Below are 56185 nucleotides of genomic sequence, written 5' to 3'. Positions count from 1 at the left end.
TTCCCCGAAGATCGGATAGAAGACCGAGCGCAGCGTCAGCGGCAGGCCCTTGTTGTAGGCGAACAGGCCAAGCGCCAGCGCGACGATGGCATAGACCGCCCAGGGGTGCAGACCCCAGTGGAAGATCGTCGCGGCCATGCCCAGACGGATCGCGCCCGCCTGATCGCCTGCAGCACCGTCAAGCGGGGCCCAGTCGGTCCGCACGCCGTTCTCCATGACGGGACCGCCCAGCGCGGCCTCGAAATGGCCCAGCGGCTCGGACACGCCATAGAACATCAGGCCGATGCCCATGCCTGCCGCAAACAGCATCGCGAACCAGCCCGACAGGCTGAAATCGGGCGTGGCTTCCGGTCCGCCCAGGCGGACCTTGCCAAGCGGCGACACGATCAGCGCCAGGCACAACAGCACGAAGATGTTGCCTGCCAGCATGAAGAACCAGTCGAGATTCGAGGTGATCGCACCCCGGATGCCGGCGAACAGGGGTTCGGCCTGATCGGCGAAGAAGATGGTCAGAACGGTGAACAGCACCACCGCGGCGGCCGAGATGCCGAAGACCGGGTTGTGGATGTCGAAGGGAATGGGCGCGCGCCCTTCGATATTGTCCTGACCGATCTCGTAATCGGTCTCGATGATCTCGGTCGGGCCCTCGGGTTCGGGAAGGGCCTCGACGCCGCTGTCATCGACCGCGATATCGGAGGCTGCGGGCTCGGGGGTGGCGGGCCCGGGCTTGGGGGCCTGCTTTTCGGCGCGCGGGGGCACGCGACCGGACAGGGCGTCCTGTTCGCGGGTCAGATCGCGGGGGGCCTTCGGCTTGCCCGGCCCCTCGGGCGGTTTGTTTGGCGGCTGTGACATCTGTCCCTTTCAGATAGATCTAGATCGGGTTTGAGGTCCGTTGCCGTTCGTGACGACAGACCATGGGCGGATACCCGCCTTCGGAACGCGAGGTTACTCTCACATTTGGGTCAGAAAGGCCACCTGCGGGTGGAAAGTTCCCATTTCCCCGACCTTCGGTCGCGCTTGACTTCGCATTGCGCAGGGATACAGCATCCGCGGGTTTTTGCCCTTGATGGTGGCGGGATGGGAAAGCAGTCCAGAAGTTTCGTGGTCATCGGGCTCGGCTCGTTCGGCAGCGTCGTCGCGTCCGAGCTTGCGCGTTTCGGCAACCGGGTCATGGGTGTGGACAAGGATCCGCGCCGCGTCGCGGCCCTGGCCGAGACCCTGCCCCAGTCGGTGATCCTGGATGCCACCGACGAGGGCGCGCTGCGCGAGGCGGGGATCGACCGCTACGATGTGGGCCTGGTGTCCATCGGGAACGACCTGGAAAGCAACGTGATCGCGGCGATGAACCTGCGCCTGATCGGCGTGGGCACCGTCTGGGCCAAGGCCGAGAGCCGGACCCACCACCGCATCCTGTCCAAGATCGGTGCGGACCGCGTCGTCATGCCGGGGCTGGAGATGGGCCGCCACACCGCGCAGATGCTGAACAACCCGGCGGTGCAGGATTACGTCAGCCTGGGGAACGGCTTTTCGGTCGTGAACCTGCTGATCCCCCAGCGACTGGCAGGGCGGCATCTGAAGGATCTGAACATCGGCAAGGGGATCGAGGTGCTGGGCCTGATGCGCGGGACCGAGTTCTGCAACCTGCGGCTGGACGACCGGCCGCTTCAGGCCAACGACCGCCTGCTGCTGCTGGGCAAGCGCCCCGACCTGACGCGTTTCGGCGACCAGCTGTGAGGATGCGCTGGTTGTCGCGCTGGCTGGCGCGGACGCCGCCGCCCGCGGTTCTGGCAGCGGGATACCTTGCGCTGATCCTGCTGGGCGGGCTGGCCCTGATGCTGCCGCCGATGGCGCGGGTGCCGATCACGCTGATGGATGCGCTGTTCACCTCGACCTCGGCGGTGACGGTGACGGGGCTGGCGGTGATCGACACCGAAACGGTGCTGACCTTCTGGGGCCAGCTTGTCGTGGCGGTGCTGGTCCAACTGGGCGGGCTGGGACTGATGACCTTCGCGGTCATGGTCTGGTCCGCGCTTGGCCTGCCCATCGGCATCACCCACGGCGCCTACTTGCGCGAGGATCTGAACCAGACCTCCTACAGCAAGCTGACGGCGCTGGTCTGGACCATCCTGCGCGTCGTCCTGATGGCCGAGATCGCGGGCGCGATGCTGCTGTGCCTGTCCTTCATGCCCCGTCACGGACTGGCCCAGGGACTGTGGCACGCGATCTTCCATTCGGTATCCGCCTTCAACAATGCGGGTTTTTCGACCTTCTCGGCGGGGCTGACGGATTACGCGCTGGACCCGGTCGTGAACGTAGTGATCCCCGGTCTCTTCATCCTTGGCGGCATCGGATACGTGGTGGTGGGCGACATCGCGAACCGCCGCTTCTGGCGGGGGTGGAGCCTGCACACCCGGCTGATGGTCGTGGGCACCGCCGTGCTGATCGTTCTGGGGGTCGGGCTGACCGCGATCCTGGAATGGAACAACCCCGCCACGCTGGCGCGATACGACAGCGCGACCGCGCGGCTGACGGTCGCCTGGTTCCAGGGGGTCACGCCCCGCACGGCGGGCTTCAATTCGACCGATATCGGGGGGCTGCACGATTCGACGTCGCTTCTGTACATGGCGCTGATGATCATCGGCGGCGGCCCCACATCGACGGCGGGCGGGCTGAAGGTCACGACCGTTGTGGTCATGGTGCTGGCCACGATCGCCTTCCTGCGCCGCCGGACCGAGATCTGGGCCTTCGGGCGGTCCATCCCGCTTGGCGACGTGCTGAAGGCGATGGCGCTGATCTCTATCGCGTCGATGGTGGTCTTCACCGCGATGTTCATGCTGACGATCAGCCATGACGGCGAATTCGTGGATATCGCCTTCGAGGTCGCATCCGCCTTCGGCACGACCGGCCTGTCGCGCGGCTATACCGGGGAACTGAACGATTTCGGGCGCGCGGTCATCATGGTCGTCATGTTCCTCGGGCGGGTGGGTCCGCTGACGCTCGGGTTCTTCCTGGCGACGCGGATGGTGCCGCGGGTGCGATACCCGGCCGGTCAGGTGCATCTTGGCTGACGGTGCTGCCCGGCCTATAAGGCGCGGGCAATCAGGAAGGACACCCCATGCGTCAGGCGACGATCACCCGCACCACTGCCGAGACGAAGATCGAGGTCACGCTGAACCTCGACGGCACCGGCGTCTATGACAACCAGACCGGCGTGGGCTTCTTCGATCACATGCTGGACCAGCTGGCCCGCCATTCGCTGATCGACATGACCATCCGCGCCACGGGCGACCTGCATATCGACGACCACCACACGGTCGAAGATACGGGCATCGCCATCGGTCAGGCCCTGGTTCGGGCATTGGGCGACAAGACGGGCATCCGCCGCTATGGCCGGTTCCACCTGGCGATGGACGATGCGCAGATCGCCGCGGCGCTGGACCTGTCGGGCCGTGCCTTCCTGGTCTGGAACGTCGATTTCCCGACCGAGAAGATCGGCAGCTTCGACACCGAACTGGTCCGCGAGTTCTTCCAGGCGCTGTCCACCCATGGCGGCATCACGCTGCATGTGGACCGCATCCACGGGCTGAACAGCCACCACATCGCCGAGGCCGCGTTCAAGGCCGTGGCCCGCGCCCTGCGCGAGGCGGTCGAACCCGATCCCCGCATGGCGGGCGTCCTGCCTTCGACCAAGGGGGCCCTGTGATGCGCGTCGCACTGGTCGATTACGACAGCGGGAACCTGCATTCCGCCGAAAAGGCCTTCCAGAAGATGGGCCACGACATCGGCGCCGAGGTGATCGTCACCTCGGACCCCGAAACCGCGATGAAGGCCGACCGCATCGTCCTGCCGGGCGACGGCGCCTTTCCCGCCTGCCGCACGGCACTGGGCGAGGTGGACGGCATGGCCGAGGCCCTGCGCGAGGCGGTGCTGGTCCAGGGCAAGCCCTTCATGGGGATCTGCGTCGGCATGCAGATGCTGGCCTCGACCGGGCATGAATACCGCCAGACCCCCGGCCTCGACTGGATCGGAGGAGAGGTCGTTTCCATCGACGCGCCCGATCTCAAGGTGCCGCATATGGGCTGGAACGATCTGGTCGTCGATCACCCCCACCCGGTGCTGGACGGCATACGCACGGGCGATCACGCCTATTTCGTGCACAGCTGGCATTTCCGCGTGGCCGATCCCGCGCATCTGCTGGCCCATGTCGAATATGGCGGGCCCGTCACGGCAGTCGTCGGGCGCGACAATATCGTGGGCACCCAGTTCCACCCTGAAAAATCGCAGGATATCGGGCTGCGCCTGATCGCGAACTTCCTGCGCTGGAACCCCTGAAGCGGCCGCGGGGGCTGGACGCGGCCCCCGCATTCCGGTTTGTTGTTTCCTTCAATTCAAGGGGATGACGACATGGACGATCTGGAACGCCGCATCGCGCAGGCCCGGGGTGACATGCAGGCCGACCTGGTCCTGCGGGGCGGGCGCGTTCTGGACCTGATCACGGGCGACCTGCTGGAAGGCGATGTCGCGATCTGCGGCGACCGGATCGCGGGCATCGCTGCCGATTACGACGGCGCGCAGGTGATCGACGTGTCGGGCATGGTGCTGGTGCCGGGCTTCATCGATACGCATCTGCATGTCGAAAGCAGCCTCGTCACGCCCTTCGAATTCGACCGCTGCGTGACCCCGCGCGGCGTCACCACGGCCATCTGCGACCCGCACGAGATCGCCAACGTCATCGGGCTGGACGGCATCCGGTATTTCCAGGACGCATCGGCGCATGTGATGATGGACCTGCGCGTGCAGCTGTCCAGCTGCGTCCCCTCGACCGAGATGGAGACCGCCGGCGCGCGGATCGAGGCCGGGGATCTGGCGCAGGTGATGAACCACCCCTCGGGGATCGGGCTGGCCGAGTTCATGAACTATCCCGGCGTGATCCACCGCGATCCGGCGGCGATGGCCAAGCTGCGCCTGTTCGCGGGCGGTCATGTCGACGGGCATTGCCCGCAGCTGCGGGGCCGCGACCTGAACGCCTATGTCGCCGCCGGAATCCGCACCGAACACGAGGCCACCACCGCCGAGGAGGCGCGCGAGAAGCTGCAGAAGGGCATGCGCGTGCTGATCCGCGAAGGGTCCGTCAGCAAGGACCTGGAAGCGTTGGCACCCCTGTTGGACGAACGCACCAGCCCCTACATGTGCCTTTGCACTGACGACCGGAACCCGCTGGACATCGACGAACACGGGCATCTGGATTACATGATCCGCCGCCTGATCGCGCGCGGCGTGCCGCCGCTGGCCGTCTATCGCGCGGCCAGCCTGTCGGCGGCCGAGGCGTTCGGCCTGAAGGATCGCGGGTTGATCGCGCCGGGGCTGCGCGCCGATATCGTGGCAATGCCCGATCTGGCCGACTGCCGGGCATCGCTGGTGATCGCGGGCGGGCGCGTGGTGGATGACGCGGCGCTTGGCGCGCGCGGGCATGTCGCGGCACCGGGGCGCGAGTCGGTCAAGGCACCCGTGCTCGCCCCGCAGGATTTCCGCTGCAGCGGCAATGCCGAGGAGACGCCGGTGATCGGCATCCTCGAAGGCAAGATCATCACCGAACACCTGACCCACCACATCGCGCCGGTCGATGGCGACAAGCGCCCCGATGCCGACCGCGACCTGGTCCGCATCGCCGTGGTCGAGCGTCACGGCAAGAACGGCAACATCGCCACGGGTTTCGTGCAGGGCTTCGGGCTGCGGCATGGCGCCATCGCCTCGACCGTCTGCCACGACCATCACAACATCGCGGTGGTGGGCATGGATTACGACGACATGGCGCTGGCCGCGAACCGCCTGTCGGAAATCGAGGGCGGCTTCGTCGTCGTCCGCGACGGACGCGTGCTGGCCGAACTGCCCCTGCCCATCGCGGGCCTCATGAGCCTTGGCCCGTTCGAGGACGTGCGCGACCGGCTGATCGACCTGCGCGCCGCCGCCCGCACCCTGGGCACGACCCTGGAAGAGCCGTTCCTTCAGCTGGCCTTCCTGGCCCTGCCGGTGATCCCGGCGCTGAAGATCACCGACCGCGGCATGGTCGATGTGAACAGGTTCGAGATCATCGGTTAACCGCGGGCGCGCGCAACCTCGGCGATGGCACGTTCGACGGCCTGATCGATGGTCAGGCTGCTGGTGTCTAGGACGATCGCGTCATCGGCAGGGCGCAAGGGGGCCGTCGCACGTTCGCTGTCGCGACGGTCGCGTTCCCGCAGTTCGATCAGCATCTGCGCGGGGTCGGCGCCCAGCTCGGCCGCGCGACGTGCCGCGCGCACCTCGTCCGAGGCGATGACATAGAGCTTCACCCGCGCGTCCGGACAGATCACCGATCCGATATCGCGGCCGTCCAGCACCGCGCCCGGCTCCTCCAGCGCGAAGCGCCGCTGGAAATCGACCAGCGCCGCGCGCACCTCGGGGATGACGGCGACGCGGCTGGCCGCCTGCCCCGCTTCGGCCGTGCGCAGATCGGCCCGGTCCAGATCCTGCGGCACCAATGCGCGCGCGGCGGCGATCGGATCGCCGCCCATCGCCCCGATCGCCCGATAGAGCAGCCCCGTATCCAGATGCCGGAACCCGAAATGCGCCGAGATCGCGCGCGAGATCGTCCCCTTGCCCGAGGCCGCAGGTCCGTCGATCGCGATGGTAAAGGGCATGCCGTGCCGTCCAAGCTGTCAAAACCGCGCCATGATTGGCATGCAAGATGCCTACAGGTCCAGCCCCAAGCACCCGAGGCCCGCCGATCTGCCACAAAAAACCCATGTTTCATGAACGAAGGCTCAATTTGCTTGAGTTTTGGAAAATACAAATGCTTATTGAATGGTGTTTATAGTTGCGATGTTCGCGGGTCCTAATGCTTACAGAATTTATTCAAAACGTGGTTTCCGCCGCGTCAATCGGTGACGCTAATATCGCCTTTGTCGAAGCCAGCAACTTTTACGGGTATAAACTGGTTCAATATCGCGCGACATTCTCGACCGATATTCCCGTTCCGAGCCTGAGAGAGGCTCCAATCGTGATTGGAAACCTGCCCAAGAAAATGCATGCGGAACTGATTGCGCCGGAATTGATCGACCGCACGATCCGAACGACCGGGGTCATCTCGGCCTCCGCCGTGGCCGAGGAACTGGGCAAGCCTGCCCTGTTCGAACGCATGATCTCTCAGGGATTCGACGCGGTGCAGGTGATCAGCCTGCATGGCACGGCACTCAACAGTTGCGGTGTCGTGCTGCTCTGGGGCGGCTCGCACACCTCCGCCGCACGCCTGCGAGAGATCTGGGACCGCAACGGCGCGGCGATGCGCCTTCTGTCGGCCGTCATGCATATGCGCATCGCGACCCTTTCCCGCAGCACCCCCGAACGCAACCTGACGCCCCGCCAGCGCGAGGTGCTGCTGTGGCGTTCGCTCGGCAAGACGATCTCAGAGATCTCGATCATCCTGGGAATCACGGTGGCGACGGTCGAAAAGCACCTTCGCCTGGCGCGAGAGAATCTGGGCGTCGAAACCACCCCGCAGGCCGTTCTGAAGGCCCATGTGACCCAGCAGCTGTTCAACGGCGTTCCCGACGATGGCAAGCGGCCGCTCATTTGACTGCAATGGTATGGTTTTCCGCCAATTGGGTGCGACCCCGGCTTGGTGCAGCATGTGCATGTTCCGTGAGTGGTGACACGCAAGTGTCAGGAACAGGCGATGTTGGCCTTGTTGCCTTGGCTGACATCGCCATCAGGGACTTCGCCGCCTGAACCGCGCTGCCCCCTCCCCTGAACCACGGACGCGGAACGGAAAATGCCGGCCCCATCGGGACCGGCATTCGTGTTTTCAGCAATGATCGCGCGGATCAGGAACCGCCGAGGGTCTTGGCGACCTCTGCCGCGAAATCCTCTTCCAGCTTCTCGATGCCTTCGCCGACTTCGACGCGGGCATAGGCCTTGATGGTCGCGCCCGCTTCCTGTGCGGCCTGGGCCACGGTCAGGTCGGGGTTGATGACGAACTTCTGGCCGGTCAGCGTGACCTCCTCGAAGAACTTCTTCATGCGGCCTTCGATCATCTTCTCGATGACGGCTTCGGGCTTGCCAGATGCGCGTGCCTGCTCGGTCAGGACGTCCTTCTCGCGCTGCACCAGCGCGGGGTCCAGGTCGGTCTCGTCCAGCGACGAGGGCGAGGTCGCGGCGACGTGCATCGCGATCTGGCGACCCAGTTCCTCGTTCCCGCCTTCTAGGCCGACCAGAACGCCGATCTTGCCCATGCCGTCGGCAGCGGCGTTATGCACGTAATGCACGACGGTCGGCGCCTCGACGGTGACCATCCGGCGAAGGGTCATGTTCTCGCCGATCTTGGCGATCGCATCGGTCAGGATTTCCGAGACCGGCTTGCCGTCGATCTTCTCGTTCTTCAGCGCCTCGACGTCGTTCACGTTCAGGGCGGCTTCCGCGATCTTGCGGACCATGTTCTGGAACTCTTCGTTCTTGCCGACGAAGTCGGTTTCCGAGTTCACTTCGACAGCCACGCCACGGCCGTCACGCACGGCAACGGCGACCAGACCTTCGGCGGCCACGCGGCCCGACTTCTTGGCAGCCTTGGCAAGACCCTTGGTGCGCAGCCAGTCGATGGAGGCTTCCATGTCGCCGTCGTTCTCGGTCAGCGCCTTCTTGGCGTCCATCATGCCTGCGCCGGTGGTCTCGCGCAGCTCTTTCACCATAGCAGCGGTGATTGCCATGTCCGTCTCCTTGTGTTCAAGCGGTCAGGCGGGGGAATATCCCCGCCTGACGACAGTTCGGTGAAAACGCGTATCGCGGGCCGATCAGGCCTGGGCTTCTTCTTCGACGGCCAGCTCTTCGGGAGCTTCGGCCAGCGAACCCAGATCGACGCCGGCGGCGCCCATCTGTGCCGACATGCCGTCAAGTGCGGCGCGGCTTGCCAGGTCGCAGTACAGCGAGATCGCGCGGGCCGCGTCGTCGTTGCCCGGGATGATATAGTCCACGCCGTCGGGCGAGCAGTTGGTATCCACGACCGCGACGACCGGGATGCCCAGCTTGCGCGCTTCGGCGATCGCGAGGTCTTCCTTGTTCACGTCGATGACGAACAGCAGGTCCGGCAGGCCGCCCATGTCGCGGATGCCGCCCAGGCTTGCGGTCAGCTTTTCCTGATCGCGCTCGAGCTGCAGACGCTCTTTCTTGGTCAGACCTTCGGCGCCGCCTGCCAGTGTCTCGTCGATGGCCTTCATGCGGTTGATCGACTGGCTGACGGTCTTCCAGTTGGTCAGCGTGCCGCCCAGCCAACGGTGGTTCATGTAGAACTGGGCCGACTTCTCGGCGGCTTCGGCGATCGACTTCTGTGCCTGACGCTTGGTGCCGACGAACAGGACACGGCCGCCCTTGGCGACGGTGTCGCGGATGACGTTCAGCGCGGCGTCCAGCATGGGGACGGTCTGCGTCAGGTCGACGATGTGGATGCCGTTGCGGTCACCATAGATGAACTCGCCCATGCGGGGGTTCCAACGCTGCGTCTGGTGACCGTAGTGGACGCCAGCTTCCAGAAGCTGACGGAGCGAGAATTCGGGGAGCGCCATAACTTGGTTCCTTTCCGGTTTGCGCCTTGGCAGGGGATCTCAGGGCGGATGCCCCAACCGGTGGACGTCTTGCGGATTTCTCCCGCAAGGGCCCGCCCCTGCCTGTGAAGTGTGTGCGCGTTACAGCCCAAACCGCCCGGATGCAAGCGGGAATCGCCCCGCCGGCCCCGGATGCGGCGCTTTCGCTTGCATCATCCGCCCCCCCGGTCCAGTTTCGGCGCAATCATAGCAGATCCGAGGTGTAGCATGACCCCCGAACAGCAATCCCAGAAGACCCGCGCCCTGTGCCAGCTGGCACCGGTGATTCCGGTGATCGTCATCAAGGATGCGGCCCATGCCGCCGATCTGGCGCGTTCGCTGGTCGCGGGCGGGCTGCCTGTCCTCGAGGTGACGCTGCGCTCGGACGCGGCGCTGGATTCGATCCGCGCCATGTCCGGGATCGAGGGCGGCCATGTCGGCGCGGGCACCGTGATGACGCCCGACGATGCCAAGCGCGCCAAGGATGCGGGTGCGGAATTCGCGGTCTCGCCCGGTCTGACCGATCGCCTGATCCAGGCCTGCAGCGATCTGGAACTGCCGCTGCTGCCCGGCGCCGTGACCGCATCCGAGGTGATGCGCGCGGTCGATGCGGGCTTCGACATGCTCAAGTTCTTCCCGGCCGAGGCCGCGGGCGGCGCGCCGGTGCTGAAATCCATGGCCGGCCCCATCCCGCGCGTCAGCTTCTGCCCGACGGGCGGCGTGTCGCCGGACAACGCGCATGACTATCTGTCGCTGCCGAATGTCGTCTGCGTGGGCGGCAGCTGGATCGTGACGGAAAACGACATGAACCACGGCAACTGGTCCGCCATCGAGGGCCGCGCCCGCACCGCCGCGGCCCTGCGTCGCGACTAAAGCAGGCTTTTCTGTTCGGGCGGTGCCTTGCGCCGCCCGGGCTTGGCCGGGGCGGTCGCGGGGCGCGCATCGACGCTTCCATCGTGGAACTCGACCCGGAATTGCGGCGTCCTGGCCGCGACCGACGCCTCGGTCAGCACGCCATCCGGCCCGTGCACCACGGCGTAACCCCGCTTCAGCGTCTCCTTGTATCCGAGCGTCTGCCGCATCCGGTCCAGCCGCGCCAGCGTGGCCTTGCGTGCCGCCATGTCACGGGCCTGCGCGGTGGCCAACCGTCCCGACAGCTGACCCAGCTTCTGCCGCTGTTCCTGTGCCGCACGACGCGTCGTCCCCGCGATGCGCCGCAAGGATGCCTCCAACCGTTCGGCCAGCTGCGCCACCCGGTCGCGCGGGCGTTCGACCCTGCGCAACCGGGACATGTCCAGCCGCGATGCGCAGCGTTCCAACCCGTGCCGCTTGGCCTGAGCGTATTGGCGCAGCGTCGCTGCCGGAATGGGCCGCGAGGCCAGCTGCTGACGCCGCATCCTGACAAGCTGGCGCAGCGCCGGTTCCAGTCGCGCGCCCTGCAGGTCCAGCCGCTGTCGCGCCCCGTCGGTCAGCGCCGCGGGCCTGCCCATCGCGCGGGACAGGTCGCGCAGCCGCTGACGGGGGCGCTGGATCATCTGCGTGCCCGACCGCGCCATCCGCGCACCCGCATCGGCCAGCCGCGCCAACAGTTCGGCGCGCACGGGGACCGCGATCTCGGCGGCTGCAGTTGGGGTCGGCGCGCGCCGGTCCGATGCGAAATCGATCAGCGTGGTATCCGTCTCATGGCCCACGGCGGATATCAGCGGGATACGGCTTTCGGCGGCGGCACGGACGACGATCTCTTCGTTGAAGCCCCACAGATCCTCGAGGCTGCCGCCCCCCCGCGCGATGATCAGCAGATCGGGCCGCGCGATCGGGCTGCCTTCGGGCAGCGCGTTGAAGCCCCGGATCGCGGCGGCCACCTGCCCCGCGCAGGCCTCGCCCTGGACGGCGACGGGCCAGATCACGACATGGGTCGGAAAGCGGTCGCGGAGGCGGTGCAGGATGTCGCGGATCACCGCCCCTGAAGGCGAGGTCACGACCCCGATCACGCGCGGCAGGCTGGGCAAGGGTCGCTTGCGGTCCTGGTCGAACAACCCCTCGGCGGCCAGCGCCTTGCGGCGCTTTTCCAGCATGGCCATCAGCGCGCCCGCGCCCGCGGGTTCGATCTGGTCCACGATCATCTGGTATTTCGACTGGCCGGGGAAGGTCGTCAGGCGGCCGGTCGCGATCACCTCCATGCCTTCCTCGGGGCGGTGGGCCAGCCGTGCGGCCTGCCCCTTCCAGGTCACCGCGGCCAGCACCGCGCGATCGTCCTTGAGGTCGAAATACAGATGCCCCGATCCGGGCCGCGACACGCGGCCGATCTCGGCCCGGACGCGGACGCGCCCGAACTGGTCCTCGATGCTGCGTTTCACCGCGCCCGACAGTTCCGACACGGTGAATTCATGGGCGTTGCTGCCCGGCTTGTCGTCGTCGTCCTCGAAAAGATCCATGCGCCTTGTTCCCTGCTTGGGGGCAGACTAGAACGCGCGCAGGTCAAGCGAAAGGGCGGCAGATGAACATCCTGATCCTGGGCGGCGGCGGGCGCGAACATGCGCTGGCATGGGCGATCCGGCAGAACCCGAAATGCGACAGGCTGATCGTGGCCCCCGGCAATGCGGGCATCGCGAATGTCGCGGAATGTGCCGCGCTGAACATCGAGAGCCGCGCCGACGTCCTGGAATTTGCCCAGCAGAACGCCATCGATTTCGTGGTGATCGGCCCCGAGGCCCCGCTGGCCGCGGGCGTGTCGGACGCGCTGCGCGACGCGGGCTTCCTGACCTTCGGCCCCAGCCAGGCCGCGGCCCAGCTCGAGGCGTCGAAGACCTTCACCAAGGAGGTCTGCGACGCCTGCAACGCGCCCACCGCCGCATGGGCACGCTTCGACAACGGCGCCGAGGCCCGTGATTACGTCACCGCCCAGGGCGCGCCCATCGTCATCAAGGCCGACGGGCTGGCCGCCGGCAAGGGCGTCACCGTGGCCGAAACCATCGAGCAAGCCCATGGCGCCATCGACGCGATCTTCGACGGCGAATTCGGCGACACCTCGGTCGTGATCGAGGAGTTCATGGAGGGCGAGGAAGCCAGCTTCTTCATCCTGTCCGACGGCACCGACTGCCTGCCCGTCGGCACCGCCCAGGACCACAAGCGCGTCGGCGAAGGCGATACCGGCCCCAATACCGGCGGCATGGGTGCCTACAGCCCCGCCCCCGTCCTGACCGAGGCGCTGCAGGACCAGGTGATGGAACGGATCGTCCGCCCCACCGTGGCCGAGATGGCGCGCCGCGGCACGCCGTTCCAGGGCGTGCTCTATGCCGGGCTGATGATCAAGGACGGCACGGCGCGGCTGGTTGAATACAATGTCCGTTTCGGCGATCCGGAATGCCAGGTGCTGATGATGCGCCTTGGCGGTCAGATCCTGGACCTGCTGCTGGCCTGTGCCGAAGGCCAGCTGGCGCAGGCGCGGGTCAGCTGGGCCGACGATCACGCGATGACCGTGGTGATGGCTGCCAAGGGTTACCCGGGCGCGTACGAGAAGGGTTCGGTCATCGGCGGGCTGAAGGACCTGCAGGAGGACAGCTTCCAGATGACCTTCCACGCGGGCACTGCGGATCGTGACGGGGCGACGGTCGCGGCCGGCGGGCGCGTGCTGACCTGCACGGGGCGCGGCGCGAACCTGTCGCAGGCGCATCAGCGCGCCTATGCCCAGGTCGAGGCGATCGACTGGCCCCAGGGCTTCTGCCGCCGCGATATCGGCTGGCGCGCCCTGTGAAACCGGAACGGCGCCCCGCGGGGCGCCGTATCGTCTTCAGGTGTTGTAGAGACCTTCGTAGATCGGCAACAGGGTGTCCGTCTCGAACAGGCTGCTGACCGAGGTGCCGTTCCAGATGTTCAGGATCGCCTGCGTGAACATCGGCGCGGTCGGCACGATGCGGATGTTCGGCGCGTTCTTCACCGCATCGGTCGGCTGGATCGAATCCGTGATGACCAGCGATTTCATCACCGATTTGCTGACGCGTTCGACCGCCGGGCCCGACAGGACGCCGTGGGTGATATAGGCGTGGACCTCGGTCGCGCCGTTGTCGATCAGCACCTGCGCGGCCTTGCACAGCGTCCCCGCCGTGTCGCAGATGTCGTCCACGATGATGCAGCTCTTGCCCTCGACATCGCCGATCACGGTCATCTCGGCGATCTCGCCTGCCTTTTCGCGGCGCTTGTCCACGATGGCCAGCGGCGCGCCGATCCGGGTCGCCAGTTCACGCGCACGCGCCACGCCACCGACATCGGGCGAAATGACCATCAGGTCGTCCATGCGGCCCTTGAAATGGTGCTGCACATCCAGCGCGAAGACCGGCGCGGCATAGAGGTTGTCGACCGGGATGTCGAAGAAGCCCTGGATCTGGGCCGCGTGCAGGTCCATCGTCAGGATGCGGTCGACGCCGGCCTCGGTCAGCAGGTTCGCGACCAGCTTGGCGCTGATGGGCGTGCGGGCCTTGGCGCGGCGGTCCTGGCGGGCATAGCCGAAATAGGGGATCACGGCGGTGATGCGCGCGGCCGACGAACGCTTGAGCGCATCGACCATGATCAGCAGTTCCATCAGGTTGTCGTTCGCCGGGTTCGAGGTCGGCTGGATGATGTACATGTCCTCGCCGCGGACATTCTCGTAGACCTCGACGAAGATCTCGGCGTCGTTGAACCTCTCCACCCGGGCATCGAGCAGGTTGACGCTCATCCCCCGATGCATGGACATCCGCCGCGCGATCGCGCTGGCAAGGGGTCGGTTCGAATTTCCGGAGATCAGCTTGGGTTCGGTCATGACGGGCATCATCGGGCCTCTGGCGAGTTCGGGCAGATTGCGGACCGCTTAGCACCGCGATAGCCTGCGGCAAACCCCGAAAGGACCCGGCATGGCCCATATCGACTACTATCTCGCGACGATCAGCCCTTGGTGTTACCTTGCCGGCACACGGCTGGAAGAGGTCGCGGCCCGTCACGGCGCCACGATCACCTACAAGCCGCTGGACGTGATCCAGCTGTTCGACCGCACCGGCGGCGTCGGCCCGGCCAAGCGCCATGTCAGCCGGCAGGAATATCGCAACCAGGAAATCCCCCGTTGGGCCGAGCATCTGGGCATGGAGATGAACCAGAAACCCGCCTTCTGGCCGGTGAACATGGCGCCCTCTTCCTATGCGATCATCGCGGCCCAGAAGGCGGGCGGCGGCGATCTGGGCGGTCTGGTCCATGGCATCATGCGCGCCTGCTGGGCCGAGGAACGCGACATCAGCGACGACGCCGTGCTGCGCGACCTGCTGGAGGCCCATGGCTTCGATCCGAAGCTGGTGGACAGCGGCCTGCTGGTCGGCGCGGATGCCTATGCCCGCAACCTCGAAGAGGCCGTGGCGGCGGGGGCCTTCGGCACGCCCTTCTATATCGTGCGCGAAACCGATCAGCGTTTCTGGGGCCAGGATCGCCTGGACTTCCTCGACCGGCATCTGGCCACCCTATGAGCGGGGTGCATCTGCGTCACTGGCCCGGCGATCAGGATCGCCCGGGTCTTGCGCTGCATTGCATGATGGCGGGCGGGTCCTATTGGGGGCCCGTCGCGCAGGCGCTTGGCGGGCGGCTGGACCTGCGCGGTTTCGACATGCCGGGCCACGGGCGCAGCGATCCCTGGACCCCGGCCGCGGGTGATCCCGATTTCCACACCGCCGTCACGCGGATCGCGGCCAGCTTCATCCAGCGCCCGCTGGACCTGATCGGGCACAGCATCGGCGCGACGGTGGCACTGCGGATCGCCGTCGCCGCCCCCGAGGCCGTCCGAAGCCTGACACTGATCGAACCCGTGTTGTTCGCCGCCGCCCCCGATGCCGCGCAGGACGCACGCGACGCCCAGATGGCCGAGCTGCTGGAACGCGGCGATGCCGAAGCCGCGGCGCGCAGCTTCCTGTCGATCTGGGGTGGACCCCAGCCCTCTGCCCTGCCCCCGGCGGTGCTGGACCAGATCGCCATCGTGCGCGAGACCGGCGACACGCTGCGCCACGATGCGGCGCGCATCCTGCGCGACGGCGGGCTGGAAGCCATCGACGCCCCGGTGATGATCGTGAACGGCAGCGACAGTCCCCCGGTCATCCACGCCATCACCGATGCGCTGGCCGCAAGATTGCCGGATGTCGGGCGGGCGACCGTTCCGGGCGCGGGGCACATGCTGCCGATGACCCATCCCGAACAGCTGGCCGGGCTGATCGAGGTCAACCTGGAGCGCGCCTGAAATCGGGCCCTAGAGGATGAAGTCGTGTTCGTCCGGAAGCGCGCCGATGGCCGTCCAGCCCACGCGCATCCGGGCGATCCGCGTATCGCCCCAGGTGTGAAAGACGATGTCGAAACCGGCAGCCGTCACGTGTTCGGGGCGCAGGTCGCCGCGCTGGTTCCGCTCGGCATCCAGATCCCACATGGTGACCGCCAGCTGCACGACAGGCGGGCGCAGGAACCGTTCCGCGAAGTCCACATGCATGCGGATCTCGCGGTTGCCGGTATCGGTCCAGAACGGGCCGCTCGTGTCGAAATCCGTCACGATCATCTCCTGCCCCTGCAGGATGCCCAGTTCGCCACTGTTGATGCGCAGCATGTCCGTTCCTCCCGACATCGACCATGTATTCATAACCAACCGGGGCCCATGAGAAAAAGCCCCGGCGCGGACGCCGGGGCTTTCGTTTCGACCCATGGGTGGGGATCAATCGGGCACGGTCGCCGAATTCGGGTCCAGCCCGATATGCGACCCGAGCGCCTGCATGTCGCCCAGAAGCTTCACGGCGGCGGTCACGACCTCTTCGCCGACATGTTCACGACGATCCTGCGCCGAGCGGTGGGCCCGGTGCGCGTCATGCATCATCTCGTCGAAGACTTCCTGCGTGACTTCCTCGCGCGGGTGCCCACGCTCTGCCAGCAGGCTGACCGAATCCGCGTTGATTTCGGCGAAGCCGCCGGTCACGGCGAATTCCTGCTGGGCACCGTCGGTACCCAACAGAACCACCATGCCCGGACGCAGGGTCACGATCGCGGGCGCATGACCGGGCATCGCGGTGAGATCACCGTCATTGCCCGGCAGGCGCACCTCGCGCACGGGAACGGAGACAAGCTTCCGTTCCGGCGACACGAGGTCGAACTGCATGGTATCGGCCATCTTGCCCCCTTACGCGGCTTCGGCCGCGAGACGCTCGGCCTTCGCCTTGGCGTCGTCGATGTCGCCGACCATGTAGAAGGCCGATTCCGGCAGGTGATCGTATTCACCGGCAACCACGGCCTTGAACGAGGCGATGGTCTTTTCCAGCGGCACCTGGATGCCGTCCGAACCGGTGAAGACCTTCGCGACGTCGAAGGGCTGCGACAGGAAGCGCTGGATCTTGCGCGCGCGGGCCACGGTCAGCTTGTCCTCTTCGGACAGTTCGTCCATGCCCAGGATCGCGATGATGTCCTGCAGCGACTTGTACTTCTGCAGGATGCCCTGCACGTCGCGCGCGACCTTGTAATGCTCTTCGCCGACGATGCCCGGATCGAGGATACGGCTGTTCGAGTCGAGCGGGTCCACGGCCGGGTAGATCCCCAGTTCCGAGATCGCACGCGACAGAACGGTGGTCGCATCGAGGTGGGCAAAGGTCGTGGCCGGAGCCGGGTCGGTAAGGTCGTCGGCGGGAACGTAGACGGCCTGGATCGAGGTGATCGAGCCGTTCTTGGTCGAGGTGATGCGTTCCTGCATCGCGCCCATGTCGGTGGCCAGCGTCGGCTGATAGCCCACTGCCGAGGGGATGCGGCCCAGAAGTGCCGACACCTCGGAACCCGCCTGCGTGAAGCGGAAGATGTTGTCCACGAAGAACAGAACGTCGGTCCCGGTGCTGTCGCGGAACTGCTCGGCCAGGGTCAGGCCGGTCAGCGCGACGCGCATGCGGGCACCCGGAGGCTCGTTCATCTGGCCATAGACCAGCGCAACCTGCGACTCGGCCAGGTTGTCCGGCTTGATGACGCCCGATTCCACCATCTCGTGATACAGGTCGTTGCCTTCACGGGTCCGTTCGCCGACGCCCGCGAACACCGAGTAACCCGAGTGCACCTTGGCGATGTTGTTGATCAGTTCCATGATCAGAACGGTCTTGCCGACGCCTGCGCCGCCGAACAGGCCGATCTTGCCGCCCTTGGAATAGGGGGCCAGCAGGTCGATGACCTTGATGCCGGTCACCAGGATTTCCGAGCTGGTCGCCTGCTGGGCGAAGTCCGGCGCGGGCTGGTGGATGGCGCGGGTCTCGGTGACGGTCAGGGCATCGCCCTCGTCCACCGGGTCGCCCACGACGTTCAGGATGCGGCCGAGCGTCGCGTCGCCGACCGGCACCGTGATCGGGCCGCCGGTGTCGCCGACCGCCTGGCCGCGGACCAGACCTTCGGTCGCGTCCATGGCGATGGTGCGGACGGTGTTCTCGCCCAGATGCTGTGCGACTTCCAGAACCAGCTTCTTGCCGTTGTTGTCGGTCGTCAGCGCGTTCAGAATCGCGGGCAGGTGGTTGTCGAACTGCACGTCAACGACGGCGCCGATCACCTGCGTGATTTTACCAGTGGCCTCTGCCATGTGATCACCCTCTAGCGTTACGGTCAGAGCGCCTCGGCGCCCGAAATGATTTCGATGAGTTCCTTGGTGATCGCAGCCTGACGCGAGCGGTTATACTCGGTCGTCAGACGGTCGATCATGTCGCCGGCGCTGCGCGTGGCGTTGTCCATGGCCGTCATCCGCGCGCCCTGCTCGGACGCCGCATTTTCCAGAAGCGCCGCGAAGATCTGCGTCGCGACCGAGCGCGGCAGCAGCTCGGCCAGCAGTTCCTCTTCGCCCGGCTCGTATTCATAGAGCGCGTTCGCGGCGGTTGCCTCTTCGGGGACTTCGGCGGGGATCACCTGGCGTGCCGTGGGCACCTGGGCGATCACCGACTGGAAGCGGTTGAAGAAGATCGTCGCGACGTCGAACTCGTCGGCATCGAAGCGGGCCAGCAGTTCCTCGGCGATCGCGCGCGCATTGTCGTAACCGATGCGCTTGACCTCGGACAGGTCGACGTGATGCACGAAGAGGCTGCCATAGTCGCGCTTGAGCTGCTCGCGGCCCTTCTTGCCGACGGTCAGGATGGCGACATCCTTGCCCTCGGCGCGAAGACGGTCGGCATGCTGGCGGGCCAGCTTGACGATCGAGCTGTTGAAGCCGCCCGCAAGACCACGCTCGGCGGTCATGACCACCAGAAGATGACGCTGATCGCTGCCCGTACCGGCCAGCAGACGCGGCGCGCCGGCCTGGTCCGCGGCATTCGCGGTCAGGCCCGACATCACCGCCGCCATGCGGTCGGCATAGGGGCGCGCGGCCTCCGCCGCTTCCTGCGCACGGCGCAGTTTCGCGGCGGCGACCATCTGCATCGCCTTGGTGATCTTCCGCGTGTTCTTGACGCTTCCGATCCGGTTCTTGAGATCCTTGAGACTGGGCATCTATCCCCCCTCTCAGGCGCGGGTGCGGTTGTATTCGTCCAGCGCCGCCTTGATCGATTCCTCCAGGTCGCCGGCGACCTTGCGGTCGTTCCGGGTCATGTCGTCCAGAAGTTCCGTCTTCTGGCTGCGAAGGAAGTTGATCAGACCGTCTTCCCACTCAACGACTTGGTTGAGCGGCAGGCTGTCGATGTAACCCTTCGTGCCGGCATAGATGACGATCACGATCTCGGCGTTGGTCAGCGGGCGGTACTGCGGCTGCTTCATCAGCTCGGTCAGGCGCGAACCACGGTTCAGCAGGCGCTGAGTGGCGGCGTCCAGATCCGAACCGAACTGCGCGAAAGCAGCCATTTCGCGATACTGCGCCAGTTCCAGCTTGACCGGACCGGCGACGGATTTCATCGCCTTGGTCTGTGCGGCCGAACCCACGCGGCTGACCGACAGACCGGTGTTCACGGCCGGGCGGATGCCCTGGAAGAACAGTTCGGTTTCCAGGAAGATCTGGCCGTCGGTGATCGAGATCACGTTGGTCGGGATGAAGGCCGACACATCGCCGCCCTGCGTCTCGATGATCGGCAGTGCCGTCAGCGAGCCTGCGCCGTATTCCTCGTTCAGCTTGGCCGAACGCTCCAGCAGGCGCGAGTGCAGGTAGAAGACGTCGCCCGGATAGGCTTCGCGGCCGGGCGGACGGCGCAGCAGCAGCGACATCTGGCGGTATGCGACCGCCTGTTTGGACAGATCGTCATAGATGATCAGCGCGTCCATGCCGTTGTCGCGGAAATATTCGCCGATCGCGGTCGCCGAGTAAGGCGCCAGGAACTGCATCGGCGCGGGGTCCGAAGCGGTCGCGGCGACGACGGTGGTATAGGCCATCGCGCCGGTCTCTTCCAGCTTCTTGACCAGCTGCGCGACGGTCGAACGCTTCTGACCCACTGCGACATAGATGCAGTGCAGGGTCTTCATGCCGTCGTCTTCGCGGCCGTTATAGGCGGCCTGGTTCAGGATCGTGTCCAGCGCGATCGCGGTCTTGCCGGTCTGGCGGTCGCCGATGATCAGCTCGCGCTGGCCGCGGCCGACGGGGATCATGGCGTCGACGGCCTTCAGGCCGGTCGCCATCGGTTCGTGAACCGATTTCCGCGGCATGATGCCCGGTGCCTTGACGTCGGCGACGCGGCGCTCGGTCGCCTCGATCGGGCCCTTGCCGTCGATCGGGTTGCCAAGACCGTCGACGACGCGACCCAGAAGACCCTTGCCGACCGGAACGTCCACGATCGAGCGCGTGCGCTTGACGGTGTCGCCTTCCTTGATGCCGCGGTCGTCACCGAAGATGACGACGCCGACATTGTCGGTTTCGAGGTTCAGGACCATGCCCCGGACGCCGCCGGGGAATTCGACCATCTCACCGGCCTGCACCTGGTCCAGACCGTAGACACGAGCGATACCGTCGCCGACGGACAGAACCTGACCGACTTCGGCAACCTCGGCGTCCTGGCCGAAGTTCTTGATCTGCTCCTTGAGGATCGCCGAAATCTCGGCAGCCTGGATTCCCATTATCCGACCTCTTTCATGACATTCTGCAGGGAAGCGAGCTTCGAGCGGACCGAGCTGTCGATCATCTGCGAGCCCAACTTGACAATCATGCCGCCGATGAGGGTCTCATCGACGCGCGTGTTCAGCTTGACGGTTTTGCCGGTCTTCTCCGACAGGGTCGCGACCAGGCGCTGCTGCTGCTCGTCGCTCAGCGCGATCGCGCTGGTGACGTCGGCCGTGACCTCGCCACGCTCGGTGGCGATCAGCGCGCGCAGGCGCGCAACCAGTTGCGGCAGCACGAACAGGCGACGGTTCTTCGCCATCAGCTGCAACGTGTTCGACAGCACCGTGGACAGCCCCATCTTCGCGGCGATCGCGGCGATGGCGCGCGATTGCTCGTCGCGGCTGTAGATCGGGCTGGAAATCAGGTCGCGCAGCTCGGCGCTGTCCTGAAGCGCTGCATCCAGATCGGCGGTCTGCTGGGCCAGGGCATCGATGCCCCCTTCGTCCTTCGCGATATCGAAGACGGCCTGCGCATAGCGTCCGGCGATGCTGTGGGACATGGAAACAGAGTTGGCCACGGTCATCCTTTACGGTTTGCGCATACCCCGCCGGCGGGCCGGCCATCGTCCGGTCTGTCGCGGGGTGCGGGTCGCGGTCGCACGGCTTTTGGAGGGCCGTCCGGAAATCACGGCTGTCTCTAGCAGCTTGCCACCCGTCGGGCAACCTTGAAGCGGCATCCCTTTCACGGTTGTGTGACGCGTGCGACACTTTGCGGCGGTGCTGCGCAAACAGGGCGAAGGCCGGGAAAAGACGCGATTTCGTGCCCATCGCCGCGTACCGGGTGACGCACCGTAATGTCCCTTGCATATCGTGCAAATGCCGGAATTCACTGCGATTGATTCTCGCGCCTGCGCGCAAGGGGCGTGCCCACGGGGCGCGGCCGGGTCACCCCGTCCAGCAGCTCGCGCGCGCTCGGGACGTGGATCTTGACCCCCGGCCCGGCCGGCGCGCGGGTCTGCTTGGCAAGCTCGACCAGGACCACGCCCGCGATCAGCACGCGGCTGATCCGCGCGCCCGTCGCCTCCCAGAACTGGGCGCCGCGCAGCCAGAAGCGCCGGTCCGATGGCGGGATGTAGACCGAGGCCCCCTGCCATTCGGGCCGGAAGCCCGCGCGCTTCATCTGCGTCTCGATCTGCCCCGAGGTATAGGCCCGTCCGACACCGAAGGGCGTGCGGTCCGTCGCGGCCCACAGGCCCGCCCGGTTCGGCACCATCACCATCATCCGCCCCCCCGGCCCCAGGCATCGCCAGGCCTCGGCCAGCAACTCGCGCGGATGGTCGCTGGTCTCCAGCCCGTGCAGCATGACAAGCCGGTCGATGCTGCCGGTCTCGATGGGCCAGGCGGTCTCGTCGCACAGGACCGAATGGTTGGGCTGTCCCGCGGGCCAGCCCATCACCCCCTGCGGCCCGGGCATCAGCGCCGTCACCCGCCGCGCGACCGGCAGATAGGGCCGCAACATGGGGGCCGCGAAGCCGAAACCCGCCACGTTCATCCCGGTGACGCTGCGCGGTTCCCACCGTCCCGTCAGCCGATCGCGCAGAATGCGTTGAACGACACGGCCCAGTGCGCGTTGGTAGTAGAACCGCCGCAGCTGGTCGATATCGTGGTGCATTGCGCGCGCCTTTCGGTTTTGAGAAGCTCACGTCAGCATAGAAGAAGGGATTTGCCAATGCCGCTGGAACTGGTGACGATCCGTTGTCTCAAGGACAACTATGCCTATCTGCTGCACGGTCCGGCGGGAACGGCGCTGATCGACGCCCCCGAGGCGGCCCCGATCCTGACGGAACTGGATGCCCGGGGATGGGGCCTGGACATGATCCTGCTGACCCATCACCACGACGACCACATCCAGGGCGTGCCTGCCCTGGTCGAGGCCACGGGCGCCGAGGTACTGGGCGCCGAGGCCGATGCCCGCCGCCTGCCCCCGCTGGATCAGCAGGTCGCGCCGGGTCAGGCCCTGACCGTCCTTGGCGAACCCGTCGAGGTGATCGACGTGCCCGGTCACACGATCGGCCACGTGGCCTTTCATTTCCCCGAAAGCGGCATGGCCTTCACCGCCGACAGTCTGATGGCGATGGGCTGCGGGCGGTTGTTCGAGGGCACGCCCGAACAGATGTGGCGCGCGCTCCGGCAGCTGAACGGTCTGCCGGGGGACACCCTGATCTGTTCGGGGCATGACTACTGCGCCACGAACGGCGCCTTTGCCCTGTCGGTCGATCCCGACAATGCCGATCTGCGGGAACGGCTGGAGGCGTTGCAGGAATCCCGGATGCCCTGCGCCCCCGCGACGCTGGCCATGGAACGGGCGACCAATCCCTTCCTTCGGGCGGGTCATCTGGCGGCCAGCCTGGGCATGGCCGACGCCCCCGAGGTCGAGGTCTTCGCGCAACTTCGGCGGATGAAGGATGAATTCTGAGCGCGCATATCAATTCGGCAGAGGTCGGGCGGGGCCCTTGTTTTCGCCCCCCTGCGACATCAAATCTGCATCAATCACCGGAGATTTGGCAGATCTGTCTGAAAAAGCACTTGATGCCGGGGCCATTCCACCAAATCTTAAAGCTATCATGACAGTCTGGGCAGGTGGGTCCCGAATGCCCATACCGCCAGCCGACTGACAGGAGACGATTGTGCCAAGTTTCTCGACCTCTCTGGAACAGGCCATTCACCAGGCGCTTGCCCTGGCGAACGAACATAAACACGAACTGGCGACGCTGGAGCATCTGCTGCTGGCGCTGACCGAGGAACCCGAGGCCGTGAAGGTCATGCGGGCTTGCAATGTCGATCTGGAAGAACTGCGAAAGACGCTGGTGGAGTTCGTCGAGGACGACCTGTCCACGCTGATCACCGAGGTCGAGGGCTCCGAGGCCGTGCCCACGGCGGCCTTCCAGCGCGTGATCCAGCGCGCCGCGATCCATGTCCAAAGCTCGGGCCGCCAGGAGGTGACCGGCGCCAACGTGCTGGTCGCGATCTTCGCGGAACGCGAATCCAACGCCGCCTATTTCCTGCAGGAAATGGACATGACCCGTTACGATGCGGTCAACTTCATCGCCCATGGCGTGGCCAAGAACCCGTCCTTCAACGAGCCGCGCAAGGTCGTCGGCAATGAAGAGGACCAGGCCGAGGAGGCCGAGGTGGAACAGAAGGACGAAACCGCGCTTGGCAAGTATTGCGTCGACCTGAACGCCAAGTCCAAGCAGGGCGATGTCGATCCGCTGATCGGGCGCAGCGACGAGGTCGAGCGCGCGATCCAGGTTCTCTGCCGTCGCCGCAAGAACAACCCGCTGCTGGTGGGCGATCCGGGCGTGGGCAAGACCGCCATCGCCGAAGGGCTGGCCAAGAAGATCGTCGAGGGTGAGACCCCCGAGGTTCTGGCCGGTGCCACGATCTTCTCGCTCGACATGGGCGCGCTGCTGGCAGGCACCCGCTATCGCGGCGATTTCGAGGAACGCCTGAAGGCGGTCGTCAAGGAACTGGAACAGCACGAGGATGCGATCCTGTTCATCGACGAGATTCACACCGTGATCGGTGCGGGTGCGACCTCGGGCGGGGCGATGGATGCGTCGAACCTGCTGAAACCGGCCTTGGCGGGCGGCAAGCTGCGCTGCATGGGCTCGACCACCTACAAGGAATACCGCCAGCATTTCGAGAAGGACCGCGCCCTGTCGCGCAGGTTCCAGAAGATCGACGTGAACGAACCCTCGGTGCCCGATACCATCAAGATCCTGATGGGCCTCAAGCCGCATTTCGAGAAACATCACGACCTGCGCTATACCAACGAGGCGATCCGCACCGCGGTGGAACTGGCCAGCCGCTACATCAACGACCGCAAGCTGCCCGACAGCGCGATCGATGTCATCGACGAGGCCGGTGCCGCACAGCACCTTGTCGCGGAATCCAAGCGCCGCAAGACGATTTCCCCCAAGGAGATCGAGAACGTGGTGTCCAAGATCGCCCGCATCCCGCCGAAGAACGTCAGCAAGAACGACGCCGAGGTCCTGCGCGATCTGGACGATGCGCTCAAGCGCGTGGTCTTCGGCCAGGACACCGCCATCGGCGCCTTGTCCAGCGCGATCAAGCTGGCCCGTGCCGGTCTGCGCGAGCCCGAAAAGCCCATCGGCAACTATCTGTTCGCAGGCCCCACGGGCGTCGGCAAGACCGAGGTCGCCAAGCAGCTGGCCTCCAGCCTGGGTGTGGAGCTGATCCGCTTCGACATGTCGGAATACATGGAGAAGCATGCCGTCAGCCGTCTCATCGGCGCGCCTCCGGGCTATGTCGGCTTCGATCAGGGCGGTCTGCTGACCGATGGCGTCGATCAGCACCCGCATTGCGTGCTGCTGCTGGACGAGATCGAGAAGGCGCATCCGGATGTCTTCAACATCTTGCTGCAGATCATGGATGCGGGCCGCCTGACCGACCATAACGGCCGCACGGTCGATTTCCGTAACGTGATCCTGATCATGACCTCCAATGCAGGGGCCGCCGATCAGGCCAAGGCTGCCATCGGCTTCGGCCGCGACCGCCGCGAGGGCGAGGATACCGCCGCGATCGAGCGGACCTTCACGCCTGAGTTCCGCAACCGTCTGGATGCGATCATCAGCTTCGCGCCCCTGTCGCGTGACGTGGTGATCCATGTGGTCGAGAAGTTCGTCCTGCAGCTAGAAGCGCAGCTGATGGACCGCAATGTCCATATCGAGCTGACCCCCGAAGCCGCGAACTGGCTGGCGGAAAAGGGCTATGACGACCGCATGGGCGCACGTCCGCTTGGGCGCGTGATCCAGGAAAGCATCAAGAAGCCCTTGGCCGAGGAACTGCTGTTCGGACGGCTGACCAAGGGCGGCGTGGTTCGCGTCATGATCGAGGACGACAAGCCCGTCTTCGACATCACCGGGCCCGACGCCCCGCGCATCGGCAAATCGAAGACGCCGCTTCTGACCGCCGACTGAGGCGATGCGATGGCGGGGGCCGCAAGGCCCTCGCGCGGGCGCGGCCCCTTCGATGGGGGCCGCGCCCGCTCTCGTTTCAGGGGATCAACCGGGCCGGGATCAGCCCGCGCAAGGCATTGCCCATCCATATCTCTCCGCGCCTCAGCTCATCGGGCCGCAGCACCGCCTCCTCTACATCCCCTGCCTGCAACAGAGACTGGCGCAGCACGCCCGGCAGCAGCCCCGACGACAAGGGTGGGGTCAGCAGGCGGCCGCCCATTTGCAGGAACAGGTTGGTGATGCTTCCTTCGCAGATCTCCCCCCGCTCGTTCGTCAGGATGGCCTCATCCACACCGTCGGGCAGCCCGGCCCGTGCCCGATCATAAACCGCGCGACGCGACGACTTGATCCGCAGCCAGGGATCATCGCTCTCGACCCGCCCGGACAAAGCCACCATCCAGAACGGGGGATTCGGTGGCAGTTCGGCATGGGAAAATTGGACCCCGCCGCCCATATCGACAGCCATTCGAACACGCAGCGCCTTTCCGCGCGGCAGATGCGACAGGTCCAGCTTCGCCTCGTCCAGCGGGAAACCGACGGCAGCACATCCACTCTGCAACCGTGCGACATGCAGCGGCCACAGCCGGACAGATCCGTCAGGCTCCATCCGCAGCGTCTCGAAGATCGTCAGCCCGTCGGGAACTGGCCCAGAAATGCGGACTTGCACAACGCCTCCTCCCATTCGGGGCCGGTCTCGCTGTCATGCACGATGCCGCCACCCACATTCAGACGCAACCGATCGGGCGCGGAATACCAGGGCGACCGGATCGCCACGTTGAACCGCATCGGTCCCGCAGGATCGACCCAGCCGATGGCCCCGCAATAGATCTCGCGCGGGGCGCGCTCCAATTCCGATATGATCTCCATCGCGCGGATCTTGGGCGCCCCGGTGATCGAGCCGCAGGGAAACAGCGCCCGCAAGATGTCGCCCAGACCGACCCCCTCGACCAGCCGCCCTGTCACCAGCGACACCATCTGATGCACGGTGGCATAGCTTTCGATGGCGAACAGCTCGGGCACCTGCACGCTGCCGGGATGACAGATGCGGCTGATGTCGTTGCGCAGCAGATCGACGATCATCAGGTTCTCGGCACGGTTCTTTTCGGATGCACGCAGGGCTGCGGCATTCGCGGCATCCTCGGACGCGGTCGCCCCGCGCGCGGCAGTGCCCTTCATCGGACGCGTGCCGATCCGCCGATCCGCATCGACGGCAAAGAACAATTCGGGGCTGCGCGACAGGATGACCTGACCGCCCAGATCGACAAAGGCCCCCTCGCCCACCGGCTGACGTTCGGCCAGCGCGGCATAGACATCCAGCGGATCGCCCGCGACCTCGGCCTCCATCGGAAAGGTCAGGTTGATCTGATAGGTATCGCCCGCTTCGATATATCGGTGGACCGCCGCGATGGCCGCGTCGTATCTGGCCCTGTCCCACAAGGGGCGCGGCGTTACGATCCGCACGGGACCACCCGGCAGCGCGGCTGCGGGGCGCGGCCCGTCGAAGACCCCCATCAGGATCAGCGGCATCTGCCGCGCACCCGGCATCAGGCGATGCAGACGCGGGTCCAGCGCATGCCCCAGCTCGTAGGAAAAGTATCCCGCAAGCCACCTGCCCCGTGCCTGCGCGTCCTCCATCGCGGCAAGCGCCGGCGCGACACCGGCGACATCGTCGGCACGGATCACCGCCTCGGGCGCGTCGAACAGCGTTCCCCCGCCCAAGGGCCCGGTGTCGAAGCGGATCATGCCTTGGCCTTCGCCTTCTTGTTGCCTTCCTTGATCTTGGCGGCCAGATCGCGGGCCACGGCGAAGGCACCCTTGATGCGTTCGCCATCCGACCCGAATTCACGTCGCAGAACGATCTTGTTGTCGGTGACCTTGGCCGTCCCGCGTTCCTCGGACAGGAATTCGACCAGCCCCGCGGGGTTGGGGAACTTGTCCATGTGGAACTGCACCGTGATGCCCTTGGGGCCCGCATCCAGCTTGGCGATATTGGCGCGCTTGGCCATCGCCTTGATGCGGATGACCAGCAGCAGGGTGTTCACCTCGCGCGGCAGGGTGCCGAAACGGTCGATCAGTTCGGCGGCGAAGCCCTCCAGCTCGACCTTGGTGGTCAGCCCGGACAGGCGGCGATAGAGGCCGAGCCGCACATCCAGATCGGGGATGTAGCTTTCGGGAATGGTGACCGGCACGCCCAGGTTCAGCTGCGGCGCCCATTCGTCCTCGGGGGTGCCCTCGATCTCGCCCGATTTCAGCTTGGCGATCGTCTCCTCCAGCATGGCCTGGTACAGTTCGAAGCCCACTTCCTTGATGTGGCCGGACTGTTCCTCGCCCAGAAGATTGCCCGCGCCGCGCAGATCCAGATCCTGGCTGGCAAGGTTGAACCCCGCCCCCAGCCCGTCGATCGAGCCGAGGAACTTCAGCCGCCTCATTGCCTGCGGGGTCAGCGGCTGACGCGGCTTCGACGTCAGATAGCAATAGGCCCGTGCCTTGGACCGTCCCACGCGCCCGCGGATCTGATAGAGCTGCGACAGACCGAACATGTCCGCGCGCCAGACGATCATCGTGTTCGCCGTCGGGATGTCCAACCCCGATTCCACGATGGTCGTCGCCAGCAGCACGTCATGGCTGCCATCGTAGAACGCGTTCATCCGCTGATCCAGATCGCCCGCCGCCAGCTGCCCATGCGCGGTGATGAAGCTGACCTCTGGGACCTGCTCGGTCAACCAGGCCTCGACCTCGGGCAGGTCGGACAGGCGCGGAACGACGAAGAAGCTCTGACCGCCGCGATACTTCTCGCGCAGCAGGGCCTCGCGGATGGTGACGCTGTCGAATTCGCTGACATAGGTGCGGATCGCAAGGCGGTCGACCGGCGGCGTGCCGATCACCGACAGGTCGCGCACGCCGGTCAGCGACAGCTGCAGGGTGCGCGGGATCGGCGTTGCGGTCAGGGTCAGGACGTGGATGTCGCTGCGCAGTTCCTTCAGCCGTTCCTTGTGGGCCACGCCGAAATGCTGTTCCTCGTCGATGATCAGCAGCCCGAGATTCTTGAAGCGCACGCCCTTGGCCAGCACGGCATGGGTGCCCACCACGATATCGACCGACCCGTCGGCCAGCCCGTCGCGGGTCTGGTTGGCCTCTTTCGCGGTCACGAAGCGCGACAGGGGGCGCACGTTGATCGCGGTGTTGCGGAAGCGTTCGGCGAAGGTCTTGAAATGCTGACGGGCAAGCAGCGTGGTCGGCGCGACCACGGCCACCTGCATCCCCTGGCTGGCGGCGATGAAGGCCGCGCGCATCGCGACCTCGGTCTTGCCGAAGCCCACATCGCCCACCACCAGCCGGTCCATCGGGCGACCGGCGGCCAGATCCTCGGTTACGTCCTCGATCGCGGACATCTGGTCGTCGGTTTCCGTGTAGGGGAAGCGGGCCGCGAATTGCTGCCACTCGTGATCCTCGGGCTCCAGCACGGGTGCGGGACGCAGCAGGCGTTCGGCGGCGACGCGCATCAGCTTGTCCGCGATCAGGCGGATGCGTTCCTTCAGGCGTGCCTTGCGGGCCTGCCATGCGCCGCCGCCCAGCTTGTCCAGCAGGCCTTCCTCGTGGCCATAGCGGGTCAGCAGCTCGATATTCTCGACCGGCAGGAACAGGCGGTCGCCGCCCGCATATTCCAGCGCGACGCAGTCATGGGGCACGCCCGCGGCGGTGATCGTCTCCAACCCGTTATAGCGGCCGATCCCGTGCTCGACATGCACGACCAGATCGCCCGGCGTCAGGCTGGTGGTGTCCTGCAGGAAATTCTCGGCCCGGCGGCGCTTCTTGGCACCCCGGATCAGCCGGTCCCCCAGCACATCCTGTTCGGATATGACGGCGATCCTGCCAAGCGCCTGCCCGTCGGCCACGAAACCTTCGTCCAGCGGCCAGACCGCAAGGCCGATCGATCCCGCCTTGTCGGGCAAGGCGCGGATATCCGCGATCTGGGTGGTCCCGCCCAGGCCTTCGTCGGTCAGCAGCCCCGACAGACGTTCGCGCGCCCCGTCCGAGAAGCTGGCGATGACGATGCGATGATCGCGCGCAAGATGGCGGACGTGATCGGCCAGCGCCCCGAACAGGTTGACCTGTTCGGCCTGGCGTTCGGGCGCGAAGTTCCGCCCCGGCCGCCCGCCCGCATCCAGCACGCCCGGACCCGGCGGCTGGTTCAGCACCGACAGGCGCAGCACCCGATGCGCCGAAAGCCAGCGCAGCCATTCCTCTTCGGGGGGGAACATCAGGTCGGGCGGCACCGGCTTGTAGACGGTGTCGCTGCGGCCCTTGGCGGTCATGGCCGCGCGGCGGGCCTCGAACTGTTCGCGGATCGTGTCGCGCCGCGCATCGGCCACCTGCGGGATGTGATCGTCCAGCACCACGGACGCGCCGGGGGCATAGTCGAACAGGCTCTCCATCCGGTCGTGGAACCAGGGCAGCCAGTGTTCGGCACCCGACACCTTGCGACCCGCGCTGACGCTTTCATACAGCGGGTCGTTGGTGCCGCCGCCGTATTCGCTGCGGTAATTCGTGCGGAAACGGGTGATCGAGGGCTCGTCCAGGATCACCTCGGACATGGGGGCCAGCTCGACCCGGTCCAGCTTCTCGGTGGTGCGCTGGCTGACGGGATCGAAGCGGCGCGCGCCGTCCAGCACGTCGCCGAACAGGTCCAGACGCACCGGCCCCTGATCGCCCGGCGGGAAGATGTCGATGATGCCGCCGCGGATGGCGTAATCGCCCGGTTCGGTCACGGTGGGCGACTGGACGAAGCCCATCCGCACGAAGAATTCGCGCAGCGCGCCTTCGTCGATGCGGCTGCCCACGCGGGCGGTGAAGGCGGTCTGCTGCACGACCTCTCGGGCGGGGACGCGCTGCATGACGGCGGCCAGCGTGGTCAGCAGGATGAACGGCCCCTTGATCGCCCCCTGGGCCAGCGCCGCCAGCAGCGCCATGCGCGCGGCCTGGATTTCCGGCGCGGGCGAGACGCGGTCGTAGGGCGTCGTGTCCCATGCGGGAAATTCCAGCACCGGCACCTGCGGGGCAAGAAAGGCCAGCGCAGCGCGCATCGCGGCCATGCGCCGGTCGTCGCGTGCGACATGGATGACGGGCGCGCCGCCATTTTCGGGGCGCGCGGCCTCGCGCGCGATCAGCGCGGCGTCATAGCCTTCGGGCGCACCGGAGAGGGTCAGGCTTTGCGTCATGCCGGATGACCTAAGCCGCGGGTCGTGGAAGTCAAGCGCATCAGAGCCCCATCGGGTGAAGGGCGATCCACAGCATCCCCCAGGCCATCGTCGCCAGAAGCGAGATCAGCGACAGCGCCACGACCCCGATCCGGTGATGGGCCATGGAACGCGCGACCTGCCCCACGGTTTCGCCAAGCGGCGCCTGCCCGTCCTGCGCGGCCACCAGCATCGGCGCCAGCTTGCGCGCCAGCCGCACCCGCATCCAGAACAGCAGCCAGAAGGGCAGCGCGAACAGGAAGGCGGCCTGCGCCAGCTCCAGCCCGAAATTGAAGCCCAGCACGAAGCCCGACGACAGAAGGAAGCTGGTGACGCCCAGGAAGATCGCGCCCTCGCCCTGTCCCAGGCGCCAGCGCGGCAGGGTCAGCGACAGCCAGTCCAGCAGGGTCAGCGCCTCGGGGGTGTCGGCCTGGCCCGCGGAATGGGCGGCGCGGGCGCGGGCCACGATCTCGACCGGGACGCCAAGCACGGTCCGGCCCGTGACCGACCATGTGCCGATCAGCAGGATCCAGAACCAGATCGTCGAAAATGACCGGCTGTCCAGGAACCCGATCAGGCTGTCGAATGGCGGCAAATTCGCGCTTCCTTGTCCTTGCGTCCGGCTGACCTTAGAACGGGTTGCGGACAAGGGAAAGTCGGCAGCCCGAAACCGGTTGCGACAGCTTGTCACCGAAAGCAATTGCCCCGGAGGCCCCCATGGCCAGCCCCATCATCGCCCCCTTCCCCGCCACGCGCCTGCGGCGCCTGCGGCGCAACCCCAACATCCGCGCGATGGTGTCGGAAACGCAGCTGACCCCCGCGAACCTGATCTGGCCGATCTTCGTGACCGAAGTGGCGGGCGCCGAGGGCGAAATCGCATCGATGCCGGGCGTCGAACGCCTGACGCTGGACGGGGCGCGCCGGGCCGCCGAACGCGCCGCGCGGCTGAACATTCCCGCCATCTGCATCTTCCCCCACAGCGACGAGGCATTGCGCACCGATGGCTGCGAACGCGCATGGGACCCGGACAATATCGGCAACCTGGCCATCCGCGCCGTCAAGGAGGAGGTGCCGGATCTGGTCGTGATGACCGACATCGCGCTGGACCCCTATAACGCCAACGGCCATGACGGGCTGGTCGTCGGCAACGAGATCCTGAACGACGAGACCGTCGAGGCGCTGGTGCGCATGGCGCTGGTGCAGGCTGAATGCGGGGCCGACATCCTGGGGCCGTCGGACATGATGGACGGGCGCATCGGCGCGCTGCGCGGCGCGCTGGAGGCCGCGGGCCACAAGCACGTGTCGATCCTGTCCTATGCTGCGAAATTCGCCAGCGCCTTCTATGGCCCGTTCCGCGATGCGGTGGGTGCCTCGGGGCGGCTGGTGGGCGACAAGAAGACCTATCAGATCAACCCCGCCAATCGCGGCGAGGCGATCCGCTGCGTCGCCCGCGACCTGTCCGAGGGGGCCGACATGGTGATGGTCAAGCCCGGCATGCCCTATCTGGACATCTGCCGCGCGGTGAAGGACGAATTCGGCGCGCCCACCTTCGCCTATCAGGTCAGCGGCGAATACGCGATGCTGGAACAGGCGATCCGCAACGGCTGGCTGTCGCGCGACGCCATGATCGAAAGCCTGCTGGCCTTCCGCCGCGCGGGCTGCGACGGGGTTCTCAGCTACTTCGCGCCGACGGTCGCCGAAATGCTGGCCTAAGGGCGCGCGCTGGCCTAACCTGCGCCCCGAACCGGGACGCAGATCCGGACGCGAAACCACGAGGGGCGACAGATGACCACGAAACACGGAATTTCCCGCCGCAGCCTTCTGGCGACGGGCGGCGCGGCACTGATGGCGGCGGGCTGCACGAATGCGGTGGGGACCGACGGATCGGCACGGCTGGATGCGCGGGTGGACCAGACGCAGGCCTATCTGCTGCAGACCTACCCGGCCGCGGCCCCCCTGGTGCAAAGCGCGAAGGGCGTGCTCTACATGCCGCTGATGACCGAAGCCGCGCTTGGCGTGGGCGGCGCCTATGGCCAAGGCGCGCTGCGGATCGGCGGGCAGACGGTCGATTACTATTCCGCGACGCGGGCGACCGTGGGCCTGCAGGCGGGCGCCCAGCAATACGCCCATGCGTTGATCTTCCAGACCGACCAGGCGCTGGCGGCGTTCCGTGCGGCACCGGGCTGGGTCGCGGGCGCAGGCGCGTTCTATGCGGTTCCGGCGGGCGGGATGGCGGTCGGCGCCGACAGCTTCAGCGCGCAGTTCCCGGTCGTGGCGATGATCTTCGGCCAGTCGGGCCTGATGGCGGGTGCCGCGATCGAGGGCACGAAATACAACCGCATCATCCCCTCGACCCTGCCCAATATCAGCTTCGGCACGATGGGCCTGCCCTCTCAGGCGTCCTGATCCCAGGCGTCCTGTTCAACGACCGTCCGTGGCCGTCAGGTGGCGCAGCCCATGCGTCACGTCGGCCCGGACGGCCAGCCGCAGCGCGGGTTCGTCGCCCGCGCGCAAGGCGGCCAGGATCATCCGGTGGTGACGCGGCGGTTCGTTCCGTTTGACCTTGCCATAGAGCGCGCGCATCGTCGGGCCAAGCTGCAGCCACACCGTTTCCAGCATCGCCAGCATCGCCGGGGCCTGCGCCCGCAGATAGAGCATGCGGTGGAAATCCAGGTTGCAGCGGATATAGCCCACGGCGTCGTGCCGCTCGACCGCGTCCGCGATCCGGGCATTCATGCCCGCCAGCCGGTCGATCAGCGCGAAATGTGCGCGCGGCAGGGCGCGGGCCGCCAGCTCGGGTTCGATCAGGGCGCGCAACGCGGCCAGTTCCTCGATCCGTTCATCCGACAGTTCCGGCGTCGCCACCCGCCCCGATGAGGACAGCGTCAGCGCGCCTTCCGCCACCAGCCTGCGGACCGCCTCTCGGGCCGGGGTCATCGACAGGTGGTATTCATGCGCGATGCCCCGCAGGGTCAGCGCCTTGCCGGGCGGCAGTTCGCCCAGCATGATCTTGCTGCGAAGCGTGCGGTAGAGCCGCTCATGCGCGGCGGGGTCGGTCGAACGTGCGGCACTCATGCGGCGTTTGTGATCACGATGAACGGCGGCGTCAATCGGTGAAACGCCACAGCATCAGATCGCCGCCATGCTGGCGCAGCCATGCGCGGCGGGCCGCATATCCGGGCATCAGTTCCGCCACCAGCGCCCAGAAGCGCGGCGAATGATCCATGTGGCGCAGATGCGCGACCTCGTGGGCCGCGACATAGTCCAGGATCTCGGGCGGGGCCATGATCAGCCGCCAGGAATACATCAGCCGTCCTTCGTGGCTGCAGCTGCCCCATCGCGACTTCGTGTCCCGCAGCACGATCGAGGAATAGCCCCGGCCGATCGCCGCGGCATGCCGATCGGATGCCGCACGCAGCTGCACCATCGCCATCCGACGCAACAGCGCGGCCACAGAGGGTCCCGCATCGCGGTCCCGCGGTATCAGCAGATGTTCCCCCTCGATCCGGGCTGCGCGGGTGGCGGCGGGGGTCAGTTCAAGCACGCGTCCCGCCACGGGCAGTATTTCCCCGGCCCGGACGCGCAATGCCTGCGGCACACGGGCGGATGCCCCGGCCAGCCAGTCGGCACGCGATTCCACGAAGGCCCGCCCCTCGGCCAGGGGGACATGCGGCGGCATCGTCAGGACCGGCCCGGACCCGTCGCGCGGAACCCGAAGTGTCAGCCTGCGCGCGCGCGCGGACCGCCGCAATGCGACGCTGCGGCCATCCTCCAGCACGATCTTCCGATCTTCGCTTGCCATGCCTGTTCCGGACTGCCAGATAAAGCCTTTGACACCCCCTGACCGCTGTGGCAGGGGGTCGCCCGATTTCACTAATCGCGGCCGAAGGAGAATACCATGCCCAAAGAGGAATGGGGCACGAAACGCCTGTGCCCGCATTGCGCGACCCGTTTCTACGATCTGCAGAAGGATCCGATGACCTGCCCCGCCTGCGGCAACCAGTTCTCGCTGGACAGCCTGACGGACGGTCGCGGCAAGACCATCGCCACCAAGGAAGCGCCGAACCGCGGCCGCGCCGCCGACAATTCGGACGACGAGGACGAGGTCAGCAACGACAACGGCGATCTGGACGACGATCTGCTGGACGATGACGACGACAGCGACGACGTTTCGCTGGACGACATCGCCGATGTCGCGGATGACGACGAAGACTGATCAACGGGGCCGAGGACGCATGATGCCATTCTCTTCCCTGACGGCCCATGCGCCCCGGATGCTGGGCGTGTTGCGCATCGTCAGCGCCACGATCTTCTTCGCGCATGGAACGCAGAAGATCCTGGGCTTTCCGGCAAGCGACACGGCCCCTGCGGTCCTGTCGCTGCCCTGGATCGCGGGCCTGATGGAGCTGGTGGGCGGCGCGATGCTGATCCTTGGCTTCATGACGCGCCCGGTGGCATTTCTGCTGTCGGGGCTGATGGCCGTGGCCTACTGGATGGCACATGCCCCCCGCAGCCCCTTCCCGGTGCTGAACGGCGGGGATGCCGCGATCCTCTACTGCTTCGTGTTCCTCTATCTCGTGTTTGCGGGACCCGGGGCGTTCAGCCTCGACCGCGCAAACGGACGCGAAAGCTGAAATTCATCATCGACGGGATCTAGGAAACGGGGCTTCGGCCCCGTTTTCATTCGCGTTTCCAGGTTCTTCCCGATCCTTGCCGAAAAAAACGTCCGCAGGTGAATTTTCTGCTTGCAGCCATCGGCGCACCCCCCTATACGACCCAAACGCAGCGGCGCCGAGGCGCCTTGCAGATAACGGTGGGGCCATAGCTCAGTTGGTAGAGCGCTTGCATGGCATGCAAGAGGTCAGGGGTTCGACTCCCCTTGGCTCCACCAGATCTTCCAAGTGGACATCTGGCATTTTTTAGCTTCCGAGCTGGTCTTCGGTCCCCTCTTCGGGCCTTGGCATCTGTCGCTCTGATTCAGGTCCCGACATTCGCGCCGCCGGTCGTGGACCTCTCGACGGCGTGACCGCCAGTCGGGTGTTCCCCATTGCCGCCCCCCGTCCGTGCGTTAACCTCGGCCGCGCAACATTCAGCGCAATCAGGAGCATGACATGGATGACAGGATCAGATCCGCCATCGTCACCGGCGGATCCCGCGGGATCGGGGCGGCGATTGCCGAAAGACTGGCCCGTGACGGCTTATGCGTCACCGTGAACTATGTCGGCAATCAGCAGGCGGCGGAGGATACCGTCGCACGCATCGAGGCGGCGGGCGGACGCGCCATCGCCGTCAAGGCGGATGTCTCGGATCCCGCCGAGGTGAAAGCGTTGTTCGACAGGACCGAGGCCGAATTCGGGGGCATCGACGTGCTGGTGAACAATGCGGGGATCATGACCCTGCAGACCATCGCGGAAACGGACCCGGATTCGGTCGATGCGATGATCGGGATCAACTTCAAGGGCTGCATCAACACGATGCGCGAGGCTGCGAACCGCATGCGGGATGGCGGGCGGATCGTGAACCTTTCGACCTCGGTCGTGGGGACGCGGTTCGAACGCTATGGCGTCTATGCAGCGATCAAGGCGGGGATCGAGACGATGACCGGCATCCTGTCGAAGGAAATGCGCGGTCGCCAGATCACCGTGAACGCGGTGGCCCCCGGCCCGACCGAGACCGAGCTGTTCCTGAAGGGCAAATCCGAGGAGTTCATCCAGAAACTGGCCATGGCCAGCCCGCTGGAGCGCCTTGGCCAGCCCGAGGATATCGCCAACGCCGTGGCCTTCCTGGTCGGCGACGAGGGCAAATGGATCAATGGACAGACCCTGCGCGCGAATGGGGGCCTTGTCTGATCGGGCTGCGCGAAAATGCAGAAACGCCCGCAGTCCTTTGCGGGCGTCTTGCGCTTCGTTCGGGTGCTGATGCGGATCAGCTGGGCTTTCCGAGGTCCTGGCGATCCGCCTCGTCCTTGGCCTTGTCGGCCAGACGCTCGGCCGTATCCTCGACATATTTCCGGGCCGATTTCGCGGCCGAATGATCGCCGGGCGTGCCTTCGTCAACCGCGTCGCGGGTTTCCTCGGCGATGTCCGCAGCTTCCGATTTGACGGCGGCATAGACGGCCTTCGTCTTTTCGGTTTCCTCGTGGAAGATGCGCTCGGCTTCCTCGATCAGTTGATCGCTGTGCTGGCCAAGATACTCGTCCTCGTACCGGGTGCGCGGCAGGCTGCCCGCAAGTGCGGCCCCGACGGCCATGGCAAGCGCGCCGAAGATCAGCGGCTGCTGGTCGTAGTAGTTCGAGATCTCTGCCCCGCCACGGCGCGCGTGATCGGTGACCGACTGGTGCGCGGCCAAGGCACGTTCGCGGGCGGCGATCACCCGTTCGCGGGCCTCGTTGGACAGATGCTCGGTCCCTTGCGCCAGACGATCGCGGGCATCGGCAAGGCTGTCACGGCCCTGATCCATCAGCCCCGACGCGCGGTCTCGTGCGGCGTCGGCATGGCCCGCAAGCTTGTCGCGGCCTGCGGCGATCCCGTCCTTTGCACTGTCCACATGGCCCGACAGCTTGTCCTTGCCGGACGCAAGGCCGTCCTTGGCGCGGGACAGGCGACCGGGTTCATCGGTATCGCGACCCGTGATGGTCGAGGACTGCGCCCAGGACGGATAGGCCGGGCGCTGCGTCAGCGTGGCATCGGCAGGCACGCTGCCGGCGGGCCTTGTTCCGGTCGAGCCATATCCCGTCACCTGAGGTGCGGCCTGCTGCGAGCGGTTCTGGCCGAAGATCAGCCAGCTGAGGCCCACGCCGGTCAGTGCCAGCGCCAAGGGGTTCTGCTTGACCGATTCACTGACCGAGCGCGTGATCTCGCCGCCATGCTGGCGGAAATGATCGCTGACTTCGCGGATCAGGTGATCGGGCGACAGACGGTTGGTCAGCTCGCTCAGCGTCTGGTTCATCTCGTTGCGCTCGGTCTCGATCTCGCGCTGGATTTCGGCGGAAGATTGGTCGTTCATTTGTAGGCCTCCTTGACGCTTTCGACATCGCGACGCAGGCTTTGCGTGGTTTTCGAAGGAACGAGATTGCGTGCCTGAAGCGCATTCTTGCCACGAATGATCAGGGCGACCGCGATGATCCCGAAGACGATGGTGACAATCAGCGAAGACCACCCTGCCCCGAGACCCGTCGCTTGGGCGATCCAGCCGACAAGGGCCGCGCTGAAGGTGTTCAGCGCCACGATCGCGAAGACCAGTGCCACCGCCATCGAGATGATGCCGCCAAGCGCGCTGTTCAGTTTCTCGCCCATCTCGGTGCGGGCCAGGTCAACCTCTTTACGAAGCAGGGTCGAGACGTGATCCATCAGTTCGGCGATCAGGTTGCCGGTGCCGGCTTTCCGTTCATCGGACATCAGAACTTCTCCTTCGATGCGATGGTCACGGTATCCGAAGGATCGGTGACGGTGTTGATGGCAGGCGATGCGGGCATCCCTGCGGAAGGGGTCGATGTCGCGGGCGTCGGCGCCGAGGGCGTCGAGGTGGCGGACATGGCGCCTGCGCCTGCATTGCCGGTCGGACCATGATCAGGGCTGGCGGATGCCTTGGCGAAACGGGTCGCGGCAAAGCCGAGCAGCGCCGCGCCACCCAGGAAGGCGGCGGGATTGCGGCGCGCAAGGCCGTTCACGTCGTTCAGCATCTCGCCCAGATCCTTGTTGCGGATCATGTCCGAGAAGTCTGCCAGCGCCTCGGCTGCCTGCCCGAAGGTGCGTTCCTGGGCCGAACCTGCACGGCTCTTGTCGGCGGCGCTGCGCAACGCGGCCGAGATGTCCTGCACCTCGGATGCGGCACCTTCCTTGACCTGTTCGGTCTGCTGCGCCGCGCCTTCGGAAAGTCGGCCATAAGCCTCTTTTCCCACGTCGCGTGCAGCATCGCCCAGATGTTCGGCTTCGCGCTTCAATTCCTGGGTATCGGTGCTTTTGGTCGTTCCCGCATTCTGCGCATTTTCAGTTTGCGCATTTGCCGTGATATTCGGATCATGGGTCATAATCGAGACTCCCTTGGATTTACATCGCAACGCCCGGTCGCACGTCGCGTGTTGCAGGATTCAACTACTTGGGTTCGGGGCGGTTCCTGACGATTCACTTTGGTTTATCGGTAATCGGTCATAATCGGCGATTTAACGCCCCGAGGGGTCGTTTGCGGAACGCGGCTTGCGGATCGCACGCAGCGCCAGAAGCCCCAGCACCCCGGCCACAAGCGACGGCTTGCGCGAAACGACCCCGTCATCCCCGCGCCGCGCCGCATGTCTGTCGCCCCCGGTGCCGTCCTCGGGCAGATCGGGATCGGTATCTGCCTTGACCGCACCGCGCTGGCCCTGCGGACGGGGCTGCCCGGTCGTCGTGTCAAGCCGGGTCTGGTGCTCCATCTCGGAATTCAGTTCGGCCCCCGCCAGCACGATATAGGCCGAGATCCACAGCCAGGTCAGAAGGATGATCACCCCGCCGATCGTGCCGTAGGTCTCGTTGTAGCTGCCGAAGTTCTGCGCATAGATCGAGAAGCCGACCGTGCCCGCCAGCCACAGGATCGTGGCGATGATCGCGCCGGGGCTGACCCAACGCCATTTCGCATCCTCTCGCGAAGGGCCGAACCGATAGACGACGGCCAGCCCGAATATGGTCAGTGCCGCCAGAACAGGCCATTGCGCCCAGGAAATGATGGTTTCGACGATGCCGGGCAACGGCAGGACGTCCAGAACGATAGGAACGACCAGGATGGCGCCCATCGCAATCAGGATGCCGAAGATCAGGAACAGCGTCAGCGCACCTCCCGTCGCATAGAGCGCGACGACCCCGCGTGTCTCTTCCTCGTCATAGGCGACGTTCATGCCCTCCATCAGGGTCAGCATCCCCTTGGTCGCGCCATAGAAGGCGATGGCGATGCCGAACAGCGCCGCGATGCCGGTAGCCGTCTCATCCCCGCCGGTGACGGCGGTGATCTGGTCCTGGATGATCGAGGCCGCACTCTCGGGCAGGATGGCCACCAGCGAATCCAGCTGTCCGGCGACATCCGCGGGATCGAGGAAGAACCCCGCGATCGAGATCACGGCCGCGATGGCGGGAAAGATTGCCAGAAGGCCGAAGAACGCGACGCCGGCCGAAACCACCGACACATGGTCGCTGCTGATCTCGTCCTTGACCCGTTTCAGGATATCCCACCAACCTTTCGCGGGAATTTCGGTCGGTGTCTCGGCCCTACGGCCGCGATGCTGCTTTCCGGGCATGTGGAAATCTCCTGTGCTGTCGAATGCCCAACGCGATCGGGGGCATTTGGTCTCACAGGAAATTCATGGAATGGGGATCGGGCATGATCGGCCCGGTAAACGGGTCCGTGCGGATCCCTAACATATTTTAGTCGGGGGCGGTCATGGTCAGCAATAAGCGCGTCTTGCGGGTTTCCGGACCTGGGCGATCCCATTCCATCGGTCATCGCGGCGGGAACCATGGGCGATTGGGGGCAATTGGAAAGGCGTATCCCGAACGGTGCAAACACCGATCACAAGGAGAGCGACACTATGAAGATCATGACCCGCAGCCTGCTTCTCAGCACCGCAATCACCCTGCCCCTGGGCGGAATGGCCCTGGCCCAATCGCTGGTGGACATCAATGAACAGGAACTGGAGGGCAAGAGCCAGGAATGCCGCATGCTGGCCGATGCCTATCGCGATGCCGACGATCCGACCGTGATCCCGCAGGAAGAGGTCATCGCCGCCATCAACGAGGACATGGTCCGCGAATGCACCGCGCTGGAGGACCGGCTGACCGAAGCAGCCACCGGCAATGCCACCGATCAGGCGGAAGACGAGGAAACCGCCGAGGTCAGCGACCGTGTCGATCTGTCCGAGGATGCGACCATCGAAGGCGAGGCCGAAGTGACCGTGCCCGATCCGAACGTGGACGTGCAGGTTCCCGCGCCCGCCGTCACCGTGACCGAACAACAGCCCGAGGTCAGCGTGACGGGCAATGCGGCCGATATCCAAGTCAGCCAGAAGCAGCCCACCGTCACCGTCGAGATCCCCGAGATCATCGTGCGCGTCGACAATCCCGCGCCCGACATCTACATCCTGAACCCCAATCCCGATGTCAGCATCGCCGCCGCCGACCCCGAGGTTCAGGTCGAACAGGGCGAGCCTCAGGTCAGCGTCACGCAGGCCGATCCGCAGCTGAATGTCGATCTGGGCGTTGATGCCGACGGCAATCCCGTCCCGCAGGATCAGGATGGCGACACGACCGGGGTCGATGACGGTTCCGCGCAGAATGTCGAAGGCGATACCGAGGTTGCCAGCACCGAGCCGCAGGTCGAGATCGTCGAGGCCGAGGGTGAGCCGAATGTCTCGGTCGAGCAGAGCGATCCCAACGTCGCCTTCGAGGGCGCCGAGCCGCAAGTGTCCGTGTCGATGGCCAAGCAGCCCACGGTCGAGGTTCAGCAGACCGGGCAGCCCAACGTGGTGATCGAGACCCCCGAGGAACGCCAGCAGCGTCTGGCCGCCCAGGAAGGTCAGCAGGCGGATCCGCAAGAGACCGAGGCAGAGGCACAGCCCCAAGGCCGCGAGATGTCGGTGGCCGATCTGATGGACATGGAGGTCGTCACCGCCGACGGTGAGGATCTGGGCAATCCCGAAGCCTTCGTCGATCTGGAGGGTGAGCCGAACCTCGTCCTCAGCAGCGGTGGTTTCCTCGGGCTTGGCGGCAAGGAGGTCCCGGTCCCGATGTCCCGCGTCACCGTCGATGGCGAACGCCTGATGGTGGACAGCATGACCGAGGACGATATCGAAGCTGCGAACGATTTTGAATATGACAGCGATGCCGTTCTGACCGACGACCGGATGATCACCCTGAACTGAGGCTGATCCGGCAACACTGCCCTTACCTGACGCCCTCCGCTGCCTTGGCACCGGGGGGCGTTTTTACATGCAACTGATCCGCTGGGGCGTCCTGGGACACGACGACAACGCCACGCCCGTGCGCGAAGCCGCAGCACCGCGGAAATGGGCAGGCACGCGGATCATGCGACCATGGCCCTGACACGAGCGCATTCTTACCCCGGTCCCTGCATCACGGCGTGCAATTGGCCAACAGGTTTCGCGCAGGGGACACCGGGCCCTTCGGCTGCCAGTCCGCCGACATCAGCTCGGGTCTTTCCCTTGCATGGTGCAGGTTCGACCCGCATCGTTTCACAAGAATATCGGTCGTCGAACCGATCGGCCCTGTCGCCCTGGCCGGACCACGTGCAGCATTGTGGCCTGTGGTGGGCCGAAGCCTGCAAAGGTGACGACAGACGCCCGGCCGCATCCGGGCTCTCACACACTGGGATCGCGCCGGGCACGGCCATAGCCCTTGATGGCACCAGAGGCTCTACCCACTAGGGCCGCATCTGCCGATCCCACAAACGAATTCCGGGCCGACGCGATGCGCCGACCCGGAACCAGACGTTTAACCTGCTACCGCTCAAAAACCTGGGCGCCTCAGGCGCGCTGCGATGCCTCTTCCATCCATGCGCGGTGACGCTTCTCGTCGGCCAGCGCCTTCTCGAAGAACTCGCGCGATGCGGGGATCGCATCGTCGTGCTGGCGTGCGCGGTCATAGGCGGTGACGGTGTCTTCCTCGTTCGTGCGCATCGCCTTGAGGATCGCACCGTCGCCCATCAGATCGGCAAGCGCGATCTTGCCCGTGGTCAGCATCTGCTTCATGTCGCCACCCTCGGGGATGTCGGCATTGATGGATGCGGCAATCCCGCGCAGCGTCTCGAGGTGCTGCAGGTGGTCCTGGCGGAACTCGGCCACGCGGGCGGCCAGTTCGGGATCGTTCAGACGCTCGATCGTGCTGTCATAGGCGGCGATGGCGTCATGTTCCAGATAGATGAGATCCGTGACGAGATCGCCGAAGTAATGCTCGGTTCCTGTGGTCGTGGCCATGTTCGTTATCCTCGGTTCGACGGTTTCAAATGAACACCCAGAGCGCGGCGACGACGATCACCACGATCGCGACGATCGGGGCGGCAAGCGCGATGCCCACCAATTGCCCCTGTTCCTTGCCCTGAGTGCGGAGATAGTCGGTATCGGACGGCAACCCGCCTTCGGCCGCCGACCGATCCAGCGTGTCGCCCTTGTCATCCCGGTCGGATGTGGCGTTCGGGTCGGTCATGGCAGCCTCCGGTATCGGTTGGGGTTACTGTTGTTCGATCTGCGTGCTGCTGTGGGGGCGCGCCTTGCCCAGATCGGGCTTCTGCCCAAGCGGCTCGGGGCGTTCGCGGACCGAGAATTCCGAGCGCCCGTCCAGCGACGGCCCCGAAGTCCAGCGCCCTTGCGGCGTCGGCTCGTCCAGCGAGGTGTTCAGGAAGTAGTAGGAATGCTCCATCGCCTCGTGTTCCTTGGGCGTCGAGTTCGGCACCGGAAGCGCCTTTTCCCAGCCGCCCAGTTCCTCGATCACGGCCAGCCACTGCTGCTGGTGCATCGTGTCGCGCGCGATCAGGAAGGACAGCATGTCCTTCATCCCGCTGTCGTCGGTCATGTTGTACAGCCGCGATGCCAGCACGCGGCCGCCGCTTTCGGCGGTGGCATTGGCCATCATGTCGGCGGCCAGGTTGCCGGTGGCATAGACATGGCTCATGTCGAAGGGGACGCCATTCGCGTTCACCGGCATGGCAGACAGCCCCGAGGACAGGATGTGGCGCGGGTTCGCCCCGCCCATGATCGCATTCACGATCGGGTCCTTGGCGGCTTCCTCCTGCACGGTCAGCGGCGCGCCTTCCAGGTTCAGGGCGACGGCATGGCCGAGGAATTCGATATGGGACAGTTCCTCGGTCGCGGTCATCATCAGCATGTCGCGATATTTCGCATCGCCGCGCGCGCCCATGGCCTGGAAGAAATACTGCATGGCGACGCGGATCTCGCCTTCGACGCCGCCAATGGCCTGCTGCAGAAACTTGGCGAATTGCGGATCGGGACGGTCCACGCGAACTTCGTATTGCAGCTTGCTGGAATGGTGGAACATCGGTCATTCTCCTGCTGGTCGGATCAGGTGATCGCTAGTTGCGGTCACGGTGCAGAAACTGCAGAAAACGACCGGATGTTCCGCAGACCAATATAGATTTATTCCGGCAAATTCATGCCGATGCCCGGTTTTTGCCAAGCCCTTGAAAACCCGTGACAACCGGCGAAAATGCCCCGTCCCCGCGCAAATCCCGGCGGGAACCGCGATGGAACGGGCGGCATATGCGTGTGTTGCGCGGGGAATGCCATTCCGTCGAGGGCCCTTGCCATGTCACCTTTTCTCAAGCTTTCGGCCGCGGGCTTTGCCGCCACCGCGAGCAGCTATGGCCCGGCCCGCATGGGCTTCGGCCTGTTCCTTGCACAGTTCAAGGAAAGCTTCGGCATCAGCACCACCATGGCGGGCCTCATATCCGGGGGCGGCTTCGCGGGCTTTCTGCTGGGGCTGATCGGGGCCTATGCAGCAACCGCGTGGCGCGGCCCGAGGCTGCCCGTGATCGTGGGACTGGCCTTCGCGACAATCGGCATGATCATCGTGGCGATGGCGCCGAATGCGGGCATCCTGGCCCTCGGGGTGATCCTTGCCATGACCAGCGCGGGCTTCGGCTGGTCGCCCTACAACAACGCGGTGCATCAGCAGGTGGCCGAAGGCCTGCGCCCGCGGTCGCTGTCCATTGTCAGCACGGGCACCAGCCTGGGGGCCGCGATGGCGGGGGCGGTCGCGCTGGCGCTGATGCTGGGCGGGGCATCCTGGCGGATCGCGTGGGTCGCCTTTGCCGCCGCCGGGCTGGCTGCGCTGATCGGCAACCTGGTCGCGATGCGCGATGTCGCGGGCAATCCGGGCCGGGGGCGGACGAATTGGCGCGCGATCTGCGTGATGCCGGCGCTGCCGCTTTATCTGACGGCGCTGTCCTTCGGGATCACCACGACGATCTACATCTCTTTCGCGACCGACAGGGTGGCGCAGGCGGGCGGGCTGGCGGGGCTGCCCGATCGCGGATCGCCTGCGGTGATGTTCATCATCTATGGCATCGCGGGGCTGGCCGCGCTTGGGACCGCCGCGATCAAGGACCGGACCGGGTTGGCGCTGCTGGTGCGCGGGCTGCTGCTGGTCTCGGCGCTGTCGCTGGCGCTGATCGCGCTGTCGCCGAACAGCTGGATCGGCGTGGGGGCCGCATCCGCGCTGCAGGGCATTTTCGTCATGATGATGAGCGCGGTCCTGGCCTTCTGGTCCGAACGCCTGTTCCCCGAACTGCCCTCGTTCAGCTTTACCGCCACGCTGCTGGCCGTGGCCGTCGGCAGCGTCGTGGGGCCTGCGCTGGCGGGCTTTCTGTCGAACGCGTTTTCCTCGGGCGCGATGTTCCTTGGAGCGGCGGCGCTGTCCGGGGTGACGGCCATCGGCATGATCCCCCGCCTGATCCGGGAAGACCCGTTGGATTGCGGTCAGGATGCCAGCCCCGTGCCCGCCCAGTAGTCCCCGCCAAGCCTTTGGACCGAAAGACGCATTCAAGGGGAAACCAAATCGGCCCCTCGCGATTGTGTTACCTGATGCGCATCAATCCCACGGGACGGAGGACAATGCCGATCACGATATTGCCCGGAAGCTATTGCGGGATCGCCCCGCCCCCCGAATTCGCGCTGCGGTCGTGGAACCTCGACCCGGTGCTGCTGGCCGTGATGGCGGTGGGGTGGCTGACCGTCAGGCATCGTCCGGGCGCGACGCCCGCGATGCTGGTCCTGGTGGTGGCCTTCGTATCGCCGCTATGCGCCATGTCGGCGGGGCTGTTTTCGGCGCGCGTCGTGCATCATGTCCTTCTGGTCGCAGTGGCCGCCCCCCTGCTGGCCGTCGCGCTGCCCTCGCGCCCGTCAGGCATGGGCGTCCATTTCGCGATATCCACCGTGCTGTTGTGGCTGTGGCACCTGCCCGTGGCCTATGATCTGGCGCTGCGCGATATCGGGGTCTACTGGATCATGCAGATCAGCCTGCTGGGTTCGGCCACCCTGTTCTGGAGCGCGGTTCTGTCCCACCGCGCATCTGCTCAGACGGTCCTGTGGTCGCTGGCCGGACTGATCCAGATGGGGATGCTGGGCGCGATCCTGACCTTCGCACCCGAACCCCTGTATCAGGCGCATCAGCTTGCACCCCTGGCATGGGGGATGCGCCCGCTGACCGATCAGCAGCTTGGCGGCCTGATCATGTGGGTTCCGGCGATGATCCCCTATGCCGCGGTCATCGCGTTCCAGGCACGGCGCGGTTGGCGGCTGGCGGCGCAGGGATGAGCATGCTCGACCCCATCATCCCGCATATGAAATCTCTGCATGTCGCGATGCTGCTGATCTGGTGCGCGGGGCTGTTCGCCCTGCCCCTGATGCTTGCGCGGCACGACCCGGCCATTGGTCAGGCCGATTACGCGCGCATCAGGCGGGCCACGCATTACGCCTATGCCTTCTTCATCACCCCCGCCGCCGTCATCGCCATCGCATCGGGCACGGGGCTGATCTTTCTGCGCGGGGTCTTCGTCACCTGGCTGTTCGCCAAGCTGGTCTTCGTGGCGGCACTGGTCGGTTTCCATGTGTGGATCGGCTATGTCCTGGTGGACGTGGCCGAACGCGAGGGGATCCACAAGGCGCCCCGGCCGTTCCTGCCGCTGCTTGTACTGCTGCTGCCCGTCACCTGCATTCTGATCCTGGTGCTGGCCAAGCCGGATCTGGGGCAGATCCCCCTGCCCGGCTGGCTGCAGCAGCCTTTGGGCAATCAACTGCCCTTCGATGTGCCCAAACGATGATCGAAGACGAGTTTTCCTCCATGCCAGCCCGTGACCATCACCACGATCACCGCAAAGCCCGACAGCAGGATGCCATAGGGCAGCACCGCCTGTTCGTATCCCTGCAGGCGATAGCCCCAATTGGCCCCCAGGATCGACAGCAGCATCACCGCGATCACGAAATGGGTCCAGGCGGGCGCGCGGATGCGGATGCCCGATACCAGCAGCAGCTCGGCCGTGCCGGTGGCCCCGGCCGCCAGCCCGAACAGGAAGGCCGTGCCGGCGGCCCAGATCGCCGCACGCGCCCAGAACAGCTCTCCCGACCACCAGTAGAGCGCGTCGGCCCCGAAGGTGCAGAATGTCAGCGCGACCGGGAATGCGACGGTCATCGCGTGCAGGGGGTGGCCCCATATTCCGACCGTCGTCTCGGTCCGGTCATAGCCCGGGTAATCGAGGATCGGGTCGACCAGTTCCTCGGGTTCCTTCTGCACCATCTTCCGTTCCATCGACGCCCCCTGCTGCGATTGTCCTTTGCCTGTCTAACCCCCGCGATGCTGGCTGGTTGCGAAGAAAGGCTGTCGACGGTCCATCCCGCCGGTCCCGCCGCCGCCGCGATCGCCGATCTGTGGTGGGTGCTGCTGATCGGTTCGGTGGCGATCACGCTTCTGGTCGCGGGGCTGGTTCTCTGGGCATGGCGCCGCCCCGAGGGCGCCGTCCCCGAGCGCCGCTTCGTGATCTGGCTGGGCCTTGCCTTTCCGCTGACCGTGCTGGGGGCGCTGCTGGTCTACGGGCTGTTCATCGGGGAACGGCTGCTGCCGCGCGAAGGCCCCGATGTCGTGGCCGTCACGGCCCAGGCGCGGCAATACGAATGGCGGTTCGGATATGACGACCGCCCCGGAGAGGTCACGCGGAACCGGCTGCACATTCCCGCGGGTCGTCCGGTGGATGTGGCCATCACCTCGGTCGATGTGGTCCATGCCTTCTGGGTGCCGCGCCTTGCGGGCAAGCTGGACGCCGTGCCGGGGCATGTGAACACCCTGCGGATCGAGGCGACACAGCCCGGCGAATATGCGGGCCTGTCGGCCGAATATAACGGCCCCGGATATCGCGGCCATGCCTTCACGGTCATCGCCCATGACGCGGCCGGCTGGCAGGAATTTCTGGAAGGAGGCGCGGAATGAACGCCCTGCAACGGCACCGGGCCCTGTCGCGCATCTGGGCGTCCGACCCCGGTTGGCGGGGATGGTTCACATCCGTCAACCACACCGATCTGGGCCGCATGTTCATGGCGGTATCCGCGTTCTTCTTCATCGTGGGCGGCATCCTGGCCATGTTGATCCGCGCCCAGCTGGCCAGCCCGCGTTCGGCCTTTCTGGGGCCGGAACATTACAACCAGATCTTCACCATGCACGGGACCATCATGATGTTCCTGTTCGCCATCCCCATGTTCGAGGGGCTGGCCGTCTATCTGCTGCCCAAGATGCTGGGGTCGCGCGATCTGGCCTTCCCGCGCCTGACGGCCTACGGCTTCTGGTGCTATGTCTTCGGCGGGGCGATGATGATCTTCTCGCTGCTGGCGGGGGTTGCGCCCGACAGCGGCTGGTTCATGTATCCGCCCCTGTCATCCGCGATCAATTCGCCGGGGATCAATTCGGACTTCTGGCTGATCGGCATCACCTTCGTCGAGATCTCGGCCATCTCGGCGGCGGTCGAGATCACGGTGACCATCCTGCGATATCGCGCGCCGGGCATGTCGCTGGCCCGCATGCCGATCTTTGCCTGGTACGCGCTGGTGACGGCGGTGATGATCCTGACGGGCTTTCCGCCGCTGATCCTGGGGTCGATCCTCTTGGAGCTGGAACGCGCCTTCGGCCTGCCCTTCTTCCAGGTGGCGCATGGGGGCGATGCGCTGCTATGGCAGCACCTCTTCTGGCTGTTCGGCCACCCCGAGGTCTATATCATCTTCCTGCCCGCCGCCGGGGCCATTTCCACCATCCTGCCGGTCATGTCGCGCACGCGGCTGCTGGGGCATCCATGGGTGATCGCGGCGGCGGTGTCGCTGGCGGTGCTCAGCTTCGGGCTGTGGGTGCATCACATGTTCACCACCGGCATCCCGCATCTGGCGCTGGCCTTCTTTTCGGCGGCGTCCACGCTGGTCGCGGTGCCGACCGCGGTGCAGATCTTCGCCTGGATCGGCACCATCGCCAAGGGCCGACCGCAGATGCATCTGCCGATGATGTGGATGCTGTCCTTCTTTGCCACCTTCGTCATCGGCGGGCTGACGGGGGTGATGGTCGCCATCGTGCCCTTCGACTGGCAGGCGCATGACACCTATTTCATCGTGGCGCATCTGCATTACGTGCTGATCGGCGGCTTCGTCTTTCCGATGCTGGGGGCGCTTTACTACTGGATGCCGCATGTCACGGGGCGCAAGACCTTCTTCAAGCTGGGCAACACCGCCTTCTGGCTGATCGTGCCGGGGTTCCACGGCACCTTTCTGCTGCTGCATTGGGCGGGCCTGCTGGGCATGCGCCGCCGCATCGATACCTTCGATCCGGGCCAGGGGTGGGAGGTGATCAACATCATCGCCTCGGTCAGCAGCTTCGTCATGGCGATCGGCTTCGCGCTGGTGGTGATCGACGTGGTGGTCAACGCCGCCGTCGCGATCCGCGGGTCGCGCGACCCATGGGGGGCGGGCACGCTGGAATGGGCGATGCCGACCCCCGCCGCACCCTACAACTTCGCCAGCCTGCCGCAGATCACCTCGCGAGAGCCTTTGTGGGACACGCCCGACCTGCCCGTCCAGCTGGCGCAGGGAGAGGGGTATCTGGGCGATCCGTCCCGCAACCGGCGCGAGACGCTGACCGTCGAGCCTGCAACCGGAACGCCCGAATACCTCGTGGTCTTTCCGGGCAACACCGCCCTGCCCGTGCTGATGTCGGCGGTGACGGGGCTGTTCTTTCTGGGGATGCTGATCAAGGCCTATTGGCTGGTGCCCGTCGCGGCGGTGTGCGTGCTTGGCTGCGCGCTGGTCTGGGCCTGGGGGCTGCAGCGTCCCACGCCCGAGGGCCCCCTGCCCGCCGGACGCGGCCTGTCCCTGCCCCTGGCCTCCGAGGTGACGCATCCGCCGGGATGGTGGGGATCGCTGTTCCTGCTGCTGGCCGACGGGACATTCTTCGGATCGCTGCTGTTCGGTTACGCCTTTCTGTGGACCATCGCGCCGAACTGGCCGCCCGAGGCCTGGGCCCAGCCGGGAATGCCCGCCATCGCGCCCCTGGCCGCCGGCGCGGTGCTGGCCGCCGTCGCGGCCCGCATTCCGCGCCTGTGGATGCTGCAGGGGCTGGGCATGGCCGCGATGGCCGCAGGCGGCGTGATGGTGCTGCGCAGCCTGCCCGATCCGACCGTCCATGCCTATGCGGCAACGGTCTGGGTGCTGGTGGGATACGGCATCCTGCATCAACTCGTCGCATTCGTGATGGCCATGTTCCACGGCGCCACGCGTCTTGCAGGGCATGACCCCCGCACCGGCATCGGCCTGCATCGCGTCACGATGCTGTGGTCGGACTATGCTGCTGCGGTTTCCGTCATCGGCACGGGGGCGGCGATCCTGCCGGGGTTGGGCTGATGGGCAGCGTTCTGCGTATCGCGTTGCCACTGACGGCCTGGCTTGCATGCTTCAGCGCGATCTATGGATTGAACGCGTGGCTCTGCGCGGCGGGACTGCCGGGGGCTGCGGGTCGGGGCGTGCTGATCGGGGCGGTTCTGGCCGCGCTGTCGCTGCAGGTGGCACTGCTGGTCTGGGTGGCGCGATCGCCCGCCAGCGGGCTGCGCGCGGTCGCCACGACGCTGGCCATCGTGGCATTGGTGGGCACGGCATGGACGCTTCTGCCCGGGCTGATGCTGACCCGCTGCATCTAGCGCCCGGCCCCACGAAATATCGAGGGGCCGGGGCTGTCGTCAGAAGATGAAGTCGTTTTCGCCCAGGCGCGATACGCTGTCGATGAAGATCTCGAAATCGGCACGCGCGTCGCCATTGTGGTCGGCCCGCACCAGGACCCCTGCGGCCTGCTTGACATACCAGACCGAATTCGCGGCCGCGCTGGTTCCGTTGAAGTCGAAATCCTGATCGCCCCGCGCCCGCGTATTCGCGTCCAGCCCCGACATGTCGATATCGTCGCGACCCGATGCGAAATCGAACACGTGGTCACGGTTCGCTAAGCCCGAATTGCTGTGGCCGAGGCTGCGGAAGACGAAGACGTCGCGCACCGCGTCGTCGCCGCCATAGAGGAAGTCCTTGCCGCCGCCTCCTTCCAGCCTGTCGACGCCCGCACCGCCGTTCAGCGTGTCGCGACCGTTTCCGCCAAACAGCTGGTCGTTGCCGTTCTGGCCCTTCAGATTGTCGTTCCCTGCAGCCCCGGCCAGCAGGTCGTTCCCGCCCCCGCCTTCCAGCAGGTCGTTGCCGTTGCCGCCGTTCAGCGTGTCCTTGCCGTTCCCCGCGAACAGCCGGTCATTGCCGGCAAGGCCCTTCAGGTTGTCGTTGCCGGCGGCACCCCCAAGGGTATCCCTGCCGCCCCCGCCCTCCAGCAGATCGTTGCCGAAGCCGCCATTCAGCGCATCGTTGCCGTTGCCGCCAAGCAGGGTGTCGTTACCGCCCCCACCCACCAGCTGGTCCCCGGCCGCCCCGCCGACCAGACGATCATTTCCGCCGAAACCCTTCAGCGTGTTCTGACCGCCATTGCCGACGATGACATTGCCAAGGCCGTTCCCCGAACCGTCGATCCCGGCATTGCCCCCAAGAACCAGGTTCTCGAAATTGGCCCCCAGACCCCAATCGCGGAAGGCCTGAACGGTATCGACGCCCTGTCCCGCAAGCTCGGTCAGCCTGTCGCCCGCGCCCACCACATAGCGGTCGTTGCCCAGGCCACCGGCCATGCTGTCGTTGCCGCCACCGCCGGTCATGGTGTCGTTGCCCGCGCCGCCATTCAGCACGTCGGCCCCGTTTCCGCCCTGCAGCAGATCGTTGCCGCCCGCGCCCAGAAGCGTGTCGTTGCCTGCGCCGCCGACCAGGGTGTCGCGTCCGTTGCCGCCCTCCAACCGGTCGTTACCTGCCAGCCCGACAAGACGGTCGTTTCCGGCCAGCCCCTTCAGCCTGTTGTTCCCGGCATTCCCGGTAACGACATTGGCCAGCGCGTTCCCGGTCCCGGCGATATGGCCGCCGCCCGTCAGGACCAGGCGTTCAAGATTGGCCCCCAGGGCATAGGCGAAGCCCGCCCGCACGGTATCGATCCCGTTGCCGGAATATTCCACCACCCGGTCATTGCCGCCGCCCACATAGTAGAGATCGTTGCCTGCCCCACCCAGCATGGTGTCGGCCCCGCCGCCGCCGTTCAGCGTGTCGTTGCCGTTCCCGCCCGACAGGACATCCTTGCCGTCCAGACCACGGATCAGGTCGTTGCCGCCCAGCCCGTCGATCGCATCGGCATCGTCGGTCCCGTTCAGCGTCTCGCCCGCCTCGGTCCCGCGGCGGGTGCCGTCAAGGATGGTGCCCGTCCCCCAGACCGCCGTGGTCGATGCCGAGATCGCCGACGGATATGGCGGGGTGATCCGCAGCTGGAACGTTTCCGGCGATTCCGAGATCAGGTCGTTGCGGATCGGAACCGTCACCAACACGCGGGTCTGCCCCGGCTCGAAGGTGACGGTACCGCTGCGCGCGCTGTAATCCGCCCCGGCCGTCGCCGTGCCATTCACCGTGCGGTAGCTTACCGTGATCGCCTCGGTATGGGCCTGCGACATCTCGACCGCGAAGACCGCCTCTCGTCCCGACGGGCCTTCGGTGACGGTGCTGTCCGAAATGGCGATCGTGCGGTTCACGAAGGGCCCGTCATCGTCCAGGATCCATCCCATCGCCGTCAGGGTCGCGTTGCCCCCGCCGAATGTCGCCCCGGCCGGGTTGCGCAGCTCCAGCAGGAATGCCTCGTCCAGCTCGTCCACCGTGTCGTAATCGCTGCGCAGGGTGATGGTCTTGACCGTTTCACCCGCCTCGAATGTCAGCGTGCCCGTCGTGGTCGAGGACAGATCGCCGGTCGAGGCCGTCTTCGCCAGCACTCCGTAATCCACCGTGACCGCCTGGCGCGATGCTTCGGACATCCGCACGGTGAAGTAGAGGTAGTCGTAATATTCGCGTGCCGACGCACCATCCACCGACAGCACCGGGACCGAGGCGTCCTCGTCCAGGATCAGGGCGGTGCCTGCGGCGCTGCGCACCCCGTTCGCGCCGGGAACGACCAGGTTGAAGCTCTCGCTCGCCTCGGCGGCCCCGTTGTTGATCAGATCGACCTCGACCGCGGCCTCGGTCTGCCCGGCCTGGAAGGTGACGCTGCCGGTCTTCGCGACGTAATCCGTCCCGGCCTTCGCGCTGCCGTTCTGCGTCTGATAATCGAAGGTCTGCGCGGTATCGAAGGCCTCGGACAGGCTGACGGTAAAGACCGCCTTGCCGTTCGCCCCTTCCGTGACGATCGGATCCGAGATCGCGATTGAACGGTTGCCCACCGTCGTGCCGTCCTGGTCCAGGATCCAGCCGACAGCCGACAGGCTTTCGTTGTTGCCGCCGAAGGTCGCGCCCACGGGCGAGCGCAGCTCCATGATGAAGGCTTCGTCCTGTTCGTCGACCCGGTCGTAATCGGTTCGGATCTGCACGGTCTTGACCGTTTCACCCGCGGCGAATGTGACGGTGCCCGACAGCGTGCTGCTCAGATCGCTCCAGTCGGCGGTTTGCGGAAGCGCCTGGTAATTCACCGTCACCGCGTCTCTGGACGGTTCGGAAAGCCGGATGGTGAAGCGGGCATATTCGTAATATTCGCTTGCCGCATCGCCCTCGATCGAGATGACCGGCAGCGAGGCGTCCGTGTCCAGGATCTGTGCGACCCCGAATGCGCTGGCGACATCGGCGGTGCCGGTGATGGCCAGGCCGAAGCTTTCGGCGGTCTCCGCAAGGTTGTTGTTGATCAGATCGACCTCGATCAGGGCTTCGGTCTGCCCCGCTAGGAAATTGATCCGGCCCGATTTGGCCACGTAATCCGACCCCGCATTGGCCGAGATGTCATAGGTCTGGTAGCGGAGGCTCTGCGAGCTTGTGAAAGGCTCGGACAGGCTGACCGTGAAGACGGCCTTGCCGCCCCCGGTTTCGGTCACCACGGGGTTCGAAACGGCCACCGCCTGGTTGTTGCTGGTGGTACCGTCATCGTCCATGATCCAGCCGATCGTGGACAGGCTGTGGATATTGCTTCCGAAATTGGCGTTGATAGGGTCCCGCAATTCCACCAGGAAGGCCTCGTCGCGCTCATCCTGGGTGTCATAGTCCGAACGAAGCGTGATGGTCTTGACCGTTTCCCCGATCGCAAATGTCACCGTTCCCGACAGGGCACTGCCCAGATCGCTCCACTCGGCGGTTTGGGGAAGGGCCTGATAATTGACCGTGACCGCATCGGTCGCCGGCCCCGAAAGTCGTACCGAGAATACAAGGTAATCGTAATATTCCCGGCTGCGAACGCTGTCTATCGTGATAATCGGTTCCATACCGGACACCCCTTCACCAATACCATCTACATTTGCATGAACTTGGGCAGTTAGCGCCGATGGTCGCCGTCATGCCGGATTCAGCATTAACACATCATTTACCAAGGGGCGCCTGTATATAAGATCAGATTACACGCTATAATTTTTCGGATAAGTAAGTTTTACCCTCACTGAACGACGCCTAAGAATATACAAATAGGAATTGCTTGTTTATACTAAGCAGTGATTGAAATCACCTGCTCGCTGCGGAAAAATAGAACCGGATAACCACGCCTTAGGCTCTGAAATCATAGATAATTAGTGATGGTTGCCTCGACAGCGATGGCCGAGAGGAAGACTTCGGACAGCGGTCGTATCGTGTTACCGACGTCGCCAAGCCTCGCGCCCGCCAGTGGTGGTCTAGATCAGGTCGCGCGTTTGTATCGACGCCAGTCGTATTTGATGACTATCGTCCGCTGCTTCCGCGCAGAGATGCAAATGTGTATCGGACCAAAGCTGATCGCGGAGGGAAGAATACATTGCTCGAGCCGTCACCCGGCCGGCGGCCGAAGTATTCGGACCAGTCGACGGCGTGGTCGATTTCCGTTTGAACCCCAGGAATGGCGCGAACATCGGCGGCGAACGCCGAGACGGCGGGATAGGTGCCTGTGCCCGAGCGGATCGTGGTCAAGCCACGCATTTTCGAGCCGTTTAGGAAGGCATCGACCCCGGCTGCTGCGGCGCAAAGGCGCGCGTCATGCAGTATCATGCAGGGCAGGCCCCAGTCGCCCGACGGGCCGATTAAGGAAACTGTGTCGCCCGAGATGGAAAATCGGAAAGGCTCGCGTTGCCGAAGAACGCTGAGACCTGGCTAGCAGCCGTGGCGGTCTTATTTTCAGCCTCGGCATAACCTGCCGCAGGCGAACAGGTGACCCGCCCCCGCCATGGGAACGCGGGCAGACCCGTTTCGGCGTGGTTATTGGGATTCGGGTTCGGCAGCATGTTGCCGGGCGCGACGTCCCTCAGAATGAAGGGATAGAAGGTGACGCGCAGACTGCGCGCCTTCACCTCTTAGATCGCTTGGACCGCGGCGAAATCGACGGGCGTGCCGCCGCAGACCAGCCGATCCTGATCGTTCAGGCTGACGCCATCGACCGACCAGCCGACCCGCGTGGTGGATTTGGCCGTGACCTCGACACCGGGCCGCAGCGTGCAGGATCCCGCCCTGCAGGTTGTCTCCGACCCGGACCCAACCAACACGGGGACCGCGGAGGACGCCGGATTGTAGGCCGGATCAATCGCAGTGGTAGGAATCGCCGTGAACCCGCTCCAAGCTGCAAGGCTGCTTCAAGCTTTCACCGCCCTGTAGCTGCAGGGCGCAGCGATCTCAAAATGTAGACGTTTCAAGGCGTTGGTCCGTTCGGCACATCCGCTTCCGAGCCCGGCTTCGCACTTTACCTGGGCTCAGGGCGGCCCGGCCTATTTTGCCTATCCACCAATCACCTGTTCGAACCGACGATGGCGTGATTTTCGATATGAAGGCCACCCGGTCGATCCGCAGTCCAAGGTTGGATCAGTGCGGGGCCTGATCGACCGTGTGAATGATACGTTCAGCATCGTGGCGGAAGCTCTGATTGCCGACACTGCTTATGGCAGCGGCCCGATGCTGGGCTGCCTGGACCGGCCGCGCGGCATTGCAGCACATATCCAATTGTTCGACCAGACAGGCCACAGGGTCGGGACATTCCAGCGCGCCGACTGCGCCTATGATGCAGAGGGGGATGTCTGCACCAGCCCGCGCGGTAAGGAGTTGAAGCAAAGCCTACGGTCCTTTACGAAACCCCGAGAGAAGAAACTCGATGAGGACGGCCTGCTCTGCCACCGGGCTGGCAGGGCGGGTTCTGACTGAACCGCGCCGGGTTTG

55 protein-coding genes and 1 tRNA gene (1 of these 56 cut by a window edge) are annotated in these 56185 nt (G+C 65.7%); 26 read left to right on the top strand and 30 right to left on the bottom strand.

Features of this window, described 5'->3' with window-relative positions:
- Window positions 1-852, bottom strand: partial view of a BCCT family transporter gene (locus tag KO490_RS12105; RefSeq protein WP_216019687.1) — the beginning only. 951 nt of this gene lie to the left of the window's left edge; the window shows 852 of its 1803 coding nt (coding positions 1-852); it begins with the start codon at window positions 850-852; the stop codon falls past the left edge of the window.
- A 225-nt stretch (window positions 853-1077) separates the two neighbouring features.
- Between KO490_RS12105 and KO490_RS12100 the strand changes: the two genes are divergently transcribed.
- The 5 genes from KO490_RS12100 to ade all read left to right on the top strand — a co-directional run bounded on the left by KO490_RS12100 (window position 1078) and on the right by ade (window position 6099).
- Window positions 1078-1734 (top strand): TrkA family potassium uptake protein, encoded by a 657-nt coding sequence (locus KO490_RS12100; RefSeq protein ID WP_216019686.1) that lies wholly within the window; start codon window positions 1078-1080, stop codon window positions 1732-1734.
- A 2-nt stretch (window positions 1735-1736) separates the two neighbouring features.
- Window positions 1737-3068, top strand: coding sequence for a TrkH family potassium uptake protein (locus KO490_RS12095; protein WP_216019685.1), 1332 nt, complete (start codon window positions 1737-1739; stop codon window positions 3066-3068).
- Between the two features lie 47 nt (window positions 3069-3115).
- The gene (hisB, locus tag KO490_RS12090) at window positions 3116-3703 is read left to right on the top strand and encodes an imidazoleglycerol-phosphate dehydratase HisB (protein ID WP_216019684.1); all 588 of its coding nucleotides are present in this window, start codon (window positions 3116-3118) and stop codon (window positions 3701-3703) included.
- The gene (gene hisH / locus KO490_RS12085; RefSeq protein WP_216019683.1) at window positions 3703-4332 is read left to right on the top strand and encodes an imidazole glycerol phosphate synthase subunit HisH; all 630 of its coding nucleotides are present in this window, start codon (window positions 3703-3705) and stop codon (window positions 4330-4332) included. Before hisB ends, hisH begins: the two co-directional genes overlap by 1 nt.
- Window positions 4333-4404: 72 nt before the next feature.
- A complete protein-coding gene (gene ade, locus KO490_RS12080) occupies window positions 4405-6099 on the top strand; it encodes an adenine deaminase (RefSeq protein ID WP_216019682.1) in 1695 nt (564 codons plus the stop codon).
- Here the strand turns inward: ade and KO490_RS12075 are convergent.
- Window positions 6096-6680, bottom strand: coding sequence for a d(CMP) kinase (locus KO490_RS12075; protein ID WP_216019681.1), 585 nt, complete (start codon window positions 6678-6680; stop codon window positions 6096-6098). The two genes, ade and KO490_RS12075, sit on opposite strands and share 4 nt — an antisense overlap.
- Before the next feature lie 197 nt (window positions 6681-6877).
- Between KO490_RS12075 and KO490_RS12070 the strand changes: the two genes are divergently transcribed.
- A complete protein-coding gene (locus tag KO490_RS12070; RefSeq protein WP_216019680.1) occupies window positions 6878-7615 on the top strand; it encodes a helix-turn-helix transcriptional regulator in 738 nt (245 codons plus the stop codon).
- Window positions 7616-7862: 247 nt separating this feature from the next.
- Here the strand turns inward: KO490_RS12070 and tsf are convergent, their stop codons facing one another.
- The gene (tsf, locus tag KO490_RS12065; RefSeq protein ID WP_216019679.1) at window positions 7863-8741 is read right to left on the bottom strand and encodes a translation elongation factor Ts; all 879 of its coding nucleotides are present in this window, start codon (window positions 8739-8741) and stop codon (window positions 7863-7865) included.
- An 84-nt stretch (window positions 8742-8825) separates the two neighbouring features.
- A complete protein-coding gene (gene rpsB, locus KO490_RS12060; protein WP_216019678.1) occupies window positions 8826-9593 on the bottom strand; it encodes a 30S ribosomal protein S2 in 768 nt (255 codons plus the stop codon).
- 246 nt (window positions 9594-9839) lie between these two features.
- Between rpsB and KO490_RS12055 the strand changes: the two genes are divergently transcribed.
- Window positions 9840-10484: a bifunctional 4-hydroxy-2-oxoglutarate aldolase/2-dehydro-3-deoxy-phosphogluconate aldolase gene (locus KO490_RS12055; RefSeq protein ID WP_216019677.1), complete on the top strand. Its 645-nt coding sequence runs from the start codon at window positions 9840-9842 to the stop codon at window positions 10482-10484.
- Here KO490_RS12055 and xseA read toward each other — a convergent pair.
- On the bottom strand, window positions 10481-12046 hold the full coding sequence (gene xseA / locus KO490_RS12050; protein WP_216019676.1) for an exodeoxyribonuclease VII large subunit: 1566 nt from the start codon (window positions 12044-12046) through the stop codon (window positions 10481-10483). The two genes, KO490_RS12055 and xseA, sit on opposite strands and share 4 nt — an antisense overlap.
- A 62-nt stretch (window positions 12047-12108) precedes the next feature.
- On the opposite strand from xseA, the gene purD reads away from it, so the two are divergent.
- Window positions 12109-13365, top strand: a complete 1257-nt coding sequence (purD, locus tag KO490_RS12045) for a phosphoribosylamine--glycine ligase (RefSeq protein WP_216019675.1) — start codon at window positions 12109-12111, stop codon at window positions 13363-13365.
- A 36-nt stretch (window positions 13366-13401) separates the two neighbouring features.
- On the opposite strand, the gene KO490_RS12040 is transcribed toward purD, so the two are convergent.
- On the bottom strand, window positions 13402-14418 hold the full coding sequence (locus KO490_RS12040; protein ID WP_216019674.1) for a ribose-phosphate pyrophosphokinase: 1017 nt from the start codon (window positions 14416-14418) through the stop codon (window positions 13402-13404).
- Window positions 14419-14500: 82 nt separating this feature from the next.
- Between KO490_RS12040 and KO490_RS12035 the strand changes: the two genes are divergently transcribed.
- Both KO490_RS12035 and KO490_RS12030 read left to right on the top strand, forming a co-directional pair.
- Window positions 14501-15100 (top strand): 2-hydroxychromene-2-carboxylate isomerase, encoded by a 600-nt coding sequence (locus tag KO490_RS12035; protein WP_216019673.1) that lies wholly within the window; start codon window positions 14501-14503, stop codon window positions 15098-15100.
- Window positions 15097-15861, top strand: a complete 765-nt coding sequence (locus tag KO490_RS12030) for an alpha/beta fold hydrolase (RefSeq protein WP_216019672.1) — start codon at window positions 15097-15099, stop codon at window positions 15859-15861. Before KO490_RS12035 ends, KO490_RS12030 begins: the two co-directional genes overlap by 4 nt.
- A 9-nt stretch (window positions 15862-15870) precedes the next feature.
- Here KO490_RS12030 and KO490_RS12025 read toward each other — a convergent pair whose 3' ends face one another.
- From KO490_RS12025 to KO490_RS11995, 7 genes are all read right to left on the bottom strand, one after another.
- Window positions 15871-16218, bottom strand: coding sequence for an H-type lectin domain-containing protein (locus KO490_RS12025; RefSeq protein WP_216019671.1), 348 nt, complete (start codon window positions 16216-16218; stop codon window positions 15871-15873).
- A 105-nt stretch (window positions 16219-16323) separates the two neighbouring features.
- Window positions 16324-16773: a F0F1 ATP synthase subunit epsilon gene (locus KO490_RS12020; protein ID WP_216019670.1), complete on the bottom strand. Its 450-nt coding sequence runs from the start codon at window positions 16771-16773 to the stop codon at window positions 16324-16326.
- Window positions 16774-16782: 9 nt separating this feature from the next.
- On the bottom strand, window positions 16783-18207 hold the full coding sequence (gene atpD, locus KO490_RS12015) for a F0F1 ATP synthase subunit beta (RefSeq protein ID WP_216019669.1): 1425 nt from the start codon (window positions 18205-18207) through the stop codon (window positions 16783-16785).
- Window positions 18208-18230: 23 nt separating this feature from the next.
- The gene (locus tag KO490_RS12010) at window positions 18231-19103 is read right to left on the bottom strand and encodes a F0F1 ATP synthase subunit gamma (protein ID WP_216019668.1); all 873 of its coding nucleotides are present in this window, start codon (window positions 19101-19103) and stop codon (window positions 18231-18233) included.
- A gap of 12 nt (window positions 19104-19115) precedes the next feature.
- Entirely contained in the window at window positions 19116-20651 is a 1536-nt protein-coding gene (gene atpA, locus KO490_RS12005) for a F0F1 ATP synthase subunit alpha (RefSeq protein WP_216019667.1), read from the bottom strand.
- The gene (locus KO490_RS12000) at window positions 20651-21217 is read right to left on the bottom strand and encodes a F0F1 ATP synthase subunit delta (RefSeq protein WP_252727160.1); all 567 of its coding nucleotides are present in this window, start codon (window positions 21215-21217) and stop codon (window positions 20651-20653) included. The genes atpA and KO490_RS12000 overlap by 1 nt, the downstream gene beginning before the upstream one ends.
- Before the next feature lie 302 nt (window positions 21218-21519).
- Window positions 21520-22305 (bottom strand): methyltransferase domain-containing protein, encoded by a 786-nt coding sequence (locus KO490_RS11995; RefSeq protein WP_216019666.1) that lies wholly within the window; start codon window positions 22303-22305, stop codon window positions 21520-21522.
- Window positions 22306-22362: 57 nt separating this feature from the next.
- Between KO490_RS11995 and gloB the strand changes: the two genes are divergently transcribed.
- On the top strand, window positions 22363-23109 hold the full coding sequence (gloB, locus tag KO490_RS11990; RefSeq protein ID WP_216019665.1) for a hydroxyacylglutathione hydrolase: 747 nt from the start codon (window positions 22363-22365) through the stop codon (window positions 23107-23109).
- Between the two features lie 211 nt (window positions 23110-23320).
- Window positions 23321-25636 (top strand): ATP-dependent Clp protease ATP-binding subunit ClpA, encoded by a 2316-nt coding sequence (gene clpA, locus KO490_RS11985; protein ID WP_216019664.1) that lies wholly within the window; start codon window positions 23321-23323, stop codon window positions 25634-25636.
- Between the two features lie 76 nt (window positions 25637-25712).
- Here the strand turns inward: clpA and KO490_RS11980 are convergent, their stop codons facing one another.
- The 4 genes from KO490_RS11980 to KO490_RS11965 are packed head-to-tail and all read right to left on the bottom strand — an operon-like array spanning window position 25713 to window position 31507.
- Window positions 25713-26357: an aminotransferase class IV family protein gene (locus KO490_RS11980; protein ID WP_256447490.1), complete on the bottom strand. Its 645-nt coding sequence runs from the start codon at window positions 26355-26357 to the stop codon at window positions 25713-25715.
- Window positions 26303-27418 (bottom strand): aminodeoxychorismate synthase component I, encoded by a 1116-nt coding sequence (locus tag KO490_RS11975; RefSeq protein WP_216019662.1) that lies wholly within the window; start codon window positions 27416-27418, stop codon window positions 26303-26305. Before KO490_RS11975 ends, KO490_RS11980 begins: the two co-directional genes overlap by 55 nt.
- On the bottom strand, window positions 27415-30894 hold the full coding sequence (gene mfd, locus KO490_RS11970; RefSeq protein WP_216019661.1) for a transcription-repair coupling factor: 3480 nt from the start codon (window positions 30892-30894) through the stop codon (window positions 27415-27417). The genes KO490_RS11975 and mfd overlap by 4 nt, the downstream gene beginning before the upstream one ends.
- Window positions 30895-30934: 40 nt before the next feature.
- Window positions 30935-31507, bottom strand: a complete 573-nt coding sequence (locus KO490_RS11965) for a hypothetical protein (protein WP_216019660.1) — start codon at window positions 31505-31507, stop codon at window positions 30935-30937.
- A 122-nt stretch (window positions 31508-31629) separates the two neighbouring features.
- On the opposite strand from KO490_RS11965, the gene hemB reads away from it, so the two are divergent.
- Both hemB and KO490_RS11955 read left to right on the top strand, forming a co-directional pair.
- On the top strand, window positions 31630-32625 hold the full coding sequence (hemB, locus tag KO490_RS11960; protein WP_216019659.1) for a porphobilinogen synthase: 996 nt from the start codon (window positions 31630-31632) through the stop codon (window positions 32623-32625).
- 72 nt (window positions 32626-32697) lie between these two features.
- On the top strand, window positions 32698-33318 hold the full coding sequence (locus KO490_RS11955) for a YSC84-related protein (RefSeq protein WP_216019658.1): 621 nt from the start codon (window positions 32698-32700) through the stop codon (window positions 33316-33318).
- Between the two features lie 15 nt (window positions 33319-33333).
- On the opposite strand, the gene KO490_RS11950 is transcribed toward KO490_RS11955, so the two are convergent.
- Window positions 33334-33987: a GntR family transcriptional regulator gene (locus tag KO490_RS11950; RefSeq protein ID WP_216019657.1), complete on the bottom strand. Its 654-nt coding sequence runs from the start codon at window positions 33985-33987 to the stop codon at window positions 33334-33336.
- Window positions 33988-34018: 31 nt separating this feature from the next.
- Window positions 34019-34714 carry a M48 family metallopeptidase gene (locus tag KO490_RS11945; protein WP_216019656.1) on the bottom strand — a complete coding sequence of 232 codons (696 nt, stop codon included), beginning with the start codon at window positions 34712-34714 and terminating at the stop codon, window positions 34019-34021.
- Window positions 34715-34810: 96 nt separating this feature from the next.
- On the opposite strand from KO490_RS11945, the gene KO490_RS11940 reads away from it, so the two are divergent.
- From KO490_RS11940 to KO490_RS11925, 4 genes are all read left to right on the top strand, one after another.
- Complete coding sequence (locus tag KO490_RS11940) at window positions 34811-35128, top strand: FYDLN acid domain-containing protein (RefSeq protein ID WP_216019655.1); 318 nt, start codon at window positions 34811-34813, stop codon at window positions 35126-35128.
- Between the two features lie 22 nt (window positions 35129-35150).
- Complete coding sequence (locus KO490_RS11935) at window positions 35151-35546, top strand: DoxX family protein (protein ID WP_216019654.1); 396 nt, start codon at window positions 35151-35153, stop codon at window positions 35544-35546.
- Window positions 35547-35727: 181 nt separating this feature from the next.
- A tRNA-Ala gene (locus tag KO490_RS11930) sits at window positions 35728-35803 on the top strand.
- Window positions 35804-36023: 220 nt separating this feature from the next.
- A complete protein-coding gene (locus KO490_RS11925; RefSeq protein ID WP_216019653.1) occupies window positions 36024-36761 on the top strand; it encodes an SDR family oxidoreductase in 738 nt (245 codons plus the stop codon).
- A 76-nt stretch (window positions 36762-36837) separates the two neighbouring features.
- Here KO490_RS11925 and KO490_RS11920 read toward each other — a convergent pair whose 3' ends face one another.
- The 4 genes from KO490_RS11920 to KO490_RS11905 form a co-directional block, all read right to left on the bottom strand.
- Window positions 36838-37917, bottom strand: a complete 1080-nt coding sequence (locus KO490_RS11920) for a DUF3618 domain-containing protein (protein WP_216019652.1) — start codon at window positions 37915-37917, stop codon at window positions 36838-36840.
- Entirely contained in the window at window positions 37914-38309 is a 396-nt protein-coding gene (locus KO490_RS11915; RefSeq protein ID WP_216019651.1) for a phage holin family protein, read from the bottom strand. Before KO490_RS11915 ends, KO490_RS11920 begins: the two co-directional genes overlap by 4 nt.
- Entirely contained in the window at window positions 38309-38854 is a 546-nt protein-coding gene (locus KO490_RS11910; protein WP_216019650.1) for a hypothetical protein, read from the bottom strand. Before KO490_RS11910 ends, KO490_RS11915 begins: the two co-directional genes overlap by 1 nt.
- A gap of 219 nt (window positions 38855-39073) precedes the next feature.
- Window positions 39074-40177: a YihY/virulence factor BrkB family protein gene (locus KO490_RS11905; RefSeq protein ID WP_216019649.1), complete on the bottom strand. Its 1104-nt coding sequence runs from the start codon at window positions 40175-40177 to the stop codon at window positions 39074-39076.
- Between the two features lie 291 nt (window positions 40178-40468).
- Here KO490_RS11905 and KO490_RS11900 point away from each other — a divergent pair, with 291 nt between their 5' ends.
- Entirely contained in the window at window positions 40469-41797 is a 1329-nt protein-coding gene (locus tag KO490_RS11900; RefSeq protein ID WP_216019648.1) for a PRC-barrel domain-containing protein, read from the top strand.
- A 621-nt stretch (window positions 41798-42418) separates the two neighbouring features.
- Here the strand turns inward: KO490_RS11900 and KO490_RS11895 are convergent.
- From KO490_RS11895 to KO490_RS11885, 3 genes are read right to left on the bottom strand one after another with little or no spacing between them, the layout of a single operon-like run.
- Window positions 42419-42868: a DUF892 family protein gene (locus KO490_RS11895; protein WP_216019647.1), complete on the bottom strand. Its 450-nt coding sequence runs from the start codon at window positions 42866-42868 to the stop codon at window positions 42419-42421.
- A gap of 25 nt (window positions 42869-42893) precedes the next feature.
- Window positions 42894-43097: a hypothetical protein gene (locus tag KO490_RS11890; RefSeq protein WP_216019646.1), complete on the bottom strand. Its 204-nt coding sequence runs from the start codon at window positions 43095-43097 to the stop codon at window positions 42894-42896.
- A gap of 24 nt (window positions 43098-43121) precedes the next feature.
- Window positions 43122-43946, bottom strand: a complete 825-nt coding sequence (locus KO490_RS11885) for a manganese catalase family protein (protein WP_216019645.1) — start codon at window positions 43944-43946, stop codon at window positions 43122-43124.
- A gap of 267 nt (window positions 43947-44213) precedes the next feature.
- On the opposite strand from KO490_RS11885, the gene KO490_RS11880 reads away from it, so the two are divergent.
- From KO490_RS11880 to KO490_RS11870, 3 genes are all read left to right on the top strand, one after another.
- Entirely contained in the window at window positions 44214-45416 is a 1203-nt protein-coding gene (locus tag KO490_RS11880; RefSeq protein WP_252727159.1) for an MFS transporter, read from the top strand.
- Window positions 45417-45520: 104 nt separating this feature from the next.
- Window positions 45521-46222, top strand: coding sequence for a cytochrome c oxidase assembly protein (locus KO490_RS11875; RefSeq protein WP_216019644.1), 702 nt, complete (start codon window positions 45521-45523; stop codon window positions 46220-46222).
- Window positions 46219-46728: a CopD family protein gene (locus KO490_RS11870; protein ID WP_216019643.1), complete on the top strand. Its 510-nt coding sequence runs from the start codon at window positions 46219-46221 to the stop codon at window positions 46726-46728. Before KO490_RS11875 ends, KO490_RS11870 begins: the two co-directional genes overlap by 4 nt.
- Here the strand turns inward: KO490_RS11870 and KO490_RS11865 are convergent.
- On the bottom strand, window positions 46698-47213 hold the full coding sequence (locus KO490_RS11865; RefSeq protein ID WP_216019642.1) for a DUF2231 domain-containing protein: 516 nt from the start codon (window positions 47211-47213) through the stop codon (window positions 46698-46700). The genes KO490_RS11870 and KO490_RS11865 overlap by 31 nt on opposite strands.
- A 45-nt stretch (window positions 47214-47258) precedes the next feature.
- On the opposite strand from KO490_RS11865, the gene KO490_RS11860 reads away from it, so the two are divergent.
- From KO490_RS11860 to KO490_RS11850, 3 genes are read left to right on the top strand one after another with little or no spacing between them, the layout of a single operon-like run.
- Complete coding sequence (locus KO490_RS11860; RefSeq protein WP_216019641.1) at window positions 47259-47888, top strand: cytochrome c oxidase subunit II; 630 nt, start codon at window positions 47259-47261, stop codon at window positions 47886-47888.
- Window positions 47885-50332, top strand: coding sequence for a cytochrome c oxidase subunit I (gene ctaD / locus KO490_RS11855; protein WP_216019640.1), 2448 nt, complete (start codon window positions 47885-47887; stop codon window positions 50330-50332). Before KO490_RS11860 ends, ctaD begins: the two co-directional genes overlap by 4 nt.
- Window positions 50332-50625, top strand: coding sequence for a hypothetical protein (locus KO490_RS11850; RefSeq protein WP_216019639.1), 294 nt, complete (start codon window positions 50332-50334; stop codon window positions 50623-50625). The genes ctaD and KO490_RS11850 overlap by 1 nt, the downstream gene beginning before the upstream one ends.
- A 39-nt stretch (window positions 50626-50664) precedes the next feature.
- On the opposite strand, the gene KO490_RS11845 is transcribed toward KO490_RS11850, so the two are convergent.
- From KO490_RS11845 to KO490_RS16675, 3 genes are all read right to left on the bottom strand, one after another.
- A complete protein-coding gene (locus tag KO490_RS11845; protein ID WP_216019638.1) occupies window positions 50665-54282 on the bottom strand; it encodes a Calx-beta domain-containing protein in 3618 nt (1205 codons plus the stop codon).
- Window positions 54283-54727: 445 nt separating this feature from the next.
- Entirely contained in the window at window positions 54728-55030 is a 303-nt protein-coding gene (locus KO490_RS16680) for a glycoside hydrolase TIM-barrel-like domain-containing protein (protein WP_368500207.1), read from the bottom strand.
- A 302-nt stretch (window positions 55031-55332) separates the two neighbouring features.
- Window positions 55333-55521, bottom strand: coding sequence for a hypothetical protein (locus KO490_RS16675; protein ID WP_368500206.1), 189 nt, complete (start codon window positions 55519-55521; stop codon window positions 55333-55335).
- Window positions 55522-55837: 316 nt separating this feature from the next.
- On the opposite strand from KO490_RS16675, the gene KO490_RS11835 reads away from it, so the two are divergent.
- The gene (locus tag KO490_RS11835) at window positions 55838-56170 is read left to right on the top strand and encodes a hypothetical protein (RefSeq protein ID WP_216019637.1); all 333 of its coding nucleotides are present in this window, start codon (window positions 55838-55840) and stop codon (window positions 56168-56170) included.
- Window positions 56171-56185 lie beyond the last annotated feature (15 nt).

It is taken from the genome of Paracoccus sp. C2R09 (assembly GCF_018860625.1).
In the GTDB taxonomy this organism is placed as follows: domain Bacteria; phylum Pseudomonadota; class Alphaproteobacteria; order Rhodobacterales; family Rhodobacteraceae; genus Paracoccus.
The sequence above is the reverse complement of the archived record's forward strand: the minus strand, read 5'-3'. Positions and strand labels throughout refer to the sequence as shown.

Coding starts and splice junctions, on each gene's coding strand:
- KO490_RS12100 (WP_216019686.1), top strand. CDS start 1,078: ATGGGAAAGCAGTCCAGAAGTTTCGTGGTCATCGGGCTCGGCTCGTTC.
- KO490_RS12095 (WP_216019685.1), top strand. CDS start 1,737: ATGCGCTGGTTGTCGCGCTGGCTGGCGCGGACGCCGCCGCCCGCGGTT.
- hisB (WP_216019684.1), top strand. CDS start 3,116: ATGCGTCAGGCGACGATCACCCGCACCACTGCCGAGACGAAGATCGAG.
- hisH (WP_216019683.1), top strand. CDS start 3,703: ATGCGCGTCGCACTGGTCGATTACGACAGCGGGAACCTGCATTCCGCC.
- ade (WP_216019682.1), top strand. CDS start 4,405: ATGGACGATCTGGAACGCCGCATCGCGCAGGCCCGGGGTGACATGCAG.
- KO490_RS12075 (WP_216019681.1), bottom strand. CDS start 6,680: ATGCCCTTTACCATCGCGATCGACGGACCTGCGGCCTCGGGCAAGGGG.
- KO490_RS12070 (WP_216019680.1), top strand. CDS start 6,878: ATGCTTACAGAATTTATTCAAAACGTGGTTTCCGCCGCGTCAATCGGT.
- tsf (WP_216019679.1), bottom strand. CDS start 8,741: ATGGCAATCACCGCTGCTATGGTGAAAGAGCTGCGCGAGACCACCGGC.
- rpsB (WP_216019678.1), bottom strand. CDS start 9,593: ATGGCGCTCCCCGAATTCTCGCTCCGTCAGCTTCTGGAAGCTGGCGTC.
- KO490_RS12055 (WP_216019677.1), top strand. CDS start 9,840: ATGACCCCCGAACAGCAATCCCAGAAGACCCGCGCCCTGTGCCAGCTG.
- xseA (WP_216019676.1), bottom strand. CDS start 12,046: ATGGATCTTTTCGAGGACGACGACGACAAGCCGGGCAGCAACGCCCAT.
- purD (WP_216019675.1), top strand. CDS start 12,109: ATGAACATCCTGATCCTGGGCGGCGGCGGGCGCGAACATGCGCTGGCA.
- KO490_RS12040 (WP_216019674.1), bottom strand. CDS start 14,418: ATGCCCGTCATGACCGAACCCAAGCTGATCTCCGGAAATTCGAACCGA.
- KO490_RS12035 (WP_216019673.1), top strand. CDS start 14,501: ATGGCCCATATCGACTACTATCTCGCGACGATCAGCCCTTGGTGTTAC.
- KO490_RS12030 (WP_216019672.1), top strand. CDS start 15,097: ATGAGCGGGGTGCATCTGCGTCACTGGCCCGGCGATCAGGATCGCCCG.
- KO490_RS12025 (WP_216019671.1), bottom strand. CDS start 16,218: ATGCTGCGCATCAACAGTGGCGAACTGGGCATCCTGCAGGGGCAGGAG.
- KO490_RS12020 (WP_216019670.1), bottom strand. CDS start 16,773: ATGGCCGATACCATGCAGTTCGACCTCGTGTCGCCGGAACGGAAGCTT.
- atpD (WP_216019669.1), bottom strand. CDS start 18,207: ATGGCAGAGGCCACTGGTAAAATCACGCAGGTGATCGGCGCCGTCGTT.
- KO490_RS12010 (WP_216019668.1), bottom strand. CDS start 19,103: ATGCCCAGTCTCAAGGATCTCAAGAACCGGATCGGAAGCGTCAAGAAC.
- atpA (WP_216019667.1), bottom strand. CDS start 20,651: ATGGGAATCCAGGCTGCCGAGATTTCGGCGATCCTCAAGGAGCAGATC.
- KO490_RS12000 (WP_252727160.1), bottom strand. CDS start 21,217: ATGACCGTGGCCAACTCTGTTTCCATGTCCCACAGCATCGCCGGACGC.
- KO490_RS11995 (WP_216019666.1), bottom strand. CDS start 22,305: ATGCACCACGATATCGACCAGCTGCGGCGGTTCTACTACCAACGCGCA.
- gloB (WP_216019665.1), top strand. CDS start 22,363: ATGCCGCTGGAACTGGTGACGATCCGTTGTCTCAAGGACAACTATGCC.
- KO490_RS11980 (WP_256447490.1), bottom strand. CDS start 26,357: ATGGGAGGAGGCGTTGTGCAAGTCCGCATTTCTGGGCCAGTTCCCGAC.
- KO490_RS11975 (WP_216019662.1), bottom strand. CDS start 27,418: ATGATCCGCTTCGACACCGGGCCCTTGGGCGGGGGAACGCTGTTCGAC.
- mfd (WP_216019661.1), bottom strand. CDS start 30,894: ATGACGCAAAGCCTGACCCTCTCCGGTGCGCCCGAAGGCTATGACGCC.
- hemB (WP_216019659.1), top strand. CDS start 31,630: ATGGCCAGCCCCATCATCGCCCCCTTCCCCGCCACGCGCCTGCGGCGC.
- KO490_RS11955 (WP_216019658.1), top strand. CDS start 32,698: ATGACCACGAAACACGGAATTTCCCGCCGCAGCCTTCTGGCGACGGGC.
- KO490_RS11950 (WP_216019657.1), bottom strand. CDS start 33,987: ATGAGTGCCGCACGTTCGACCGACCCCGCCGCGCATGAGCGGCTCTAC.
- KO490_RS11945 (WP_216019656.1), bottom strand. CDS start 34,714: ATGGCAAGCGAAGATCGGAAGATCGTGCTGGAGGATGGCCGCAGCGTC.
- KO490_RS11940 (WP_216019655.1), top strand. CDS start 34,811: ATGCCCAAAGAGGAATGGGGCACGAAACGCCTGTGCCCGCATTGCGCG.
- KO490_RS11935 (WP_216019654.1), top strand. CDS start 35,151: ATGCCATTCTCTTCCCTGACGGCCCATGCGCCCCGGATGCTGGGCGTG.
- KO490_RS11925 (WP_216019653.1), top strand. CDS start 36,024: ATGGATGACAGGATCAGATCCGCCATCGTCACCGGCGGATCCCGCGGG.
- KO490_RS11920 (WP_216019652.1), bottom strand. CDS start 37,917: ATGAACGACCAATCTTCCGCCGAAATCCAGCGCGAGATCGAGACCGAG.
- KO490_RS11915 (WP_216019651.1), bottom strand. CDS start 38,309: ATGTCCGATGAACGGAAAGCCGGCACCGGCAACCTGATCGCCGAACTG.
- KO490_RS11905 (WP_216019649.1), bottom strand. CDS start 40,177: ATGCCCGGAAAGCAGCATCGCGGCCGTAGGGCCGAGACACCGACCGAA.
- KO490_RS11900 (WP_216019648.1), top strand. CDS start 40,469: ATGAAGATCATGACCCGCAGCCTGCTTCTCAGCACCGCAATCACCCTG.
- KO490_RS11895 (WP_216019647.1), bottom strand. CDS start 42,868: ATGGCCACGACCACAGGAACCGAGCATTACTTCGGCGATCTCGTCACG.
- KO490_RS11890 (WP_216019646.1), bottom strand. CDS start 43,097: ATGACCGACCCGAACGCCACATCCGACCGGGATGACAAGGGCGACACG.
- KO490_RS11885 (WP_216019645.1), bottom strand. CDS start 43,946: ATGTTCCACCATTCCAGCAAGCTGCAATACGAAGTTCGCGTGGACCGT.
- KO490_RS11880 (WP_252727159.1), top strand. CDS start 44,214: ATGTCACCTTTTCTCAAGCTTTCGGCCGCGGGCTTTGCCGCCACCGCG.
- KO490_RS11875 (WP_216019644.1), top strand. CDS start 45,521: ATGCCGATCACGATATTGCCCGGAAGCTATTGCGGGATCGCCCCGCCC.
- KO490_RS11870 (WP_216019643.1), top strand. CDS start 46,219: ATGAGCATGCTCGACCCCATCATCCCGCATATGAAATCTCTGCATGTC.
- KO490_RS11865 (WP_216019642.1), bottom strand. CDS start 47,213: ATGGAACGGAAGATGGTGCAGAAGGAACCCGAGGAACTGGTCGACCCG.
- KO490_RS11860 (WP_216019641.1), top strand. CDS start 47,259: ATGCTGGCTGGTTGCGAAGAAAGGCTGTCGACGGTCCATCCCGCCGGT.
- ctaD (WP_216019640.1), top strand. CDS start 47,885: ATGAACGCCCTGCAACGGCACCGGGCCCTGTCGCGCATCTGGGCGTCC.
- KO490_RS11850 (WP_216019639.1), top strand. CDS start 50,332: ATGGGCAGCGTTCTGCGTATCGCGTTGCCACTGACGGCCTGGCTTGCA.
- KO490_RS11845 (WP_216019638.1), bottom strand. CDS start 54,282: ATGGAACCGATTATCACGATAGACAGCGTTCGCAGCCGGGAATATTAC.
- KO490_RS16680 (WP_368500207.1), bottom strand. CDS start 55,030: ATGATACTGCATGACGCGCGCCTTTGCGCCGCAGCAGCCGGGGTCGAT.